The sequence below is a fragment of the Aquiflexum gelatinilyticum genome (assembly GCF_024813435.1).
GTDB lineage: Bacteria > Bacteroidota > Bacteroidia > Cytophagales > Cyclobacteriaceae > Cognataquiflexum > Cognataquiflexum gelatinilyticum.
The window spans coordinates 1-57,671 of record NZ_JANAEZ010000003.1 but is presented as its reverse complement, the minus strand read 5'-3'; the positions used below and the strand labels follow the sequence as shown (position 1 = coordinate 57,671).

30 protein-coding genes (1 of these 30 running past the window's edge) are annotated in these 57,671 nt (G+C 37.3%); 17 read left to right on the top strand and 13 right to left on the bottom strand.

The features are described 5' to 3' along the window. The 3 genes in view from NK987_RS08215 to NK987_RS08205 are tightly spaced (at most 38 nt apart) and all read left to right on the top strand, a layout consistent with a single transcriptional unit that may run on beyond the window. On the top strand, window positions 1–820 hold the 3' portion of the coding sequence (locus NK987_RS08215; protein WP_259263459.1) for a DUF5690 family protein. Its footprint begins 548 nt before the window's first position; 820 of the gene's 1,368 nt are visible here — the last part of the coding sequence; the start codon falls outside the window, past its left edge; its stop codon occupies window positions 818–820. Between the two features lie 3 nt (window positions 821–823). Further along, entirely contained in the window at window positions 824–1,948 is a 1,125-nt protein-coding gene (locus tag NK987_RS08210) for a TIGR03364 family FAD-dependent oxidoreductase (protein ID WP_259263458.1), read from the top strand. A gap of 38 nt (window positions 1,949–1,986) precedes the next feature. Beyond that, on the top strand, window positions 1,987–2,565 hold the full coding sequence (locus tag NK987_RS08205; protein ID WP_258422532.1) for a helix-turn-helix domain-containing protein: 579 nt from the start codon (window positions 1,987–1,989) through the stop codon (window positions 2,563–2,565). 10 nt (window positions 2,566–2,575) lie between these two features. On the opposite strand, the gene NK987_RS08200 is transcribed toward NK987_RS08205, so the two are convergent. The 9 genes from NK987_RS08200 to NK987_RS08160 all read right to left on the bottom strand — a co-directional run bounded on the left by NK987_RS08200 (window position 2,576) and on the right by NK987_RS08160 (window position 12,149). Continuing rightward, on the bottom strand, window positions 2,576–4,390 hold the full coding sequence (locus tag NK987_RS08200) for a metallophosphoesterase family protein (protein WP_259263457.1): 1,815 nt from the start codon (window positions 4,388–4,390) through the stop codon (window positions 2,576–2,578). Window positions 4,391–4,556: 166 nt separating this feature from the next. Beyond that, window positions 4,557–5,267, bottom strand: a complete 711-nt coding sequence (locus tag NK987_RS08195) for an SIMPL domain-containing protein (RefSeq protein WP_259263456.1) — start codon at window positions 5,265–5,267, stop codon at window positions 4,557–4,559. A gap of 126 nt (window positions 5,268–5,393) precedes the next feature. Further along, window positions 5,394–6,242, bottom strand: coding sequence for a prephenate dehydrogenase (locus NK987_RS08190; RefSeq protein ID WP_259263455.1), 849 nt, complete (start codon window positions 6,240–6,242; stop codon window positions 5,394–5,396). Window positions 6,243–6,270: 28 nt separating this feature from the next. Beyond that, window positions 6,271–7,416: a pyridoxal phosphate-dependent aminotransferase gene (locus NK987_RS08185; RefSeq protein ID WP_259263454.1), complete on the bottom strand. Its 1,146-nt coding sequence runs from the start codon at window positions 7,414–7,416 to the stop codon at window positions 6,271–6,273. Between the two features lies 1 nt (window position 7,417). After that, a complete protein-coding gene (locus NK987_RS08180) occupies window positions 7,418–8,233 on the bottom strand; it encodes a prephenate dehydratase (protein ID WP_259263453.1) in 816 nt (271 codons plus the stop codon). 3 nt (window positions 8,234–8,236) lie between these two features. Further along, window positions 8,237–8,605, bottom strand: a complete 369-nt coding sequence (locus NK987_RS08175; protein ID WP_258422526.1) for a DMT family protein — start codon at window positions 8,603–8,605, stop codon at window positions 8,237–8,239. Window positions 8,606–8,668: 63 nt separating this feature from the next. After that, window positions 8,669–9,895: a 3-phosphoshikimate 1-carboxyvinyltransferase gene (gene aroA / locus NK987_RS08170; protein WP_259263452.1), complete on the bottom strand. Its 1,227-nt coding sequence runs from the start codon at window positions 9,893–9,895 to the stop codon at window positions 8,669–8,671. After that, window positions 9,892–10,950 (bottom strand): 3-dehydroquinate synthase, encoded by a 1,059-nt coding sequence (gene aroB / locus NK987_RS08165; protein WP_259263451.1) that lies wholly within the window; start codon window positions 10,948–10,950, stop codon window positions 9,892–9,894. Before aroB ends, aroA begins: the two co-directional genes overlap by 4 nt. Window positions 10,951–11,051: 101 nt before the next feature. Then, entirely contained in the window at window positions 11,052–12,149 is a 1,098-nt protein-coding gene (locus tag NK987_RS08160; protein ID WP_259263450.1) for a bifunctional 3-deoxy-7-phosphoheptulonate synthase/chorismate mutase type II, read from the bottom strand. A 482-nt stretch (window positions 12,150–12,631) separates the two neighbouring features. Here NK987_RS08160 and NK987_RS08155 point away from each other — a divergent pair, with 482 nt between their 5' ends. The 3 genes from NK987_RS08155 to NK987_RS08145 all read left to right on the top strand — a co-directional run bounded on the left by NK987_RS08155 (window position 12,632) and on the right by NK987_RS08145 (window position 17,036). Then, entirely contained in the window at window positions 12,632–13,819 is a 1,188-nt protein-coding gene (locus NK987_RS08155) for a proline dehydrogenase family protein (RefSeq protein ID WP_259263449.1), read from the top strand. A gap of 84 nt (window positions 13,820–13,903) precedes the next feature. Then, window positions 13,904–15,622: a lysine--tRNA ligase gene (gene lysS, locus NK987_RS08150; protein ID WP_259263448.1), complete on the top strand. Its 1,719-nt coding sequence runs from the start codon at window positions 13,904–13,906 to the stop codon at window positions 15,620–15,622. 199 nt (window positions 15,623–15,821) lie between these two features. Further along, window positions 15,822–17,036 carry an arginine deiminase gene (locus NK987_RS08145; RefSeq protein ID WP_259263447.1) on the top strand — a complete coding sequence of 405 codons (1,215 nt, stop codon included), beginning with the start codon at window positions 15,822–15,824 and terminating at the stop codon, window positions 17,034–17,036. A 3-nt stretch (window positions 17,037–17,039) separates the two neighbouring features. On the opposite strand, the gene NK987_RS08140 is transcribed toward NK987_RS08145, so the two are convergent. After that, complete coding sequence (locus NK987_RS08140) at window positions 17,040–17,777, bottom strand: hypothetical protein (protein WP_259263446.1); 738 nt, start codon at window positions 17,775–17,777, stop codon at window positions 17,040–17,042. Between the two features lie 133 nt (window positions 17,778–17,910). Beyond that, complete coding sequence (locus NK987_RS08135) at window positions 17,911–19,260, bottom strand: Ig-like domain-containing protein (protein ID WP_259263445.1); 1,350 nt, start codon at window positions 19,258–19,260, stop codon at window positions 17,911–17,913. A gap of 771 nt (window positions 19,261–20,031) precedes the next feature. Between NK987_RS08135 and NK987_RS08130 the strand changes: the two genes are divergently transcribed. Continuing rightward, entirely contained in the window at window positions 20,032–20,409 is a 378-nt protein-coding gene (locus NK987_RS08130; RefSeq protein WP_259263444.1) for a LytR/AlgR family response regulator transcription factor, read from the top strand. A 165-nt stretch (window positions 20,410–20,574) separates the two neighbouring features. Here the strand turns inward: NK987_RS08130 and NK987_RS08125 are convergent, their stop codons facing one another. Continuing rightward, complete coding sequence (locus tag NK987_RS08125; RefSeq protein ID WP_259263443.1) at window positions 20,575–22,209, bottom strand: Ig-like domain-containing protein; 1,635 nt, start codon at window positions 22,207–22,209, stop codon at window positions 20,575–20,577. 401 nt (window positions 22,210–22,610) lie between these two features. After that, on the bottom strand, window positions 22,611–23,849 hold the full coding sequence (locus NK987_RS08120) for an MptA/MptB family glycosyltransferase (RefSeq protein ID WP_476727003.1): 1,239 nt from the start codon (window positions 23,847–23,849) through the stop codon (window positions 22,611–22,613). 1,049 nt (window positions 23,850–24,898) lie between these two features. Between NK987_RS08120 and NK987_RS08115 the strand changes: the two genes are divergently transcribed. From NK987_RS08115 to NK987_RS08070, 10 genes are all read left to right on the top strand, one after another. Next, a complete protein-coding gene (locus NK987_RS08115; protein ID WP_259263441.1) occupies window positions 24,899–26,293 on the top strand; it encodes an exopolysaccharide biosynthesis polyprenyl glycosylphosphotransferase in 1,395 nt (464 codons plus the stop codon). A 1,000-nt stretch (window positions 26,294–27,293) separates the two neighbouring features. Next, window positions 27,294–28,589 carry a polysaccharide lyase family 20 protein gene (locus tag NK987_RS08110; RefSeq protein ID WP_259263440.1) on the top strand — a complete coding sequence of 432 codons (1,296 nt, stop codon included), beginning with the start codon at window positions 27,294–27,296 and terminating at the stop codon, window positions 28,587–28,589. Window positions 28,590–29,272: 683 nt separating this feature from the next. Continuing rightward, window positions 29,273–34,153: a LamG-like jellyroll fold domain-containing protein gene (locus NK987_RS08105; protein ID WP_259263439.1), complete on the top strand. Its 4,881-nt coding sequence runs from the start codon at window positions 29,273–29,275 to the stop codon at window positions 34,151–34,153. A gap of 261 nt (window positions 34,154–34,414) precedes the next feature. Next, window positions 34,415–35,542, top strand: coding sequence for a polysaccharide pyruvyl transferase family protein (locus NK987_RS08100; RefSeq protein ID WP_259263438.1), 1,128 nt, complete (start codon window positions 34,415–34,417; stop codon window positions 35,540–35,542). Window positions 35,543–35,553: 11 nt separating this feature from the next. Continuing rightward, window positions 35,554–36,498: a glycosyltransferase family 2 protein gene (locus NK987_RS08095; protein ID WP_259263437.1), complete on the top strand. Its 945-nt coding sequence runs from the start codon at window positions 35,554–35,556 to the stop codon at window positions 36,496–36,498. Window positions 36,499–36,872: 374 nt separating this feature from the next. Next, the gene (locus tag NK987_RS08090) at window positions 36,873–38,285 is read left to right on the top strand and encodes a pectate lyase family protein (RefSeq protein ID WP_259263436.1); all 1,413 of its coding nucleotides are present in this window, start codon (window positions 36,873–36,875) and stop codon (window positions 38,283–38,285) included. A 640-nt stretch (window positions 38,286–38,925) separates the two neighbouring features. Continuing rightward, on the top strand, window positions 38,926–46,287 hold the full coding sequence (locus NK987_RS08085; RefSeq protein WP_259263435.1) for a fibronectin type III domain-containing protein: 7,362 nt from the start codon (window positions 38,926–38,928) through the stop codon (window positions 46,285–46,287). Between the two features lie 687 nt (window positions 46,288–46,974). After that, the gene (locus tag NK987_RS08080; protein ID WP_259263434.1) at window positions 46,975–47,796 is read left to right on the top strand and encodes a glycosyltransferase family 47 protein; all 822 of its coding nucleotides are present in this window, start codon (window positions 46,975–46,977) and stop codon (window positions 47,794–47,796) included. A 1,025-nt stretch (window positions 47,797–48,821) separates the two neighbouring features. After that, complete coding sequence (locus NK987_RS08075; protein WP_259263433.1) at window positions 48,822–51,098, top strand: Ig-like domain-containing protein; 2,277 nt, start codon at window positions 48,822–48,824, stop codon at window positions 51,096–51,098. Between the two features lie 591 nt (window positions 51,099–51,689). Further along, window positions 51,690–57,671 (top strand): Kelch repeat-containing protein (locus NK987_RS08070; protein WP_259263432.1); only part of this gene is annotated, 5,982 nt, incomplete at its 3' end.

Here is a 57,671-nt window from a genome sequence, read left to right as displayed (position 1 = left end):
CGAATGGCATATTTCCGAACTTTGGATGCCATTTTGGACAGGAGGAATTTTCATGCCTTTGCTTGTGATTTCGGTTATTTTGCTCAATCAGACTCCTCCACCCAATCATGAAGACGTGGCCTTGCGTTCTGTCCGGACTCCTATGTCCAAAAAAGAAAGAGTTGATTTCTTCAATGCTTTCAAGCCGGGAATCATCATTCTTGTGTTGGTCTATGTGGTGCTTACCGCGCTCCGTGACATCAGAGACAATTTTGCGGTGGAAATATGGGAGACAATGGGAATCAATGTCAATCCTGAGCTACTTACACAAACAGAAATCCCGATTACCCTAATTCTTTTGGTCATGATGGCCCTTTTGGTTTTGGTCAAAAACAACCAAAAAGCGCTGTTCCTGTATCATTGGATCATCATTGCAGGACTTGTCATGGCCGTCGGTGCTACCATTTTACTACAGGTTGGTATTATTCAACCCTTTCTTTGGGTTGTCTTGACCGGCACAGGGATTTATATGGGCTACATTCCATTCAACTGTCTGTTGTTTGACAGGTTGATCGCTTCTTTCAAGTCAGCAGGAAATGTGGGATTCCTGATGTACCTCGCAGACAGTTTCGGTTATTTAGGTTCGGTGGGGATCGTCACCATCAAACAGTTTGGTATTTTAAAGGATATGAGTTGGCACCTTTTCTACACCCAAGGCATCTTAGTAATGCTGAGTATCGGGACTGGAATGATGCTTTTTACATTATGGTATTTTAAAAGAAAAACAAAAACCTACGAGTCGGGAACCGTTGAAAACATTTCTTTGGCTTCAAAAATATAAATCATGCAACCATCAGCAATCGTCATTGGCTCAGGAATCGTCGGATTGGCCATCACCAGAGCACTTTCAAACAAAGGTTGGAAAGTCACCGTCATCGAAAGAAATCCCAAACCCGTTGGTGCATCCATCCGGAATTTTGGAATGGTATGGCCAGTCGGACAGGCACAAGGTCTAACCTTTGACAGGGCTATGCGATCAAGGTCAATTTGGCTGGAAATGAGCAAGAAGGCAAAATTTTGGGCAGAAGAAACCGGATCATTACACCTTGCCTATACCGAATTGGAAAATCAGGTTGTCGAAGAATATGTGGCTGCGATGCAGGGCATCAAATCTGCTTTTCATTTAAATCCCGCTCAGACTGCAGAGAAAAGTCAGGCTGCCATCGTAAATGGACTCAAAGGTGCACTTTGGACCGAAGAGGAAATGATCGTAGATCCCCGGGAGGCCATCTGGCAAACAGCTGCTTTCCTTGAATCTCTAGAAAATGTAACCTTCGAATGGAATAAGGCAGTCACTGAAATCAACGGAAACAAAGTCAGGTCAGGGACCAATACTTGGGAAGCCGATCAAATTTTTGTTTGCAGTGGAGCAGATTTTGAAACTCTATATCCCGAAATTTTTGATGCCACTCCCATCACCAAATGTAAACTTCAGATGATGCGCCTTGCCAAGCAACCGGAGAATTGGCGTATAGGACCACCTCTTTGTGCAGGCCTGAGCTTTATCCATTACAAAGGTTTTCATGTAGCTCCTTCTTTGGCCAAACTCAAGTCTGTATATGAGGAACAATTTCCTGATTTATTGGATCTCGGTATCCATGTGATGGTTTCCCAAAATGGAAATGGCCAATTGACGATTGGTGACAGCCACGAGTATGGCAGGCATTTGGATCCGTTTGACAGGGAGGATATCAACAAAAAAATCACTGATTTTTTGAAAACTTTTGCGGCTTTCAAAGATTGGACTTTGGAATCTTCCTGGCATGGGATTTATCCCAAAATGACCAATGGAGCAACTGAATTTATCCATCAATTCAATGCTCAAGTCTGGATAGTCAATGGAATGGGCGGAGCAGGAATGACGCTTTCATTTGGCCTTGGCGAAGAGGTGGTGGAGAAAATCAGTTAAGGACTAGGGTATATTTAGATATCCTGCTATTTTTCATCATGGAAAACGAAATCTTGGTTCAGATAAGCCAAAAGATCAAAAGCATCAGAAAAGATAAAAATCTTACTATACAAGAGATCGCTGAAAGGGCGGGCGTCACGAAGGGCCTGATCTCCCAGATTGAAAACTCGAGGACACTCCCATCGCTGCTCGTGCTGATGCAGATCATCAAAGCCCTGGAAGTGGATCTGAACTTCTTTTTCAATGACCTTAGCCTCGATGGCAGGGAAGCTCCAGTTTTGGTTCTCAGGAAAGAAGAATACAGCAAATTCGAAAAAGAACCTGCTTCAGGCTATCAGTACGAGCGCATCTTCACAAGAAAAATCAAATCAGGAGCAGTCGATTTTGTTTTGCTCGAAATCTTGCCCGGTTCAGTTAGAAATTTTGTAACCACCGATGCGTTTGAATTCAAATATATCCTTCAGGGTACAGTCAAATACATTTTCCGTGATCAGACCGTCGAACTTTTTGAAGGAGATTCCATGCTTTTTGACGGACGATTGGAGCACAATCCCGTCAATGAAGGAAAGGAAATAGTAAGGATGCTCGTTGTTTATTTCTTTGAAAATATGGAATAAGCTCTTGATTTTACTTTTTTATTTGGAAAGAATCAATCAAGCCACCCTCCAGATTGTAAGTTCTAAGTTCCAAAAAATCCCCAACGACTTGAACGGTACAATAATGATGTCCTCTGTAATTTTTTGCGGTAAACCAGGTTCTGGCAGGGGCATTGTCCTCCAAGTTGCCTCCAGATCCTCCTGCCTGCACATAGATTGTTCCTTTTTCAGAATCGACTTTGTCCCCTTTCAAAGGATGCGACCGCATATAAGTATGCAGATGTCCGAAGAAAACCATATCAACTTCATTGGCTTCAACCAGTGAAATCAAGTCTTTCAGTTGTGAATCACCCTGATTTCCGGGTTCCTTCCAGGTATTGCCATAATCATCCTCATCTGCAGAATAAGGTGCATGGTGAAGCACGACAAATTTCCATTTTGCTCCACTTTTGGCCCTTTCATTTTCTAGCCAAACATACTGTTCTCCTCCTTTCTGAAGGTCTTTTCGGGGATTGCTGTTGAGCATAAAAAAGGAAGCGTCTCCGTAATCGAAACGGTAAAAGCCCTTTTCACCTGATTGCGGATGGTATTGTTTGTACCAATGAAGGTCTCCGTCCCCATTTCCCGGAACAGTCGCAATGGGAATCCTTGAAGTTAAAACCCCCGTTCCCTGAAAATATTCCATTGTCCACTCAAACTTGGAATCTTTCCATCCACCATCCGTCAGATCCCCTAGATGAATCAAAAAATCAGGTCTTTCTTCCCAAAGTCGTTGGGCAACTTGGTTATTGACCTGCGGTCTGCTTTCTGTATCACTGATGATTCCAAAAAGAAAAGGATTGCCTCTTTGCTTTGCTGTTTGGAAAGAAAGAACCTGAGTAGATAATTTCTCTCCGCTTTCAGATTCCAAATCCAGCCTGTAAAAATAGGTTGTCCCGGGATTCAGATTTTCTAAAGTAATGGTTCTGATGAGATCGTTTCCTGAGTCAAAATTCTTAGACATTTCCAAGGGAAGTTTTTCTCCATAGGTCAAGATGGCTTTGGAGGCCCGATCTGTTTCCCAAACCAATTGGGCAGAATTCTCACCAATATCATTGAGATATGGACCTACCATCAAATGGAACTTGTCAGAATAGAGCTTTCCTGCACTGATTTGCTTTTCTACTTTCGAAAAAATATCGGCTATTTCCTGTTCTGTGAGGTCTTGGTTATATATCGCCGCTTTCTTAAGAATATCATGGGCTTCCATATAAGGCTCCTTATCCAAAAAGGATTTTAAGATCAACTGACTTCCTTCCAATGTTTTGTCCAATTCCTTTTGCCAAACCATTTCGCCTTGTTCAAAAAGTGTAACGTTTTTCCCATCAAAGTTTAGAAAGTAATGGTTCCAGTATTTTTTCCAAGATTTGGAATTGAATCCTGTTTCCTCCCAAATCCCTTTTTCCATCATGCCGGTAGTCACTTTTTTATCAAATACCGAAATAGCCAATTCCAAATCATCTTCTTTCCAAAATTCCCAAGAAATCCCAACCGGATTATTGACATGGGTGAGTAACAAAAACTCCAAAGTAAACGGTTTGGAAAAACCGACAGAAAAGTTTTCAAACAGCTGAAAAATAGAAGAAACCGGTTGATTCAGGCTGTTTGATGAGTCAGAAAAACCTGCACCAAATTTTTGAAAATCTTTCAAATAAACGGTTTCATCAAAGGGTTTTGTGGCTGCATTTCTTGGTAGGTCATATTGATTCCAAAACCAGAATTCTTTAGCGGGTTTTGGGATGGAATCAGAAGGTAGAACCGAAATATTTGGAAACAGGAAGGAAAAAAGGAATAGGAATGTCAGCATTGGAACTGGATTTTTGTTTACCAATACTAAACAGAAGAAAAATAAAAGAGATGAAGGGGCTGTTAAGAAACTGCTATAAAATCATCAACAGAAAAGCCACCGCCCAAAAGGATTGATACCTTTCAGCAGTGGCTTTCAATTTTGATATTCTTACTTTTTCTTATTTCTACTTTGAAAATGAAAAAGAAACCATCACCCTGTCATTGAGCTTTTGCTCCTCAAGACTGAAAGTCGGTTCTTGGTATGATTCACTCGTATCCATGGCCAACATGGCTTTGGCATTACGCATGACGGGCATGTAGTTGTTATTTCCTGAGGTATAGGTGACATTATGGACTTGGAGTTTAGACAACCCCAATGATTTTGCAATTACCTCTGTTTTTGATTTTGCATCAGAAATGGCGAGTTCGAGCAATTTAGAAGCAGATGATTTTCTCAAGGCATCCGAAACCTGAAACTGCACATTGTAAGTCATATCTGTCGTCTGATGCAATGCTTCAGTGATTTTTACCAAATTCTGTTCTGCAATTTTTACCCTGACTTTAATGGTTTGGGCAGCAACATAGCCACTGTCTTTGGAAGAGTTATTGGAATAAACCCTGTTGACATTGACAAAATAATTGTCAACCGTAAAAGTGTAACCGCTCACCTTGGTTTTTTTAAGGGCATCCTCTATTGATTTTGTCTTCTTGTTCAGCGCATTGGTGGCATCGGAAACTTTCAATGCTTTTTCTGAGAGGTTGATAAACATCAACGCTTCATCCGGCATAATGCTGAGTTCGCTTGTTCCTTCGACTTGAATGAGTGGAATGTTTTCCTGCGCAAAGGCAGGTCCAAACAGGAATAAAAACGGCAATGCAAATAGTAGCTTTTTCATAATATTGGTTTTTAAGTCTTGTACGGAGGGTTCAAAATTTCGGCCAATTTTTTTCAGTAATCAGTAATCAGAAAAAAACAGTTGGCAGTGGAAACTGCAAACTGAGACTGAATACTGCAAACTTAATTATTTTTCCAAATCCAGGATATCCTTGATTTTATTGGTTTTTTCCATTTCGTGGTACAATCCTTCGTAGTCATCTGCAATGATTTTATCTCGAAATTTGGAAAGGTTGGATATGTACAAGCTCATGGCCTCAAGGATATTTTTCTTGTTTTCCTGCATGATGGGTGCCCACATTCCCGGTGAACTTTTTGCTAACCTGACCGTCGAAGCAAATCCACTTCCTGCCATGTCAAAAATGTTTTTTTCATCTTCCATTTTATCCAGGACGGTCTTGCCCAACATAAACGAAGTGATGTGCGACAGGTGGGAAACGAAAGCGAGATGTTTGTCATGCTCTTCAGGATCCATGAAGCGCAGCTTCATATTGAGGGCTTCCAATACCTCATAGGCTTTGGCTTTCAAGTGGATGTCTGTCTTTTCCATTTCGCAAATGATAAAAACTTTTCTGTCCAACAGGTCTGCATTGGCTGCTTTAGGACCGGAATATTCTGTTCCTGCGATCGGGTGGCCGGCGAGGTAATGTTCTCTTTTGGGATGTTCTGATACCGCCTGACAAAGCAATTCTTTGGTTGATCCAAAATCCATCACCAAAGTTTCGGGAGAGATCTCATCAAGAGTTTTGACCAGCAATTCAGATAAAGTATTTGCAGGCGTTGCCAAAACGATGATATCTGTGTCGGCATCGGCCTTTTCTTTGGCTTCATCTATGATCCCCAAAGTCAGGGCATCCTGGAGGTTTTGCGAATTGGAATCAAATCCTGTAAAATGGATTTCCGGCTTTAACTGCTTCAAGGCTAGGGAAAATGACCCTCCCAAAAGACCCAAACCGATGATGTGAATTTTTTTCATTTGTTGATGATGTATGTGGGTGATGTGTTTATGATAATCGATTTATTGCTTCTTTGATGGATTCCTCTTCGACACAAAGTGAAAATCTTATGAAACCTTCCCCTTGTGTTCCGAAAATATGTCCGGGTGTCACAAAAATAGATTTGTCGTAAAGTAGGTTATCTACCAATTCATCAGATGTTTTTCCCTTAGGCAATTTAGCCCATACAAACATGCCTGCTGTGTCCTTTTCAAATTCCAAACCCAATTTTTCTGCCAATTCCCAAATCAGTTTTCTTCTTTTGGAATAAATTTCATTCAGTCCCCCATACCAATCCCTTCCCAATGACATGGCTGCAATGGCGCCTTGTTGGATTCCGAGAAACATTCCTGAATCCATATTGCTTTTTACTTTGGTAATGGCAGAGATCCATTCAGGCTTACCTGCGACAAAACCAACCCGCCAACCAGCCATATTGGAGGTCTTGCTGAGGGAATTGAGTTCCAAAGCTACTTCTTTGGCTCCTCCAATCTGGAAAATACTTTTTGGATTATCCTCCAAAACAAAGCTGTAGGGATTGTCATTGACGATGATGATGTGATTCTTTCTCCCAAACGCAATCAGCCTTTCAAAAACCTTCAAATCAGCCTTTGCTCCTGTGGGCATATGCGGATAATTGACCCACATCAGTTTGACTTTGCCTAGGTCCATTTTTTCGAGTTCATCAAAATCAGGATACCAACCATTTTCTGATTTTAAGTCATAATAAACCGCTTCCGCCAAAAGCAATTTGGTTACAGAAGTGTAAGTTGGGTAACCGGGATTTGGTACCAAAACCTGATCTCCCTCGTCCAAAAAAGTCATGGAAATGTGCATGATACCTTCCTTTGAACCCAATAGGGGCAATATTTCCGTATCGGCTGATAAGGAAACCCCATAATGTTTTTGGTGAAAATCAGCGTAGCCGTTTCTCAAAGCTGGAATTCCCTGATAGCCTTGGTAGCCGTGGCTCGTTGGCAACAAAGAAGACTGGTGCAAAGAATCTACGACAGAAGGATGAGGCGGAAGGTCCGGACTTCCAATTCCCATGTTGATGATTGGCTTTCCTTCTTCCCGCAGTTGGTTGACCTCTTTGAGTTTTTGAGAAAAATAATATTCCTGAATGCTATCTGTCCGTTTGGAAAATCCCTTCATCTTATTTCCTGCTTACATATTCACCAAAAATCTTCACTTCTCCCCCATTTTGATTGACTGCGTCGATGGCCTTCAGGTATTTGGCGTAATCGTCAAATTGCGCATCAATGAAAAACGCATAGTGCCAGGGATTTTCTATAACCGGAATGGATTGGATTTTACTCAAGTCAAGGTCATTGTCACTCAGCAAAGTCAGGAGCTTGGCAAGACTTCCCTTTTCATTTCTGATTGTGATTTTGAATGAGGCTTTATTGGGTTTTTCAGTTTGCTGCGGTTTGTCTTTTTGCAGGAGAATGAAACGTGTAAAATTGTTTTTGATCGTCTGAATGTCATCGGCCAGGATTTCCAAACCATAGATTTCTGCTGCTGTCGAGCTCGCAATTGCACCCAAGCCTTTGATTTTTTCATCCGAAATCCGCTTGGAAACAGTAGCCGTATCCACATCATCGATCAATTTGATGTCAGGATAATCCTCAAAAAAGCGCTTGCACTGAAGTAAAGCCATAGGATGGGATTTTACCTCCTTGATATCAGTAATTTTTTGCCCCGGCAAAACCATGAGGTTGTGGGAAATCGGTAGGTAGTATTCTTCAAAAATATGTAATTCGTGCCTGTCGATCAGGTCATAATTTGGGAGAATGGCGCCTGCAATGGAGTTCTCGATCGCCATGACACCGTAAGGAACCTCTCCTCTTTGCACCGCCTTGGCCACTTCCTCAAAAGTCCTAAAACCCTCGATTTCAGTATCCTCCCCAAAATAATTGAGCGCAACCTGATGGTGAAAAGAACCTGGAATACCTTGAATGGCGACTTTCATAAGCTATTTTTTGAAAATAAAATAAACCGCAAGCACCAAAAATCCAAATCCGATGATATGGTTTAGTTTGATGGTTTCATTCTTGAAAAATACCAAAGTGAAAATCATAAATACCACCAAAGTGATAACTTCCTGAAGCACTTTTAATTCTACCAAAGAAAAAGGCCCTCCGTTTTCTCTGAACCCTATCCTATTGGCAGGAACCTGAAAAATGTATTCAAAGAAAGCGATTCCCCAACTGATCAAAACGATCGAGATCAACCCAAGATTTTCAAACCATTTCAGGTCTTTGAACTTCAGGTGTCCATACCAAGCCATGGTCATAAAGGTATTGGAAAGGATCAAAAGAAGGATGGTATAGGTGCCTTTCATTTTTCAAAAGAGATATGAGACTGGAGATGTGAGATTTGAGACAATAGTATCGAAGTCTTTTGTCTATTGTCTATTGTCTATTAAGGAAACGTGCTTCCAAAAACTCGGATAGGATTTGTTGACAACGCTAGGGTCTTCGATGATCACCTTTGTTTTGGTCATCAGCGGCATAAATGCCATGGCCATCCTGTGGTCATCATAGGTGTGGATATGGACCTCATGAGGCATTGTCACGGAAGGAATCAAGGTAAACACTTCATTTTCTCCTTCTTTGAGTTGGGCATTGAACTTTCCTAATTCTTGCTGCAAAGCATAAATCCTATCAGTTTCCTTGATCCTCAAACTTTCCAATCCTGTAAATTTTGTCTTTTGACCAATGATCGCACAAGTCACAGCTACTGTCTGTGCAAGATCCGGGCAATGTGTAAAATCCCATGAATCAAGTCCTTTGACAGGTTGTTTGGTGAGTTTGACCCCACCATTTTGAAATTCACTTTTGACACCTAGCCTGTCCATGATGTCCACGATTTTGGAATCTCCTTGCAGGCTGTTTTCTTTCAGGCCTTCCAAAAACAATTCTCCTTCATCTGAACATGCCAGTAAACTGAACCAATAACTTGCTCCCGACCAATCACTTTCGACATTGAATTGGGTAGGTTGATAAGCTTGATGGGAAACTTTGATGAAATTTCCTTCCCAAGTATACTTTATGCCAAAAGCACCCATGAGTTCAAGGGTCATTTCTATATATGTCCTCGATCCGATTTTTCCTGTCAGTTCCAATTCGAGTCCCATAGGAAGTACCGGCGCAATCATCAACAGTGCTGAAATGTATTGGGAACTGACGTCTCCCCGGATAGTGATTTTATTAGTTTTTTGTTCTTTCAGGCCATGAATGGCCAAAGGTGGAAAACCTTCCTTATTCATGTAATGGATTTCCGCACCTATTTCTCTCAATGCATCCACCAAAATACCGATTGGCCTTTCACACATACGAGGCGTTCCGGTCATGACCTTATTCTGGTTGGTTGCAGCAGCTAAAGCAGTCAAAAACCGCATGGTCGTACCGGCATCCAAAACATCAAAGATTGCCGGATTTTCTCCAAGCAACCTGATCATGGTCTGTGTATCACGCGCTTCGGCAAGATTGCTCAGTTTGTTCTCACCTTCTGTAAGCGCATCGATGACCAAAGCCCTGTTGCTTTCACTTTTGGAAGATGGAAGCGGGATGACTGTAAGTTGAAAAGCACTAATCTGGCTTAGAAATAAAGTTTCCAAGGTTTGATTCATTGGTTTAATGGTACGTGGGAGGTTAATGAGTGGTAATATAAAATGGCTTCTTTGATTTCTTCGGCTGTTCCTTTGATGTTGTAATCACAATTGCCTATTCTTCTCAAAAGTGAAAAGTTTACCGTTGATCCTTCATTCTTTTTATCCTGACTGCACAATTTGATGATATCATCGATATCAACTTCGGAAAACTGAAAAACCCCGTAAATTTCAGTCAAGGCATCAGTGATGGTCTGAAGGTCTTCTTTTGGCAATCCTGATTTTTTGTGGGAAAGATAAGCTTCGCAAATCATTCCTACCGCGATGGCTTCACCATGCAGTAAATGTTTATCTGTATTGAGGTAAAATGACTCGAAAGCATGTCCGATGGTATGTCCAAAATTCAAAATTTTTCTCAATCCCGCTTCTTTGGGATCTTTTTCTACCACTTCCCTTTTGATCTGAACAGATTTTTCAATGATTTCTCGCCAATTTTGCTTTTCCCAATCACTGATTTTTAAACAAGAAAAGTAGTTGGCATTTTGGATCAAGCCGTGCTTCAAAACCTCAGCGTAACCCGACCGGAGTTCTTCATGAGGAAGGGTTTGGAGAAAAATTTCAGAAATCAAAACGAGTTCTGGTTGGGTAAATACGCCTATGTGGTTTTTGAAACCATTGAAATCAATCCCCAATTTTCCTCCGACACTTGCATCCACCTGAGAGAGCAAAGTTGTCGGAATATTGATAAATCGGATTCCTCTTTTGTAAGTTGCCGCACAAAAACCTCCCATGTCCCCGGTTACTCCTCCACCAAGATTGATGATCAAAGCTTTTCTGTCAAAGCCTTCATCAGTCATCCATTGCCAGATCTGTGTACAGGTATTTAGATTTTTGTTGGTTTCACCGGCTTCAAAAGAAAAATGTCTGTACCCATCCGGCAAGAGCTGCTCTATGATCGGAAAGCAGAATTTTGCGGTATTGGAGTCGGAGATCACTCCCAAATGAGAATACTCAACCTGGTCCAGAAACTTACTCAAATCAAGCGAGATGTTGTTGGAAAATATTACTGACTCCAAAATAGGTGAGATTAATTGTATAAATGGAACTGAAAATCAAAATATCAGGTGAGAAGTAAAAGGTAAGAAGTTCTTGAAACCTCTTACCTCTTATTGACTTCTTACTTTTTCACGGCATCAGCTTCTCTCAATTGCTTTTCTTGTCTTTTTACCGATTCTTCGTGAATACAGTAAAGCAATTCTTTCATGAATTTCTCTGAGAGGTTCTTCTGAACACCCTTCTGGGTACGAGATTCCATGACGAATTTCCACCTATCTGATTGGAATACAGTAAGGTGATGTTCTCTTTTATAGGCACCGATTTGATCGATCAAGGAAAATCTCTCCTGTAAAATATCCAACAATTGATCGTCCAAATGATCAACTGCAGATCTCAAATCATTCAATCTTTCTCCAGGGTTTTCACTTCCTAGGGTATCTTTGAAATCAATTAAAGAAAGGATTTCTTTCAATCTTTTTGGCGTAACCTGCTGCTTGGCATCAGACCAGGCGTTATCCGGATCATGGTGAGTCTCAATCATCAAACCATCAAGACCAAAATTGATTGCTCTTTGGGCTGTTTCCAAGATCCCTTCTCTGTTACCTACAATATGACTCGGGTCGTTGATCACTTCCATTCCTTTCCACTCTCTTTTAAGGTGGATAGGCATTGACCAATTAGGCTTGTTTCTGAATCTTTTGTCATAAGAATCAGAAAATCCTCTGTGGATTGCCGCCAATTTATTGATTCCGACTGCATGCATTCTTTCCAAAGCACCGATCCAAAGCTGCAAGTCTGGATTCATTGGGTTTTTGATCATCACAGGAATGTCCACTCCTTTGAGCGCATCGGCGATTTCCTGTACTGCAAATGGATTGACAGTAGTTCTGGCTCCTACCCAAAGTACATCGACTTTGTGTTTCAATGCCAATTCCACGTGAGCAGCATTACCAACCTCGGTTGTGATGGGGATATTGAGGTGATGCCTCACAATTTCCATCCATTTCAAACCTTCTTCACCTATTCCTTCAAAGCTTCCCGGTCTCGTTCTAGGTTTCCAGATTCCTGCGCGGAACATATCAGGAACCATGTTTTCTTTTTTCATGTCCAGGCAGACTTTTTCGATCTGCTCAGGAGTTTCAGCACTACAAGGTCCTGCGATGATGACATGGCCTTCTATTCCGAATCCCCAGTCTTTGATTTGTAAATGGTCTTTCATGATTTGATAGGTTTAATAAAAAAAGCCCGACTCTTTCGAACCGGGCTTTTTTTGCTTTATGATTTTTTAGATTTTTTCTAGACAATAAGCAACTCCGATTCGGCTTTGAAGACGAAAGTAAAAGTAATAAAAGCTAAAGAAGGCGAATGCTGCGATTAACATGTTTCAAAAGTAAGAGCCTCTTTTTTAAAAACAAATTAATTTATAAATAATTTCTTACTCTTTATTCAAAAATCAGACGAACCATTAAGAATTCAATAAGTACAATCAGAAAATAAGTATATTTCAAAATATAATTTTGCATTGGGGTTTGAAAAAGATGAAATCAAATTGGCTTTTTCGCTGATTATTGGATATTCATATATCCAAACATTCATAATCAGGTTTTTGTAATTTACTCCATTATATATGGCATCAAATAACAAAACATTCCCCTACCCCATGAGGTTTTTTTAATATATTTGCCCCGTAATTTGAGTTATATGCCTGTCAAACCCAATATTTCTTTTGAAAATCTTGAAGTTGCCTTTGCTTCAAAATCCAATGCTGAGCTAAAAAAAATGTACCTGATTTTCGCTACAGTCAACAACAATCTAGCTGTAAGTGTTGGAACCAAGCTTGCCAACTGGTCTTTTGCCCTTGGCCTCCCCATCAAGGGAATCATGAAAAAAACAATGTTTGGACATTTCTGCGGAGGAGAAGACATCAATGATTGTCAGCATGCATTAGAAGAATTGGCCAAATATCATATCCATACCATCCTCGACTATTCTGTAGAAGGAGAAGGCGATGAAGCGAGTTATGAAGTTACAAAAAATGAGATCCTAAGGACTATAGAAAGATCCGCCGGTGATGAAAATATTCCTTTTGCCGTATTTAAAGTCACAGGACTTGGTGATTTTGAGATCATGACCAAAATCCAAGATGGTAAAACTTTAAATGATAAGGAGAAGACTTCATTCGATAAACTCAAAATCAGGATTGATGAGCTTTGCAAAGCGGCCTATATTGCAAATACCAAAATATTGATAGATGCGGAGGAATCTTGGTTCCAGGATGTGATCGATGGAATGGCCTATGAAGCGATGGAAAAATACAACAAGCAATCCTGCATTGTATACAATACATACCAGATGTACCGGCATGATTCACTTGCAAAATTGAAAAAAGACCATAAGGTTGCCTTGGAAAAAGGATATTTGCTAGGCGCTAAATTAGTCAGGGGAGCATATATGGAGAAGGAAAGAGACCGTGCCGCAGAAAAGGGATATCCAAGCCCGATCCAACCAACCAAAGAATCTTCAGACAAGGATTATAATGCCGCCCTTGAATTTTGCATGGAAAACATCAAATCGATGGGCTTGGTATCCGGATCCCATAACGAAAAAAGCAACTATCTTTTGACGGAATTGATCTCTAAATATGGAATCAACCCTTCTGATGATAGTGTTTATTTTGCTCAGCTATATGGTATGAGTGACAACATTTCCTTTAACCTTGCAAAGGCAGGCTACAATGTAGTGAAATACGTCCCTTATGGACCGGTAGAAAAAGTAATGCCTTACCTATCCCGAAGGGCAGAAGAAAACACCTCGGTTGCCGGCCAAAGCAGCAGGGAATTTGATCTGGTCAAAAGGGAAATGGCAAGACGAAAAGCGGCTAAGAAATAGAGGTTATTGGTTATTGGTTATTGGTTATTGGTTATTGGTTATTGGTTATTGGTTAAAAATTATTTGAACTGAACAAATAGAGAAATGCAGGTATTAAGCGAACAGGAATTAGAAAGAAGAAAAGACCGGGAAGAATTGATGAAGTTGGGTATTAACCCCTACCCTGCTGAATCATTCCCTGTCAACGTGACAACAGAAGATATTCACAAAAACTACGAAAACAGAAAAACTGACTATAAAGACATTTCCATTGCAGGGAGATTGATGACCAAAAGAATCATGGGTTCCGCTTCCTTTGCTGAAATCCAAGATTCAACAGGAAGACTTCAAATTTATCTCAGAAGGGATGACTTGTGTCCCGGTGATGACAAGACTTTTTACAACACAGTATTCAAAAAACTTTTGGGAATTGGTGACTTTATTGGTCTGAAAGGCTATATTTTTACAACCCAAACGGGCGAGATTTCTCTCCACGTCACAGATTTGAAGATTCTTTCAAAGTCCATCAAACCCCTTCCTGTCGTCAAAAGAGATGAAGAAGGGAATATCTATGATGGCTTTACAGATCCTGAGATGAGATATAGACAGCGGTATGTGGACCTTACGGTCAATCCTGAAGTGAAAGAGGTTTTTGTAACAAGGTCAAAGGTCATTACCAATATGCGCCGTTACTTTGATGACCACGGATGGCTTGAAGTGGAAACTCCCATCTTGCAGCAGGTACATGGAGGGGCAGCAGCACGTCCGTTCAATACTTACCACAATACCCTGGATATGCCTCTTTACCTGAGGATTGCCAATGAATTGTACCTCAAAAGATTGATTGTCGGTGGTTTTGAAGGTGTTTATGAGTTTGGTAAAATGTTCCGAAACGAGGGAATGGACCGTACCCACAACCCCGAATTCACCAGCATGGAAATCTACGTAGCCTATAAAGACTACATCTGGATGATGGAAATGGTGGAGGATTTGATTGAAAAAATCACCCAATCGATCCATGGTACTACTGTCGTCAAAGTAGCTGACAAAGAGATTGATTTTGCCGGGCCATACAGAAGGCTGACTATGTTTGATTCCATTAAAGAATATGCAGGAATTGATGTGAGCGAAATGGATGAATCAGGTCTTAGGCAGGTCTGTCTAGATCTGGGCATTCAGGTGGACAACAGTATGGGTAAAGGCAAATTGATTGATGAAATATTTGGCGAAAAAGTGGAAGCCAATCTGATACAACCAACGTATATCACCGACTATCCTGTAGAAATGACACCCTTAGCCAAAAAACATAGATCCAAAGAAGGATTGGTGGAACGATTTGAGTTATTTGTCAATGGAAAAGAAATCGCCAATGCTTATTCGGAATTGAATGACCCGATCGTTCAGCGGGAAAGGTTTGAAGATCAATTAAAATTGGCGGCAAGAGGTGACGATGAAGCCATGGCCATGGATGAGGATTTTCTCCGTGCTTTGGAATACGGCATGCCTCCGACATCTGGTTTGGGAATCGGAATAGACAGACTCACGATGTTGCTGACAAACAAAACCACCATACAGGAAGTCCTATTTTTTCCGCAAATGAGGCCTGAAAAGAAATTGAAAATTGCTTCAGATGAGGATTTTATGGAATTGGGCATCCCAATCGGATTGCTGCCTGTAATCAGGGACATGAATATCCAAACCATCGAGCAGTTGAAGGAAATGGATCCAAACAAGCTCTTTAATGATGTTTGTGGAAGGAGAAAGAAACTGAAACTAGAAGTTTCTAACCCTACAAAAGAGGATGTAGAGAAGTGGCTTTCTTGATATTGGAAGAATTTAAATTAAAGACCGGAAACATGTTTTCGGTCTTTTTCTTTTTATAAAAAAACTAACCAACTCAATAAAAAATTTAATGCTCATTTTTTTATATTATTAAATTTTTACGCTATTTTTTGATTAATTTATAATGATTAAATATAATTGTTAATTATTTATCAAATAAACATACTATTCATTAAAGTAAATGAACCTACGCCTCAACTCAGAATTTGGAACCTTGAAAGCGGTTTTGATGCACCGTCCCGGAAAAGAAATTGACCGGCTTACCCCTTACAATAAGGAATTACTTCTATTTGAGGATGTTCCTTATCTTGAGGCGATGCAAAAGGAGCATGATTTTTTTACTGACCTGATCAAACAAACCACCGGAGCGCAGGTGTATAGGCTTCATGAATTGTTGATTCAGGTTCTCTCTAACAGGGAGATATTGGAAAAACTCATGCATGACGCTTTGACTAAATCCGGTCTGACCCATTTTAAGGAACATATTCTTGACCGATTGTCCACCGCTGAGTGCGCAACGGCATTGACTGCAGGAGTAAAAGTCCATGAACTCAAACGGAAAATCCCAAACCTGTCCTCAGGCGAGTTGTTGGATTATGCATTTGTCATTCCTCCAAGTCCCAACCTGTATTTTCAAAGAGATCCAATGGCCATCACGCCTGGAGGAATCATTTTCTCAAGTATGAAAAAAGAAGGGAGACAAAGGGAAGCCAATATTCTTAGGGCAATATTTGAAAACCATGTCGATTTCAAAGACCATGTAAACCGTCTCTATCCTATCAACGGTCATGATTCTCCGCCAAGTATTGAAGGAGGGGATGTAATTGTTTTATCCAAACATGCTGTGGCCATCGGAAATTCTGAAAGGACAGATGAAAAAGCTATTTACCATGTAGCCAAAGCCTTATTGGCTGAGGGAAGCGTCGAAAGAGTCTATGAAGTTCACTTACCTAAAAAAAGACAATATATGCATCTGGATACTGTTTTTACGATCTTGGATGAAAACCTTGTATTGACCTATCCGGATGCACTAAACTCTGTCCTTCAGACTTCACTTTACACTTTGAAAGATATACATGACGACAAAGTAAATATCAAAAGACAGGTTTTGAATGAATCCCTTTTAACAGTTTTGGAAAAAGAAATTCCTCATCTTGAGATCCTTTCCACAGCTGACGGAAAACCTGATTATTCTATGAGAGAGCAATGGTTTGACGGTGCCAATGTATTTGCAATAGGGCCAAGAAGGGTGATTTCCTACAACAGAAATATCCACACCAACCGTGCTTTGAGAAATATGGGGGTAGAAGTCCTTGAAATACCATCATCAGAACTCTCAAGAGGCCTTGGCGGGCCTAGGTGCATGACAATGCCGCTGAGCAGGGCAAAAATTTAGAAACTATTCTTTTGAATAGTTTCTAAATTCATATTTCGCCCTCAGGTATAAATGGTTTCCCAAGCTATCCACCCGATAGCTTTCTCTCTTTTTAGGAAAAAAGATCCCGGTAGAATTATCCCAATCCAAGTTATATACCATACTGAAATGATCACTGGTTTTGACTTTGTAGCCAATAATCTGATAAGATTCTTTATCAAAATAATACCACCAAATATCTACGGCACAATCATTTGGATCACCGTCAATCACTTGTACAGTTTCTACTTCCCTCCCATCTTCCAATAAATTAAGGCCTTGATATTCTAATTTTTTGGTTTGTTCAAATAGGTCAAAAGGTTTTGTCAATACATAATAGGCTGCATCAATATCTTTTTTTTTACTAGCCAAAAAGCCCTCATTTTGGATTTCATTTTCCCCCATCCAATACCCAGTCCTTACCCCGTCAAAAATCACTTTGTGGACAAGGCTGTCTTTTTTCCAAGTAATTTTAGCTTCAAAAAATGGCTGATGCCTAAATTCAAGATTTTGGATCGAATGTGTTTCAACCTCTCCATTTTCAAGAAATAGCCAAGATTCTTTTTCCAATGAAAAGGAATTTAAAGATTTCCAAGTTTCACCACCCCCATGAGCAATAATTGACTTTTCGATGATTGCTTTTGCTTTTTTTTCAGCAGATGGGGTGCAACAGGTAAACAAACCAATCAAAATGGCAATGATACAGACGGGTCGGAATTTCATAGACTCTTTTTGAATTTATATGGTTTCAAATGTAACAAGTCAATTACTCCATAAAAATCTTTTCCCCTAAAATAAAAAAACCTGAGGAAATTTGATTTCCCTCAGGTTGATTTGATTAAGCTTAAAGTTCTTTTTAGTACCCTGTAGATTTTTCAGAATCAAGTTCGGCATTTCTACGGGCATTAAGGAACCCAGGATCAAGCCTGCTGTTTTTTAATTCGGTTATTGGTGCAGTATCTATTTGTGCCACTCCTGCCAATACCTGGTTATTTGCCCTATTATAATAAAGTGCAAAATCATTTGGCCCAAGTTCTATCACCGAGGCACAGGCAATAGTCACATTCGTCATATCCCGTGTTATTGGATGTGGCCTTAATGAAGATTGGGGAAGCAAATTATTTCCACAATCAACCGCATTCCCCACATTCCTCATAAAGGCCCCCATATTGATAAGGAATTGATTTTCAACAGATAAACCGACATTAGTATAGAAACCATCCCATTCACCTATGAATATTATCCTTCCTCCCTCTTCAGCAAAAATTTTCATCTCATTAATTTCGGCGACAGTATAAGCGATCATCGGCAACCAAAGAAATAATACCTTCACATCCTTAGGTATAGATACTAGTGTCCCTGCAGTGGAAGAAATATCTTCAATTACAAAGCCTTCATTTTGAATTAAATTCCTCAGAGGATTAAATCTAAGTGAAGAACCACAGGCAGGAGGGGTGTCAATCACGGTAAACCTTGAATTTCTTCCACAATCAAACCAAATTTTATCACCCGAATTTCTTATTCCAATAGTTTCAAAATTAATTAAATTTTTAACCAACAGTTGATTGTTAGGATTTTGCATCCTAATTTCATCGAACACATTAAAATCATTGAATACCACTACATCTCTTCCGGGTCTTGGGCCAATTGCCTCCTGCACAAACAAATCAGCAGAGCCAGTCACATCAAATAATTTTGCACTAACTTTGGTCAAACCAAATTTCTTACCTTTTGCCAAACCGTTTTGGTCTACTGATGCAACTTCTTCTTCTGAAACAAACCACTCTACTTTCAAATTCTCCAATAATTCTCCATAAAAATTATACACTTTTGCTTCAAATTTTTGCTCGCCATCTACCAGTATTGTCGCTTCTTTTGGTGTAATTTCAATACGGGCAGGGCATGTTTTATCTTCAAGCCTATATACAACTCTTAGAGTTTGTTTTTCGACCAATGGTACGATATTGTTATCCAATTTTTTGGTTTCTTTGGATACTATAGCCACATCCACAAAACCCAGAACCTTTTCTCCTATTCGAACCCTAACCCGGTATATTTTCCCTTTTTCCGCCCTTGATTTTGAAGTATCCCATTGAGCTTCATAAAACTCTTCTACAGAATTTAAAATGATTTTATTTGAACCTGATCCTTCCCTTGAAAATGAATGAAGTACAGTCTTGAATTCGAAATCATCACTGATTTCCACTATTGGCGATAGATTTGGGTTAAACTTTCCATTGAATTTTGGCTCTTGGCCTATGGTAGGTGCCAAAAAATAAAATTCATCCACATTGCCACCATTTGCAGCATCGGATATACCCATTTTACCGAAAGTGGAGGATAATGATTGAGATAAAACTGCGATGTCGTTATTGATATCCTCATCGTCAAAAATGCTTTCTGAACATGACCATGCTACCAAAATAACTGATAAAAACAGCCAAAACTGAATTTTCCAAAGATTAGATTTTGGAATAGACTTTAAGTAATTAAAATAGGTTTTCATTTTTTTTAAAAATTAAACGTTAGAATTTGATATAGTTGTTGAATGAAGTAAAATCGTTTTTTAGCCTGATGGATATGATAAAATTAGAAATTCCAATCCATTAATGGTTAAAACAATCCTTATTGGGACAGGTCAATGTACAGTTGCCTTCATTTTTGGTACCATTACCTATTTTGAATGTGTAAAAAATCTTCAAAATATTCATTTTTAAATATTAAATATTTATTTAACCCTAAAAAAATGTTACACAAATAGTTTTTTCAGCATTTTAATTTCATATATTTATAATTAATCAAAGTGGGAATTACTTTTTTCCAAGATGATTGGTTAAATTAAATATGTCTGCTTGAGTATTACAAAGTACCTCTGTTTTGAATCTGTAATGTTTTGATTAAAAATTATTTGGTTTTTAATGGATTATTGCCCTCTAAATAATCCGCTTTTATATAATATCCATACCCTAATGAAACCATGGAAAGGATAAAAAATATGATGGTATCAAAAATTGCCATTCCCATTTTGAATGGTTTTGAAATCCTGAACATCTATGAAATTATAAGGTGTGAAGCAAATGGGAATTATTGTAAAATAATCTCACCCAATATTCATGATGCCAAACAAACTGAGGTTAGGTTAGTATCTAGAAATCTCAAGGAAATATGTGGTTATTTTTCACAAAAAGGTTTCATCAGGATACATCACTCCCATTTAATCAATCCTATATATATAAAAAAAATATTGAAATCTGAAGGAGGAACGATAGAAATGGTTGACGGAATAAAAATTAGGATTACCCAGAATAAAGAAACGGTCTTAAATGAAATTTTCGACAACGTACCGAAAATCTGAAAGCTCTAAAAGTAAAATTACCTTCCAAAACCCAAAAAATATTTATAAAAACTCAATTTAAAAGGCCTATTGGAAGCAAAAGGTGGCATTTTATCATTTTAAGAAAATCGACTAAAATAATCGCAGATTTTATCATGATTGGGTTATTTTTTTCAATTCCCGTTATCAATAGCCAGCAGTATTTTTGGAATTTGATTTGATTTTAAGATTCAACCCTTCAAAATTTCCCATAGAAACCAATTCAGAAATAGGCTGAGTCTCGATTTGGGCGACGCCTGCAAGTACAGAGCGGTTCGATTTGTCATAGAACAAAGCAAAATCGTTCGGTCCCAAATCAATTGCCGAAGCACAAGCGAAGGTTAGGTTTTCAATTCCCCTGGTTATTGGATGGGCTCTCAATGACGCGCTTGGGAGAGTGTTGTAACCACAGTCCACTGCCTTGCCTATGTTTCTCATAAAGGCTCCCATGTTAATCAAAAATTTATTTTCTACATCCAATCCCTGATTTCCATAGAATGCATCCCACTCCCCAATGAAAATGATCCTTCCTCCTTCTTCTGCAAATTTCTTTAGTGTGTTGATTTCTTCAAGGTGGAAATGAACAGTTGGAAGCCATAAAAAAATTACTTTTACATCAATCGGAATGTCAATCAATGTGCCAGCTGAAGAGGAAATATCTTCCAATACAAATCCTTCATTTCTAATTAAATTCCTTAAAGGATCATAACGTGTTGAGGAACCACAAGGAATGGGGTTTTCTTTCAGATGGGCAGAGGATCTGCCGCAATCAAACCAGATTTTGGTACCAAGATTCCTTATCCCAGGCGTAGAAAAATTGATAAGGTTCTTGACCATCAATTGATTATTGGGATTCTCTATTCCTTCGTCAAAAAAAGGATTGACATCATTGAATACAACGATATCCTTGCCAGGACGGGGGGATTCGTCATTTTCTTGAACAAAAATAAAAGCGGTTGCCGAAACATCATTTGCAGTAGCTTTAACAGCTGAAAATCCAAATTTCTTCCCAACCACAAGTCCATTTTGATCTGTTGAAGCAATTTCCTCATCCGAAACGGACCAGTTAATTTTTTGATTTTCCAGGACTTCTCCATAATAATTGTAGACTGTAGCCTCATATTGCTGCTTACCGGAGACCATTACAGTCGCTTCATTGGGTGACAATTCAATTTTTGCAGGACATATTTTTTGCTCAATCCTGAAGGCTACCTTCAAATTTTCATTTAGCCTCAGGGTTTGGATGTTACTGTTTGGTTCTCTGGCATTGTTTGATATGATCGCAAAATCTGCGAAACCGAGGATATTGTCATTTACCCTAACCCTGATTCTATAAATTTTTCCTTTTGTAGGTTTTGATTGAAGTGTGTTCCAATTCACAAAATAGAATTCCCCTTGCCTGTCAATCTTAACTTTACTTTCCCCATTTTCATTTAAAGTGAATCTTTGATGAATCACTTTGAAATCAAAATCATCACTTATTTCCACAATTGGGGATAAATCCGGATTGAATTTTCCATTAAATTTTGGTTGCTTTTCAACAGTTTGAGCAAGAAAGTAAAACTCCTCTATGCCATCATTGGCGGCATCAGAAATGCCGATTTTACCATATTTGGAAGAAAGGGACTGGTACTGTATGCTGATATCATCAATGAAATCCTCATCCTCAAAAAGATTGCCTGCACATGAACCCAACCCAATAAAAAAAACAAACAGTATGCATATCTTTGGTATATAGCCCAAATAGTTTGAAAACTCAATTTTAAAGGTCACTTTTCCCATGTGAATTAAATTTCTCAGATTTTCAATAATATCAGCCAGCATTCTATGAAAGAGAAAGTGGAGGAATTTACAATTGAAATGATTTTGATTAATTAATTACCGGGCTACAATCATTTACTACTGGAAATCAAAACACAAAATTTGGACTTCGCCTTTTGATCTGACTACTTAAAGTAAAGTACAATACCTACTGAACTTAAGCTCTTGTATTCAAACAAATAACAAAATAAAATCTTTTAAATACAATCGGATTTTTCAAAAACTAAATGGTAATGGAAAATTTTTAAGAGATAAGTAAAAACAGAATTTTTTCCTGTCGTCCTTCATAAAAATAAAGGTCTGATATGCAATTAATTATCAGGAGGAAACATCAAAAACGCTAAATCCCAGCAATTGAAATATTATTCAATCCCCGGTTTGTTTTTAGGCGATAGAGGTTTAAAATAAATTTCCTTGAATATAAAGACAAATAAAATCCCATATTCTACCAGCAGTAAAACACCACTTTCATCAAAATTCTCATTTGAATAAGTATAATAGGATAAAAAAACCAACCCTGTCCAAACCAAAAAAATCCTACTCGCTGTCAAAACACTGATGCCAAAAGCCGGAATGATATACCACGGATGGACAACATTTTGGAAAAGTAGATAAATAAGGTAGACATAAATGATCCCTAAACATAATTTTTCATTATCCCTTGCCTTGTATAGTAAACTAAAAAAAATGATGGAGACGAAAGCCACAAAACTTAGTATAGGTCCGACGTAGGCAATGGGGTTATAGTCAATGAAAAACCTTGAAATCCAAATTGTCAAATAGTACAAAGAGGCATTGAATTCAAATGTGCTTTGAAAAAGGCGAAAGCTTTGCCAAAATTTTTGAAATCCATTTGAGAAAATCAAAGGAAATAAAAAGGTTGAAATAAAAACTGAAGAAAATAGAAAAAAAGAAAATACTTTATTTCTTTTCAAACCAAGTAACAGTATTGGTCCAAGAATTAAGGGTGTTAATTTGATTCCTATGGCAAAGGACCAACCCAAGGCTGCAAACCCTTTTCTTTTTTTGATCCAAAAATAAACCAAGCCTAAAATACCCGTCAAAACCAAACCCTCGAAATGAAGATTCCCTGTGAGCTCGATGATCACAAGCGGGTTAAAAGCATATAACCAAATTCCTGAAATTGGTTTATTTAACAGGTTCAAGATTTTGTAAAGCAGGTAAATATTCAAAAAATCAAAAAGAATTATGAAAATTCTAAGGATTATAATGTTCTTCAACAAAGATTCACCTGCAAGAGATGCTAAGTAAAAAAATGCTTGGTGTAAAGGAGGATAAATCGAAAAGTAATTAGGAGAATTTAAGTTTTCAAATAGAAGATTTAAGTAGGAATCTGAAGTTTTTTCCAACATTGGCAGCATTTCAGATGGAGCCATCAAATATGGATTAAGGCCCATTTTCAGTAAGTGTCCGTCAAAAATATATCTGTAAAAATCATCTGAAAGTGTCGGAATTGCTAAAATTAATGTAATCCTTAATACCGATGCCCAAAGTATTCCAAATTTAATGGAAAACCCTTTTTCACTTATTACTGAATAAATTATGAAATAAGAAAAAAAGCAGGCGATATAAAAAAACAATGTCAGCCAAAATTCTTCTCTTGGAATCCAATAACCCAAAAAGAAAATGGAAATGAGGTATATAAAGAAGGAAATTGAAAATTTCAAATCCAAGTAGTTTAATTAATGCAAATTATCGTCTATGAAGTTGGCAGTTCCTATTTACAAATTTTCCTGTACCTAGATAATTGTCACTAAATATGGAAATAAAAATTTGCCTTACATCTCTTTTGAATTGGGTGTATGCAAATTAATTAAAAATGACTTTTAGGAATAATTATTTAATGTTAATTGCTGATCGATATCAAAAGTATACCCTTACTTACCTAATCAATAAAAAAGATCCATATCAAACCTTTCAAAGGTGACATGCCCTGAAAATTACTTTTTCCTGTTCAAGTTTTCCAAAGTTTAGAAGACAGTATTTGAGGAACACTTTTTATCAATTTTTCTGAAATCGTGTAAACTGAATTTAAGTTTAAAAACATTTATAGCAAACAACCTTCCACATCCCACATCAAATTTTTTGAAATCAGGAAAGTATGTAATTCTTGATTTGGCATACTCATTGTAACGCAATTTCCGAACAATAAAGTCTTTAGGGTTTTGTCGAACCATAAATTATCCGCAAAAAATAAAAAAAACACATTATTGGTATTTATTGCCTAAAGAACGTATCAAAAAAATGTAAATAATTGTTGAAAAATTAAATTTAAATAAATTTTGACCTCCAAAATTCGAAATTTTAAAAAGCATATGAATTTATTTTTCATTTTTTTAGAAAAATCATTTGGTCTTATTTTAGTTTTTAAATCCCTTTTTTTGCTTTTTAAATAATTTTTTATGCATTTTATTTTTATTTAATTTTTATGGTCCTATATTTGGTGCATCAAACAGAAAAAATTAACCTGGTGGACATGATTATTTAAAAGCTTATTAACGGAATTGAAATACAATTTTATGTATATTTGCAACCGTTCAAAAGCCTAAAATGACATTTCATCTTTCAGTTAATTATTTAAACGGTAAAACGCTCGATAATCTATCTTACAATTAAATTTTTAAAGGCTATGACAAATCATCAAAAATCAAACGTTCCGATTCTGGTTTTCTGGGACGTAATCAGCTTGACAATTGCATTCTTTATTTCACTGTATTTTTACAGAATCAATGACCTCAATTTCCAAAAAATGGAAATTGTGTTTTTGCTTGGATTGATCTCACTTTGGCTAATCATAGGTTATTCAAATAAATTATATGTTGAATGGACTGGCAGTTCATTTGTGAAATCAAGAATGAGTAAGTACTTCAAAACTTACTTTATTCTTGCAGGAATCATAGGGATACTTTATTTGGTATTTTCTTTCCCAAAAGATGTAAGGAATCTACTGATTGCAATTTTGGCAGGTATACCTTCTTTAGGAATCATCACAAATTCTTTAGTAATCAGATTAGCGGCACCAATCAAGGAAAGGCGAACCAAAATGAGTACAACTTTGATTGCGGGCTCTGGTCAATTGGCAAATAAAGTAGCAGGATTTTTAGAATCAAGTTCTTACGCGAGGTTTGCAGTTCAAGGTTTTATTGACTGCAACCCTGAGGTAAATGGAAAAAGCAAGCATGAAAGGACTGTCGCTACCCTTGATAGCTTAAAGGAATATTTAAAATTTAATTTTGCTGACGAGATCATCATTGCATTGCCTTACAATGAAATGGATAAAATTAAATCAATTGTGGAAATTGCTGACTATCATGGGACGAGAATTCGTTTTGTTCCCGATTATCAGGGAATATTTGGTGAGAATTTTAAAACTTACCAATTTGGAGATCTACAATTGGTCAATATAAGACAGTTGCCCTTGGATAATTGGTTTCCAAACCTTTTAAAGAATATTTTTGATATTGTTTTTGCATCCACAGTATTGCTTTTCCTTTCTCCAATATTTGTGGTTATCGGTATATTGATAAAAATGGATTCTCCGGGTCCGGTATTCTATACCCCTATTCGGATAGGAAAAGGTGGGAAACAGTTCAAGGTATTTAAATTCCGGTCGATGAAAACCAATGACAGTGTAGTTGGAGGGACTCAATCGACAGTTAAGGACGATCCAAGAATAACCAAAATCGGTAAATTTCTTAGAAAATACAGTTTGGATGAATTGCCTCAGTTTATCAATGTATTGACGGGTGAGATGAGTGTAGTAGGTCCCCGTCCACATAGGATATTCCTCAATCAAGTGATGCAGGAAACTGAAGATAAATACATGGTCAGGCATTATTACAAGCCGGGAATTACAGGCTGGGCACAAGTAAATGGATGGAGAGGTCCCATGGAGACAGAAGAACAAAAGAAACAAAGAACTTCCCATGATTTGGAATATTTGAAAAAATGGACTTTACTCTTCGATATCAAAATTATCTGGTTGACAGTTTTTGGTAAGAAGACGCATGAGGAAGCATTTTAATACATAATAAAGACGGTCACCTAGAAATGGGTAACCGTCTTTATTTTTTATAATTGAAATTTTCAAGTTTAATTTAAACTGAGAGAATTAAATCTTAAAATTTCAATTTCTATTTTTTTCAAATTGCTGTAACAACCAACAAAACCTAAAAACAACTTTTTTTCTAAAAATGCGCACGAGTCATATTATTTGATACAGAAGGAGTTTAATCTCTTTCTAAATATTCAATTTTCTAATCCAACTTCCCATCCCTGATAAAATGAAACCAATAAAGAGATTTGCTGGCTTCATTTTCAAGTACTCAGGAATCAATTTATAAAATCAATTACCCAAGAGAAACTTTTCCCTCATTTTTGAATACCGAAAGATTTATGACCAAGGACGAAAGTTAATTATTCGGTTGTAATTTGTTGAGAATTCTAAATATAAATCTTTATTTTTTTCAGTTGGAATCGTTGGTTATGATGATATTAATAATAAATCATTTTTAGAAAAAGGAAGACTGATTAATGAATAACTTTTAGATATCCACAGATTTTTTGAAAAATAATTGCCGAGAGTAGAGTCCAAAACATTATAAAGAAAAAGAAACTTTCAATTAAACTGCCTTTAAATAGTTTTTAAAAAAATTATATACCTTTACTAAGCAGGAGTGTATTTGTTACCTAAAAAAATGTACAAGCTCCCAAGTTTGGTCCAAAATTCACCAATAGAAATCATGCTTTTTCATAAAAAGGGTAAATTTAAAATTACACATTAGTTACCTGATTTTATGTATATAACTTTTTTTTATCAGTTTTTATAAAGTTAAGCTCAAATCCATTAATCTTCAGTAAATCTGTTTTTGGCAGCTTATTTGCTAAGTGGTTTGAAAATTAAAATTCTACTTAAACGTATTAATTAATGTGAAGGTTGCAATTGAATCAGCTATTTGATTTTGCGGTTTTTCTATTAATCTAATTCTTTGAGAAAAATTATTTCAAACCACAATAAAAAAAAAATGAAAAGCCCTAGTTTAAGAATTAACTTATTATTCCTTTTTTATTTTCTGATTACCTTTATTACTTCTTGTGATTTGCAATCATTGGAAGATGTTTCAGTTCAAAAAGATGAATTTTTAGAAGAGACCAGTCCGGGTTCTGAGACCTTTGGTGACGAATTTGATACCCTAGAAAATTCAGGTTGGGAAAGTGGAGAGAATATGGCCATTTCTTCAAACATCTTACATTATCTCTCATTTGATGAATCCAACCCTTTTTCTTTAGTCTATCCACAATTCTGCTGTAGTTACTCAGGTCAAGTAACCACAAACCCTTTGGATTCGAGGGATAAAGTAGGAAGATTTGAATTAAGAAACAATGACAAAGTTAGCACTTCAACCACAACCTCAGCAAGAGCTGAAATATTATTCCCAAAACAGAGAAATAAAGAAAGGTGGTATGCTATTTCCATTTTTTTTCCTTTGAATGGATACGCAAAGGATAGAGTAAATGAGATTATTATGCAATGGCATCAAGGAAGTAACAGTCCACCCAACGCAATCGAGGTTGCCGACGATAAAATTTATTTGAGATCTATCAAACAAAACATCAGTTCAAATTCAAATAGTAATTATATAAATTATCCAATTGCAAATGTTGAACGCGGCAAATGGAATGAATTTATTTTTCATTATATCCACTCTCCTTATTCTGATGGTTTAATTGAAATTTGGTATAACGGTAAAAAGCTTCACACCATAAAAGGCACCAACATGAGAAGCGGGAGCAGTTTACCAAGATTTAAAGCAGGCATTTATAAGTGGAAATGGAATAACGGTGGAACTTCGGATACGTCCCAAAGAATTTTATACTTTAATAATCTAATTATTTCAGATGAAAACTCTACACTTGACGATATGAATGTTTCAGATGCATCTATTTCAATTCAACCACCCTCCGCGGATACCGGGACCATCCCAACTGTAAATAGTTTTTATTTGGTAGATGCTAGTAGAGATGCTGTTTTGGGTACAATAAAAGATGGTACCACAATGACTACATCTACACAAAAACTAAATATTACTGCTAATTTATCGTCGAGTTTCAAAGGGAAAGTGTTGTTGGAACTCACTGGACCTGTAAAAAGGACCCAAACCGAAGGCGTTGCTCCTTATAGTTTATTTGGCGATGACGGGAATGGAAATTATTATTTCGGTACCGGCTTAATTTCAGGTTATTATACCCTTAAAGCAACTCCTATCCTTGGGGATGTAAAAGGGACTTCGAAAACTATCAAATTTCAAATAAATAATTAATGTAAAATCGAAATCCCTATGTTAAAATATTTAAGTGAATAAAGGAATAGGATAAATTTCATTTGAAAATATTAGCATGTTACATTAATTCAATCTTTAGACATAATAATAGATTAAAGATGGGAGGCTTTTGAAGCTGTCCCATCTTTTTGTTTGATTAAAGAAATAAAAGCTTTAAAAAGGGGATTTTATAGAATAAAAAAATCATTATATCATTTTTTTTTAAAACCGGTAGATGATTACGAATTTCTAAACTTTCCCCCAAAAAAACCTAAAGTAATAATGAAAAAGGGAATGCGATTATTTGTATAATGATCCATTTCTTTCTATTTATTTTAGATATACCTTGTTCCAGATGGTTTGAAAATCGCCTATGGGAAAGCTACAATACACAATTCAAATGTTTAAATTTAAACTTTTTAGGAAGCTTGATGTAATTTCTTAGTGGTAGTTCCTTTTGACAAATTATTGACAATTCTACCTATCCAAAAGAAACTTTCATTGACTCCAAAAAATTAGCCACAGTCTAAAATTTGGTGTGAGCAAATTTTTATACCGAATTTTTGTTTTTTTTCGAAAGGATTAATTTTCTTGGCAAAATTTTTGTACAAAGAATTTACTAATAAAATTTCCCTCTAGATTTATTTCTAGAAGCTATTTCAAACTCTTTATAAGCCCTACTTATGTTTGCCAATTTCAAGGATTCCTCCTGTAAAAACCTCATTTTACTTTTTTTTGTTTGTTCCATAGCATTTTTAATCAATTTACCCTCTCCTGTTCTTGCCCAATCCATATTTGAGACAGTTTCAGATTATGATCCCAATAAAGCCAGTGTTTTGGCATTTCCGGGTGCCGAAGGCTTCGGTCGATATACCACAGGAGGAAGAGGTGGTCAGGTCATCAAAGTGACCAACTTAAATGATTCAGGTCCAGGGAGTTTAAGGGAAGCCTTGGAACAAAAGGGTCCTAGAATAGTAGTTTTTGATGTTTCAGGAACAATTGATTTAAAGAGCAATTTAACCATAAACGATTCAAACTTAACAATTGCAGGTCAGACTTCTCCTGGTGATGGGATAACCTTAAAAAATTACCGCATAACAATTCTAAATAAAGAAAATGTTATAATTAGATTTTTAAGATTTAGGTTAGGGGATTTAACTGGCAGAGAAGAAAACGCCTTATTTATAAGAGATTGCAACAATATTATTATTGACCATTGTACCTTGTCTTGGGGAACTGATGAAACAGCCTCGAACTTTAAAAATAAAAACCTAACAATACAGTGGTGTATAATTTCAGAAGGACTCAACAACAGTGTTCATTCAAAAGGAGAACATGGTTATGGTGCAATTTGGGGTGGTATAAATGTTTCATACCACCATAACTTAATGGCCCACTTTACACAAAGAAGTCCTGCATTTGATAATCTGAGTTTATATGCTTCTGAAACTGAAGCAAACCAATATAGAGGGGTGGTGGATTTCAGAAACAATGTAATTTATAATTGGGATTTCAGAGCCTTGGAAGGTGGTGAAAAGGGCACTTTTAATGTGATAAACAATTATTTTAAACCCGGTCCCGCAACAGGAAACACAAATTACTTTCTTTACCCAATTAGCTCTTTAGCTAAATACGGGAAATATTTTGTGTCAGGAAATATTCTTGAAAACAATGCAACTGTCAATTCTGACAATTGGAAAGGAGTTCGCCTTGAAAACGACCAGTTGACTGAACAATACCTTCAGGGCACAAAATTATTTTCTGCCTTACCAAGTGACGTTTATGAATATGGCCACACTGCCCAATCAGCCTATCAAAAAACCTTGGATTTTGCAGGTGCAAGTCTGGTGAGAGATGCTGTGGATGTTAGGATCGTGAATGAGACCAGAAATAAGACTTTTACTTTTAATGGGTCAAATGGTAGTAAATCCGGTATTATTGACAGCCAAAAAGACGTTGGGGGATGGCCTACGCTAAAAAGTAATCCTGCCCCAATCGACACGGACAAAGATGGTATTCCAGATTCTTGGGAAACAGCCAACAACTTGAATCCATTGATTACCAACGACAGAGAATACAATCTAAGCCCATATTATACTGACATAGAAATGTATATCAACAGTTTGGTTCAAAACATTGTCGACCAAACCAATCCAGGAGTTCCTGCATCAGTAGAACCTCTCCTTCCTGCAAATAACGCAACAGTCTCACCTGTTAACATCAGTTTTGCTTGGAACCCAAACAGCACTGCTTCATCTTTTCGAATTCAAATTTCAAAAGTATCAAATTTCAGTTCCAATGTCATTACTGTTGATAATATTAAAAGCCTTAGCCATGTGTATACCAAATTAGACGAAAACAGTACTTACTATTGGAGGGTTAGGGCTTCGAATGCTTCAGGAAATGGACCATATTCTTCAGTAAGCACATTCAAAACAGGAAGTTTAAATGAAGTTCCTGAAAAACCGATTTTACTTCTTCCAAAGAATGAGGCATTAGGCGTGGGTATTTCACCGGAAGTCACTTGGTCAAAGGTCCCCAATGCCAAATCATACAGATTGCAGGTTTCTACGGCCTCCTCTTTCTCTTCTTTTGTAGTTGACCAAAACAATTTGTCGGAAACAAAACATAAACTTTCTAATTTGAAAGAAAATACCACCTATTTTTGGAGGGTCAGGGCAAGTAATGATTCCGGGAATGGTTCCTTTTCCCAAATAGGATCTTTTACTACCGTAAGTTTTGATGTATTACCTGAGGTTACCATTTTGAAAAGACCGGGTCACAATTCAACAGTTAATCCTCTAGGAATTAACCTAGAATGGGAACCTAACCCAACAGCAGAATTTTACCGGTTACAGGTATCCACCACTAGTGACTTTTCCATTACTTCAAGTTATATTATAAATGAAGAAGGTTTAACAAATTCATCATATTTCATTGAAAATCTGAATTCCAACAAAACCTACTATTGGCGAGTAAGGGCATATAATCGAAAATCCACAGATTATTATTCCAGCACATTTACCCTAAATACTTCATCTTTTACCGTTACACCCACAAATATCAAGCTTTTAAGCCCTGTAGATGACGCAAACATATTTTCAACAAGCATAAAATTCACTTGGGAAGAACCAATTGCAAAATCCTATCGACTTCAAGTATCAACTTCTGAAAGTTTCAACACATTAATAAGTAATATTTCAGGAATTACAACCACATCATACACAGTTTCGAATTTAACTAGAAATACCCAATATTATTGGAGAGTAATTCCCAGCAATGAAGCAGGAATAGGTGAACCTTCGGAGGTCCGAAAAGTACGGTCAGCATCAAGTTCATCAACCATAGCGCCTCCAAAACTTTCTAGTCCAATTGACAAGAGTATAATCCCATCAAATAACATCATTTTTAAATGGGAAAACCAACCTAATTCTGCATTTTATAGAATTCAAATCTCAACCAACGCGAGCTTTAGTAGTTTTGTGGTCAACCAAACAAATATTCAAGGAACCAGTTTACTGGTTTCAAAATTAAACAACAATACTACTTATTATTGGAGGGTGAGAGGTTGGAATGGAGCCATTTTTAGCAATTATTCTCAAGTGTTTAGTTTTAAAACCGGTATTGAATCTAACACTGAAAATAAATTAATATTAGTCAGCCCTTCAAATAACATTACCGACCAATCATTGTCAATAATGCTTTCTTGGCAAGCCTATTTCACTGCTGGATCCTATATAGTACAGGTTTCTGAATCAAATACATTTTCTACTTATGTTGTAAATCAATCGGGGATTTCAGGGACTAATTTTTCGGTGCAAAATTTAAAATCTGGAACCAAATATTTCTGGAGAGTAATTCCTGTAGCAAATGGAACAAATGCAAATTCATCAGAAACTTGGTCCTTTACTACTGAAACTATTCCTATTTCATCACCAATCAATGGAAATCTTGTGGGCCATTGGAAGCTTGATGAAGGGTTGGGAAATACCTTTATTGACCATTCAGGGAAGGGAAACAATGCTTCTATACCTACTCCTTCAGGAATATCTTGGACTTCTGGAAAGGTAGGACAAGCTGCGCTCTTTAATTCAACAACCGGTGCATTTGGTGTTGTTGCACACAATCCATCAATCGACCTCACAGAAGAACTTACAATTTCTGCATGGATAAGGCCTAATGCGATAGAGAACAAAGGTATTTTGACAAAACTTAGTGGTGACGGATATGAATTCCGAATTTTCTCTGATGGAAAACTAGAATTTAGAATCAACAGGTCCTCCGAAGGAACAACCTATAAAATTATGTCAAATCAGAAATATGTAGCTGATGGAAAAACTTGGACACATGTTGCAGTAACATTCAATGGAACAAATTCTACATTATTTATAAATGGTGAGGAAGACAATTTTGCAAATTTCAATTTGGTAAGGATTAAATCAAATACATCCGACCTTAGGATCGGAGCGGTTGGAAATGGAAACAGATGGAATGGAGGTCTTGACGACATACGTCTTTATAACAAAGCCCTAACAAAAAATGAAATTTCCTCTTTATATGAAAATTCAGATTTTTCAATTACACAGACAAATCTAGAACCCGTGGGACATTGGAAAATGGATGAGGGGAATGGAAGTGCATTCGTGGATAATTCTGGAAAGGGTAACAATGCAGTAATTTTTAATCCTTCTGAAATAAATTGGACAGCAGGAAAAATAGGACAATCCGCGGTTTTTAGTAGCAATCTGGGAGCCTATGGTTCTGTATCTCATAATTCTTCAATCGACATTACTGATCAGATCACAATAACTGCATGGATAAGACCTAATGCAATAGAAAATAAAGGTATTTTGACCAAACTCAACGGTGATGGATACGAATTCAGAATTTTCTCCGATGGAAAATTGGAATTCAGAATCAACAGAGCCTCAGCAGGAACAACTTATAAGCTCACATCGAAAGGGAATTATGTTGCTGATGGGAAAACCTGGACACACGTAGCTGTAACATTTAACGGAACAAATTCCACCATCTATATCAATGGATCTCAAGACAATTCACAAACCTATCAAAACACAAAAATAATTTCTACCGATGGCAATTTAACCATTGGATCCGTTGGTGCGGGAAATAGGTGGAATGGTCTTTTGGACGAAATTAGATTATATGACCGGGCCTTGACTCCTAGTGAAATTTTGAACATTTATACCGGAAATAATATTGTTGCAAGGACTTCAGAAATCTTAGAGGAAAATAAAACCAATGAATTAAATACTGAATTGGGTAATGAAAACATTGATTTATCGCGCACTAATGACGTCAAAATTTTCCCTAATCCTGTAATAGATAAATTAAATATCCAATGGAATAGCGACGGATCAACTTCAATAAACATGAGCATTTATGATTTGATGGGGCGACAATATTTTGAAAACACCTCAATGACAGAAAATGGACAAATTATGATTGACTTGGAAGGAATAGTTATGTCGCCAGGTGTATATATCTTAATATTGGATAACGGTCTTATCGGTATGAAAAAAATAAAATTCATCAAAAAATAATCAAGCTAAAAAAATGGGCGACCAATATAGTCGTCCATTTTTTTCATTGAACAAAACAAAAATTCGAAATAACAAAAGTCCCAAAGTAAAAATTCAAATTAATAATTCAATTTAAAATTTTTAACTTTCAATCGAATTGATAATTTTGTCCATCATTTAATTTTTGTTGAAAAAATAAATTAGACTTGTTTTTTAAACTCACATAAAAATTCATTTTTGAAAATAAATCCCAATGCTCAGAGCTAATACAATTAAAAAATAATGAAAATAGGAATACTGACTCTGCCCCTACACACCAATTATGGGGGAATTCTTCAAGCTTATGCTTTAAAATCACGTCTTGAAAATATGGGACACGAAGTATGGCTTATAGACACAAATTTCAATAAAAAATCGACTTGGAAGAGTCTGAAGGAAAAAGCAAAAAATTTAATTAAACCAAACCCAAAATCGATTGAGATAGAAAAAATTAATAAAATTAAGAACCAATCCTACTTAACTTTTACTAGACCTTTTATTGACCAAAATTTTAAATATATTACCCAAACTTTTTCCAACCCAAAAACAATAACCAAAAAAATCAAAAGCTATAATTTTGAGGCTTATATAGTTGGAAGTGATCAAATATGGAATCCGAAGTATTTCAAACATATTGAAATTGCTTTTTTTTCTTTCGTCGAAACAACCCATCCTTTGAGAATATCATATGCCCCTTCATTTGGGGGGGATATTTGGAAATTTAGTACTGAAAAAGAAAAAATTTGTACCAACCTAATCAAAAAATTTAATGCAATTTCAGTAAGAGAGGAATCGGCAATACAATTATGTGAAAAACATCTTGGCGTAACACCAAAATGGGTTTTAGATCCAACAATGCTATTGGATATAGAAGATTATAAATTTTTTTTAAAAAAAGATTCAAATGAATTTAAAGGTGGTCTTTTCAATTATATATTGGATAAAACAGATGAAAAATCAAAGATTGTTGATATTGTAGCAGCCGCTTTCAATATTAAACCATATGAACTTGAAACAATAGATAAAAATAAACAAATTCCATTAGAATGGGGAACAAAAGCAACAGTAGAAAAATGGATTGAGAATTTCTACATATCGGAGCACATAGTAACTGATTCGTTTCATGGAACTGTGTTTTCAATCCTTTTTAACAAACCCTTTTTTGCCATAATAAATAAAAATAGAGGGGCTGCAAGGTTTGAATCATTGCTAAATGCCTTCAATTTAAATGATAGATTACTCGGTTCTTTAGAAGACTTAACAGAATCTAAATTGAAGAAAAAAATAGATTGGCCTTCAGTCAATCAAATTCTTGATCAAAAAAGGAAAGAATCTTATTCCTTTTTGAATGATAGTTTATTGAAAAAGTAATTTCAACAAATATGTTTTCTGTCATTATTCCTCTTTTCAACAAATCAAATTATATATTAAGGACTATTGAATCTGTTCAAAAACAGTCATTTCAAGATTGGGAAATAATTGTAATTGATGATGGCTCAACTGATGATGGATATGAAAAAATATTAAGCCTAAATTCCAAAAGAATTACGCTTTTAAAAAAAGAAAACACTGGAGTATCTGCTAGTAGAAACTTAGGGATTTCTAAAGCACAATTTCCTTATATAGCATTTCTTGATGCAGATGATTACTGGCATGAAGACTACCTAAAATTAATGAAAAAAGGAATTGAATTAATCCCAAATACACTAATATGGGCATCTTCATTTACAAAGGAATTAACCGGTGTAAATGTCTCTACCAAAGACTTTGAAAAAATCGATAATTATTTTCAAAAAGATTTTAGAAATACTTTATTTTTTACTTCTTCAGTGATAATGAAAAAAAAATTTTTTGAAAATCATCCGGGATTTAAATCCCACTTGAAGCGAGGAGAAGACTTAGATGTATGGTTCAGAGCTATTTGTTTAGGAGGAAACTTGGCATATTGTAAATCCTCTCCTGTCTATTATGAAAGAGGCGACAGTACCGGAGCAACAAAAACGAGTTTCCCACTTAAGGCTAGCCTTTTATCTCATATCCTAAGGGACGATTACCTCCTTTCACATGAAATCGAACCTTCTCAATATGAGAAATTTGAGAACTTTAAAAATAAATTTGTTTATCTAAATCTTATTAAATACGCTTCAAACCCTGAAAACAATAAAGAAATTACAAATATTTTAAACCAAATAACTAAGAAAAATTATTGGGTCGACTTAGTTTACAAATTACCTTATAAATTTTTAATCTTAATTTTGAATAATAAAAGAGGTAGCAGACTTCTAAATAGATATATTTCATATAATTTAAAAATTTCTATTTTTTAATTAAAAGTATGGGAATTTATTTTTATCAAAAATGTTCACCTATTTTAGAAGGTTTCATTATGAAACTATATTTAATTTACTTACCTTGATTTGGATTAAATGAATTTATTAATAGATCATTTGAATGAGCCAAGAGTTAACATGAGTTTAATTGTTTCACAATCTTGAACACCTTCTAATTCTAATTAATTGGTATAAACTCAATCATTGTTGAAAATCATCTAGGATTAAATAAAATAGTTGATTAAGAAATATGGAGAATAAAAGAAGTCATTTCAGATTCCCATATATAGGTAAATCTCACTATATTAAATTTTCGTTTTAAAAATTATAGCTTAATAATAACTTTTCAAATCAATCATATATTTTCATTTATGGATTTAAAAATTTTTATTTTACCATTTCTATTAATTTTAATTTTTACAGTTACAATTGAACAATCTACAGGGCAAAATCAAACCCTCGCGTTTCCTGGAGCAGATGGTTTCGCAAAATATACTACAGGAGGAAGAGGTGGCCAAATCAGGAAAGTGACCAATTTAAATGATAGCGGACCAGGAAGTTTCCGAGAGGCAGCTTCATTTAAAGAACCTACTACAATTATTTTTGAAGTATCAGGAACCATTGAACTAAAAAGCAATGTAACACTTCAAAATAACACCACAGTTGCAGGACAATCGGCGCCTGGCGATGGGATCACTTTTAAAAATTACCGGTTGACACTGATCAATAAAACAAATATTATTGTAAGATACATTCGATTTAGACTTGGGGACCTAACCGGACGCGAAGACAATCCGATTTTTGTTAGAGATTGTACTGATATAATTTTCGACCATTGCAGCATGTCTTGGGGTACGGATGAAACTGCCACCAACTTTAGAAATAGAAATGTAACATTTCAATGGTGTTTGTTTTCAGAAGGATTACACAATAGTGTCCATTCTAAGGGGCCTCACGGTTACGGAGCAGTATTTGGTGGGAAAAATATTTCTTATCACCATAATCTTTTTGCCCATTTTAGTCAAAGAACACCCATGTTCGACCACCCTGACCTCTACAAAACCCAAGATCATTTAGATAATTTTAGAGGTATCATTGATTTTAGAAATAACGTGGTTTATAATTGGATGGATCGTGCAGCAAATGGAGGAGTGGAAGGCACCATAAATTTTATAAATAACTATTATAAACCTGGTCCTGCTACCAATAATTACCACAGAAATTTCTTTCTTAACCCTACAAAAATGGGAAATTATAACTATGGGAGGTTTTATGTTTACGGAAATTTCCTAGAAGGGAATCCTAAAGTGAATCAAGACAATTGGTATGGAGTACGCCTTGAAAATCCGGAATTAACAATTAAATACATGGAATCAATCAAAACTCAAATCCCCTTTTCTGCGGATGTTTATGAAAAAACAGACACAGCTTTAGAAGCCTATGAAAAAGTTTTGCACCAGGTAGGTGCAAGTTTATCAAGAGATGCAGTTGATTCAAGAATTATTGACGAAACAAAAAAAGGGGTTTTTACCCATTTGGGATCTAAAGGTACTAAAAATGGGATCATTGATAGTCAATCTGATGTAGGCGGTTGGCCAAATTTAAATACTTTTTCTCCTCCTAAAGATTCAGATAATGATGGAATGCCGGATTCTTGGGAAATTGAAAATGGACTCAACCCTAATCGACGTGATGATAGATGGTATCACCTCCAGACAAATTACACCAATATTGAAATGTATTTAAATGGCCTTGTTATAAACCATAATAAAGCCCAAGAATAGTATAAATTACTTTTTTCTAGACTTTGAAAATAACTAAGAGAAATTTATTTTTAATTCCTAGAATAGTTCTTCGTGATTTAAATCCCGAACAAGGTAAATTTTAGAATACTCCACTAAACTTTTTGATTTGTTAAATTAGTTTTATTTTTTTCTTCCTTTTTACCCCTACATAATAATAAAATAGGAAATCCTATTAGGATTCGGCTCTAAGCATTTGCTGAATTGTCATCGAAAATAAGCAATGAAAAATATTTGCAATAAACTAAAAAGCTGCAAGCAAAAATTACCACTCAATTATCCAAAAAGTCACCTCTGCTAAAATCAATTTCTCTACAACAAAATCTAATCCTGTTTGATTAGGTGATGAAAAAAACACTATAAAAAGTGTTTTTAAATCAGAAAAACGTAACGTAAATCAAAGATTTCAAATTATTCTATATTTTTTGGATTTTTGATTCTCTTATTTGAGTAAAAAAATTATCCTTTCTGATTGCTTAGTCACCCAAAAGCAAAGCCTTCAGAAAACCCATATGAAAAGGTTCCAAGTGGAACCATTGGCGTCTATTGCCATAATCCAGGGTGTTCCAATCGGAATTTCCTCATGAATGTTTATTGGTTTTCACCTAAAATTACGGGTACCATGAGATTACGAAAATACCAAATGTCCATAAAGCTATATTACTTTTTTTGGAGTATTTTGTTATCATCATTTCTATTATCTTCAGCACTATTGGCCCAAAATATATTAGCATTTCCCGGTGCAGATGGATTTGCAAAATACATATCAGGAGGAAGAGGTGGTCAGATCAGAAAAGTCACCAATCTAAATGACAGTGGTCCGGGGAGCTTTAGGGAGGCAGCCTCCTTCAAAGGACCAAGCATTATAGTTTTTGAGGTTTCAGGAACAATCGACTTAAAAAGCAACGTGACTGTGCCTGATAACACCACCATTGCAGGTCAAACAGCTCCTGGAGAAGGAATCACTTTTAAAAACTATAGATTAACCCTAATCGAAAAAAATAATATAATTATTCGTTTTATAAGGTTCAGGCTAGGCGATATTACTGGAAGACAGGATAATGCCATTTTTATCAGAGATTGCACGGATATTATTTTAGACCATTGCTCTTTTTCTTGGGGGACTGATGAAACTGCAACCAACTTCAGAAATAGAAACCTTACGATGCAGTGGTGTCTAATTTCAGAAGGCCTAAACAAAAGTGTACATTCAGAAGGTGAACATGGGTACGGAGCTGTTTGGGGTGGAAAAAACATCTCTTATCACCACAACCTGATCGCACATTTCACTCAAAGAAGTCCATTTTTTGACCATCCAGGTCTATATTCCACTCAAGAACAACTTGACAACTTTAGAGGGATAGTTGATTTCAGAAACAATGTTGCTTATAATTGGCGAGACAAGGCTGCAAGTGGGGGGGCAGAAGGAAAAGTAAATTTTATAAACAATTATTATAAATCAGGACCCGGCAGTAATTCTGATGACTATATTCTTCAAGGTTTGAAAACTGGAAATAATCTGACATTCGATTATGGAAAATTTTATATATCAGGAAATATTTTGGTTGGAAAACCAAATGTTATTGCTGACAATTGGGTTGGCGTAAGGTTGGAAAACCCTGAATTAACAAATCAATTCTTAAATAACCTTAAAGCATCCACCCCCTTTTCTGCTGACGTATACTTAAATACAGATTCAGCTGAGGAAGCTTACATAAAGGTTTTGGACAAAGCAGGCGCAAGCTACTTTAGAGACCCTGTAGATCAAAGAATAATTAATGAAACCAGAACCGGAACTTTTACATACAAAGGATCCAATGGAAGCACAGGCGGCATCATCGACTCCCAAAAAGACGTGGGTGGATGGCCTGTTTTAAAATCATTACCGGCTCCAAAGGATACTGACCGGGATGGGATGCCGGATGTTTGGGAAGCTGAAAATGGATTGAATCCGAATTTGGCTGATCACAATGGTTATAAGCTAAGCAGCAGCTATACCAATATAGAAGTATATATCAATGGTCTTGTCAAGCATATTTCTGAACCAGACGCTGTGGTTGCCCCTTCTACGCCTCAATTGGAAAGTCCCTTGAATAATGCCGTTGGGATTGCTAAAACAACACCCCTGAAATGGAAAAGTGCCGCTAATGCACAAAGCTACCAATTACAAGTCTCCAAAACACAAGATTTTGGCACCTTGGTTACCAATATAGAAAATTTGACTTCCCTTCAGTATTCAGTACCAAATCTGGAGGATAACACCCTATATTTTTGGAGGGTCAGGGCAAAAAACAATTCAGGAACAAGTTCATGGTCCTCCATATGGAATTTTAAAACATCACAGCCCTTATCAATACCGGAAATCCCAAAACCTATTAACCCTAGCAACGGAAGTAAAGACCTTCCGAATACCCTGCTATTGGAATGGAGCAAAGTGACAGGCGCGCAAACTTATCGTGTACAAGTTGCCAAAGACGCCACATTTTCCTCGATGGTTTATGATATTTACAATTTGACTGGACAAAACATTGAGGTTAAAAACCTTGAGCCAGGTTCCTCCTTTGCTTGGAGGGTCAGGGCAACAAATGAGGCCGGAAGTAGCAACTTTTCAGAGGCATGGACTTTTTCGACTCAAGTAAATACTACAACCGAAGTGATTTCTGTAACAGGTGTTACCCTTAATCCTACAAAAGCAAGTATAGAAATTTCTAAATCATTACAAATCAACGCCACAGTTTTACCTTCCAATGCAAGCAATAAAACTGTTTCGTGGATTTCTTCTAACCCAAGCATTGCAAGTGTAAGCCCTTCAGGGTTGGTAACAGGAATAAAAAGCGGAACAGCCTTGATTACTGCCTCATCGCAGGACGGGAATTTTACCGCCACTTCCGAAATCACTGTGGCTACCAATGTGCCAATGGGTATTTCCGGATTTACCTTGGTAAATGCCGATTCCGATTCTGATATCGGGAGTATATCCGACAGAAATCATCTGGATATCAATGAAATTGAGGGATTGAACCTGAATATCCGGGTAAACACCAATCCAGGATTAGTGGGTAGCGTTGCTTTGAGTTTAACAGGTCCTGTCAATGCAAACATTACAGAGAATGTTGCTCCATATGCATTGTTCGGTGACAACCGGGGGAATTATAATGGAAAATTATTGCAGGCGGGTGAATATACTTTGGAAGCTGTACCTTACTCAGAACCCAATTTGAGCGGAACTAAGGGGAATCCAATGACGGTCAAATTTACCATCGGAGAAAAAATTTCCGCACCGGCAAGTCCTAAACTTTCAAGTCCACTTGACAATAGTACGGGGTTGTCCACTACCTTGAAACTTGCTTGGAACACTGTTACCAATGCAGATTCTTATGGTATTGAGGTTTCTAAAAATCCGGATTTCAGTTCATTGGTGATCAACAACAACAGCCTGAAAACAAACGAATTTACTGTTTCTGGACTGCAGGAAGATACCACCTATTTTTGGAGGGTAAGGGCAACAAATTCCTCAGGAAGCAGCCCCTACTCTACTGTTTGGACTTTCAGGACAGTCAAACCGATTATGGTGCCCGCTGTCCCTACACTCCTCAGTCCTTCCAATGGGGCAAAAGACCTAAGCCTTTCCCCAAGTTTGCAGTGGAATGCCGTTACAGGTGCCAAGACTTACCGCGTTCAGGTTTCAAAGGAAAGCAACTTTGCTACTCTTTTTCTCGACAATACTTCGGTAACTACAAATTCTCTCCAGGTCAATAACCTTGAGGAAGGCTTGACTTACTATTGGAGAGTCAGTTCGACCAATGAAGCCGGCAATAGCAGCTTTTCTTCAGGATGGAATTTCACAACGAAGCCACCTACAAACGAAGTAATTCCTATATCCGGAATTTCTATCAATCCGACAAAAGCCGACTTGGAAGTTTCCAAAACTTTGCAATTGACAGCTGCAATTTTGCCTTCTAATGCAGACAATAAAACTGTTTCATTTACATCTTCCAATCCAGGCATTGCAAGTGTAAGCCCTTCTGGCTTGGTAACTGGAATAAAAAGCGGTGCTGCCCTGATTACCGCCACATCGGAGGATGGAAATTTTACAGCTATTTCTGAAATCACCGTCTCATCCCCTGAGGCATTGGGTATTGCCCAATTTACATTGGTCAATGCGGACTCGGATACCGATATCCTCGAACTTACAAACGGCAGTATTTTGGATATCAATCAGGTTTTGGGATTGAATTTAAATATCCGTGTCAACACCAACCCAGAAACTGTAGGAAGTGTAGCCATCAGCATTTCAGGTCCTGTCAGCGCCACTATCACAGAAAATGTGGCTCCATATGCCTTGTTTGGAGACAGCAATGGCAATTATAATGGAAGAATTTTACCAGAAGGATCATATTCGTTGGAGGCTGTACCCTATTCAGAACCTAATTTTGGAGGAATCAAAGGCGCTCCCCTTTCAATCCAATTCTCGATTGCTGAAAAGATTTTGGCACCTGCCATCCCTACACTCAGCAGTCCGGCTGACAACACTACCGGCTTGGAAACTAGCATAAACCTGACTTGGAACCCTGTGGCCAATGCAGAAACTTATGCCATTGAACTTTCTAAAAACCCGGATTTCAGTTCATTGGAAGTCAACAACAACAGTCTGAAAGCAAACGAGTTCACTGTTTCAGGACTTCAGGAAGACACCTCCTATTATTGGCGGGTAAAAGCGACAAATTCCGCAGGAAGCAGCCCCTACTCGAGCGTTTGGACTTTCAGGACTGTCAAACCGATTGTGGTGCCTGCGGTCCCTACACTCCTCAGTCCTTCCAATGGAGCAAAAGACCTAAGCCTTTCACCAAGTTTACAGTGGAATGCCGTGACCGGTGCAAAGACTTACCGCATCCAAATTTCCAAAGAAAGCAGTTTTGGTACCATCCTGATCGACAATTCAACTTTAACAGGAAATACTTATCAAGCCAATAATCTCGAGGAGGGAGTTACCTATTATTGGAGGGTCAATGCAGCAAATGAAGCAGGAAACAGCATTTTCTCATCAGCATGGAGTTTCCAGACAAAAATTTCTTTAAAAGCTCCGGTAGCACCGACTTTGATCAATCCTTCCGATAAGAGCACTGGCTTGGCCACAACCTTGAAATTATCTTGGTCGGCTGTTACAGGTGCGGAAAACTATACCTTAGAACTTTCCAAAAATGCAGACTTCAGTTCATTGGTTATCAACAACAACAGCCTGAAAACAAATGAGTTCACTGTTTCTGGACTGCAGGAAGATACCCAATATTATTGGAGGGTAAGGGCAACAAATTCCGCAGGAAGCAGTCCTTACTCGACTGTTTGGACTTTCAGGACAGTCAAACCGATTGTGGCGCCTGCGGTCCCTACACTCCTTAGTCCTTCCAATGGAGCAAAAGATGTTTCTACTACCACAAGCTTGCAATGGAATGCAGTAACCGGCGCAAAGACTTATCGCATCCAAATTTCGAAAGAAAGCAGTTTTGGTACCATACTAATCGACAATGCAACTTTGACAGGAAATACTTTTCAAGCCAATAACCTAGAGGAGGGAGTTACCTACTATTGGAGGGTCAATGCAGCAAATGAAGCAGGAATCAGCATTTTCTCATCAGCATGGAGTTTCCAGACAAAAATTTCATTAAAAGCTCCGCTAGCACCGACTTTGATCAATCCTTCTGATAAAAGCACCGATTTGGCAACCACCTTGAAATTATCTTGGTCTGCTGTCGCAAATGCAGAAACCTACACGATAGAGCTTTCTAAAAACCCAGATTTCAGTTCATTGGTAGCCAACAACAACAGTCTGAAAACAAACGAGTTTACTGTTTCAGGACTTCAGGAAGATACCTCCTATTATTGGAGGGTAAGGGCAACAAATTCCGCAGGAAGCAGCCCCTACTCGACCGTTTGGACTTTCAAGACCATCAAGCCTCTTTTGACTCCGGAGGTACCAACTCTATTGAGCCCTCTTGATGGAGCAAAAGATGTTTCTACTAACACAAGCTTGCAATGGAATGCAGTAACCGATGCAAAGACTTATCGCATCCAAATTTCGAAAGAAAGCAGTTTTGGTACCATACTAATCGACAATGCAACTTTGACAGGAAATACTTTTCAAGTCAATAGCCTCGAGGAGGGGGTTACCTACTATTGGAGGGTCAATGCAGCAAATGAAGCAGGAATCAGCAACTTCTCTTCAGCATGGAGTTTCCAGACAAAAATTTCAATAATAGCTCCGGTAGCACCGACTTTGATCAATCCTTCTGATAAGAGTACAGGCTTGGCCACTACCTTGAAATTATCTTGGTCTACTGTCACAGGTGCAGAAGGCTACACCTTAGAACTTTCCAAAAATGCAGACTTCAGTTCATTGATCAATTCTAACAGCGGTCTTACCGCCAATGAGTTTGTCCTATCAGGATTAGAAGAAGGCAGTCAATATTATTGGAGAGTCAAGGCTTCCAATTCAGCAGGAAGCAGTCCATACTCTCAGGTTTGGTCTTTTACCACTAAAGAAAAAATCAATCCTCCCGCTTCCCCTACATTACTTGGACCAAACCATGAATCTGTAAGTTTGACCGGAAAGATTACATTCACCTGGACCAAATCTGAAGGCTCAATGTCCTATGGCATTCAAATTTCAAAAAGTCAGGATTTTACAGTGAAGCAGGTAGACATAACAGGAATCCAAACTGAATCAATTGATATCAGCGACTTGGAGAATGGAGTCACCTATTATTGGAGGGTTTACGCTTCCAATGAAGGAGGAAACAGCGGATTTTCAGAGATATGGAAATTTGAAACCCTTGCCCTTCCTGATGTCCCTGTACTGTTAAGCCCATCAAATGGGAAGAAGGATCTGGCTTTAAATTCTACTTTGCATTGGGAAAGTACTTTGGATGCAGGTACCTATAGGTTACAAGTTTCCAAAACAAAGGATTTTTCCCAAAATTTGATTGATCAAAGCAATATTTCTGAAACCTCATTTATTCTAGAGAATCTTGAGGAAGGCATGATTTATTATTGGAGGGTCAGGGCGAGCAACGCCGCAGGCAACAGTGCCTTTTCCTCCACATGGGAGTTTACCACTGAAAAGCCACTGAAAGCGCCAACTGCACCTATTTTACTAAGCCCAAGTTCAGGCACACTTATGAACTTCGAGGAAGTTGTCCTTGGATGGAAAACAGTCATTGATGCTGAAAGGTATCAGGTACAAGTTTCAAAATATTCCAATTTCAGTCAGTCAATTGTTTTTGATAAAAATACCGTCATTACTGACCAAGTCACGGTCGATGGTCTTGAACCCAATGAGGTTTATTTCTGGAGGGTTAGGGCAATCAATATTGTAGGTACAAGTCCATATTCTTCAGTTTGGAACTTCATTACCTTGCCCCTTCCTGATTTGGACTCACCTCTCCTGGTAAGTCCGACAAAGGGCGCGGAGGTTGATACGGCCTCTGTTGAGTTTGAATGGGAAACCGTGACGGATGCTGAATTCTATGAGTTGCAGTTAGCTTTAGACAGCACTTTTACCAACCAAGTAATGCGCTTCTCACAAATTGTAGAAACAAAGTTCAGGGTAGACAGCCTTGAAATAGGCAAATCTTATTATTGGAAAGTAATTGCAAATGGTAAACGACCTTCAAGTGAATCGGAAATATGGAAATTTACAATTAAAGAAGATGGGGATTTAATCAAAGCGAATATTTCCCCTGTTACCATAAAAACTTATCCGAATCCATTCAAAGATAAAATTACACTTGAATTTTCAAGGCTTATTGAGGGAGAGGTAACCATTAGTATTTTTGACAACAAAGGAATTTCTGTATTTGAAAACAAGGTTAGCGACCTAATGGAGAGCATCACCCTAGAAGTTCCTCTTGGACTCCCTAAAGGCATCTACTTAATTAGAATTCAAGGATTTGGAATATTTGAAGGAAAGAGGGTGGTAAAGAATTGAGTGGTACCTGATTACATTTGAATTTTCAAGTTAATATTTTAAAAAATCTGTAAATGGAATAACTTGATTTTAAATTTTGTAAGGTAAGGTCTTCCAATAATCCAAAAAGGAGAAAGGGTACCTACTCTTTCTCCTTTTTTGGATTTCATATTTTTGAAAATTGACCAAATGTTTAAAAATGCCCAAGTATGTTATTTTATATTGGTTCAAGAAATATCTCAAATACCATTAGCTTTAGATTTCCATATAAAAAAATTGATCTTTAAAATCCTGTTTTGAATTCCTTGAAAATAAGTAGGCTATTTTGCAAATGAATTGCTAATTGGAAGCAAAAATAAATGTATTAAACGCACTTATTAGTTCAATTACTTTAAATCCCTAAATTAGATTTCAAACAATGGGATTTAAGATTTTATTAAGAAAATCACAGATTAATTTTACAATTTTTTATCATTTAGAATTTCAATTTTTCTTTTTTTGAAAAAAAAGAAAAAGGGACCATTTTCGAAGAATTCTTTTTCCAAGACATTGGGATAAACCAATTAAAATAAAAAATTAAGCTTTATTTAAAAAGTGCTACTTTTCACCTAATTTTCGAATCTATTTTAATCAAATCTTTTAAAGAAATACCAACTTAAAATTTTATTGACCATTTTTAAAGAAGGTCAAAATAATCATTCTCAAATTATGGAAAACATCAAATTAAACCTCACTTACGAATACCTTCAAGAAATTAGGTTGGCCCATGCCGTAATGGAAACCGAATTTAATTTATGTGTTGAACCTGAATTAAATATTAGGCTAGAAAGATTAAAAGAACAGTTCGGGGTTAACTATAGCCTTACCAACGAGGTTAATAACATTCATGAAATCAAGGATATTCTAATAGCCCACAGAACTGTTGTCCCCGAAACTAAAATCGGGAACATTTCCAGACCTTTGATTTGGCCTCATGCCATGTTTGATTATTGCAAAAGTCTATGGCCGGAAAAAAGGAAAATTGAATACGCATTTATTGGGAAACTAACAAATCAAAGACAGGTTTGGATGCAATCCTTTCTTTCAAAAAAGATAAAGGGTTATTTCAATATCACAGGAAAAATAAAGTACGATTATAAGATTTTTACATTTTTAAATAACATTTTCGGGTTTTCTAAACCGGTATTGATGACTGCTTCTTTAAGGGGTCGCCGATTTCCCGGCAAGTCTTGGGATGATGAGTATTTCCAGTTACAAGCTCAATCTAAGTTTATTATTTGTCCTTCGGGTGATGTCGGCTGTCCGTGGACATATAGGTTCTTTGAAACCATGATATGTGGTGCTATTCCTATTGTAGAAACGGCATCACCTTGTTATGCCCCATTTAAATTCTACATGGCAGATGAGGATCCAAAAAACTTCATTTACGATCCCGAAATAGTAAAATTCAATTTTGAACAATGCATCAAACACCTTACTGTGCCAAAAGAGGAATTGGCTCTTGAAATTGCTAGGCTGATTGGGAAATAACTTATTGGAAAATCTATTTGTCCCCCAAAAAAAAGTCAAACCTGAGTTCTTATTCAGTAACCTAGCTCAAACAGCTAATGATAACATACGCATCTTGGCAGAAGTCGGATAAAAGAGTTGAATACTAAATATCTTAGGAAATAGCAAAGGAGTAGATATTTTTTTTGATATCCACTCCATTGCTACAGAGCAATTAAACCTAGGGATTAAGTCAGATTGAAACCACTTAGGGCTCTAGTCCAAAGATTTGGAATAGATTTAAAATGAACAGATTATCCAAACATTTATTCCGAAGGTCATTTTTAAATTATGGGTTCAGAATCAATTCGTTTGGAATTTAGACAGGAATCTCAGGTCTTATTCATAGGCCTGTTTTCTTAATACCTTTTATTTCAATGCAAATTTTTTTAAATGATATAAAGAAAAACATGTTTCATCTCTTACTCATCGTTTTTACGTAGATTCATTTTATAGCATAAAGCCAAACAAAAGAGCGTTGGATGATCGATTAAAGACCAAGTGGAAAGCGGCCTGTTGTCCGTGGAGGAGTATACCCTTTATATTCAGCCACCTACTTTGCAGCGTGCAGCATTGCGGATATTCATATTTTTTTAAACCTACCCTGCATAGGTTTCACAGGCCATCGACTCTTAAGCAAAAGACACCCTGACTGCCAATATGCACTTAAATCTTATTTTAGCGCAGGGAAAATCATTTTTAAATTTTTATTTATCTGTGCTAAATTGCATAAAGGTTAATTTATTATACATTTTTTTGTATTTTATTTAAATTATCTTAACTTATACTAAATAAATTTTTATTATTTTTGGCAGAATACACGCAATTTCTGCTAATGAAAAAGATTGTACACCCTTATGTAAATTCCATCAATCAACCTTATCTTTTATTTTATGAAAAATTTACCTCCTTTCAATGTTAAGCCCTTTATTATTTTACTAATTTTTTTATCAAATTCGATACCTACTTTCGCCGCAAAGGATTTTTCTAATAGACCAGATCATGACATGGACCCATCCTCAAATGTCAAAAACGATCTGAACAACGAATTATTCTTTGCCTGCACTCAGCCCTATCAAGATATCAATGGTATGGTGGTAATGGAAGCGGAAAATCTGACAAAACCATCAGGTTGGGAAACCCAATCCTCCTCCACTTTTTCTGGATACACCGGTTCAGGCTACATCAGTTGGACGGGGGCACAATATTTTTCAACTCCCGGTAATGGTTTGATTTCAACAAAAATTTTCATCAACAGCCCCGGTGTCTACAAATTTCAATTCAGAAGCAGGGTTGGATTTGGTACCAGCGGCTCCGACCACAATGATACATGGGTCAGATTCCCAGATGCAGCTGATTTTTTTGCCATGATAGGTTCCTCAGTCAAATACCCAAAAGGAAGTGGAAAAACGCCTACAGTAAACGGTGCCGGGTCCGGTGGCTGGTTTAAAGTTTTTATGAATTCAAGAAATTGGACTTGGAGCACATTAACAAGCGACAATGATGGCCACGAAATATTTGTGCAATTCAATACCTCCGGAGTATACACCATGGAAATCTCCGCAAGATCTTCTTTTCATTTGATTGACAGAATTGTTTTACATAAAGGTGCGTCAAATCCTCTTAGCCTAAGCAATCCTGAGACTACATGTACAGATACCCCCCCCCCGACAATCAATGTAACAGGTTTGACAGTTTCTCCTGAAAACGCTACAATTCAGGTAGGAAATACCCAACAAATTTCTGCTACCGTTTTACCTTCTAATGCATCCAATAAGATTGTTACCTGGTCAAGTTCCAATAACAATGTTGCTACTGTAAATTCAAACGGATTGGTAACCGCTTTGAATGTTGGAACGACAATAATTACCGGAAGAACACAAGATGGAAATTTTACAGATACCAGTGCAATCACGGTGACCTCAAATGGGACACAAATTAGCATTGCTGGTTTTTCTTTGGTCAATGCAGGAAACAATACCGACCTGTTGACTTTAACTGATGGTTCTTTAATTTCCTTAAGTCAAATAGAAAACTTAGGCTTAAATATCCGTGTAAATACGAGCCCATCTACAATTGGAAGTGTTTTCATCTCTCTTTCAGGACCTGTCAATGCATCAAGAACGGAAAACGGAGCTCCCTATGCTTTATTTGGTGATAGCAATGGCAACTACAACGGAAGATCATTGGCATTGGGAAATTACACATTATCAGCAACGCCATATTCAGGCCCGAACAGAACAGGAACTATTGGCACAACAATATCCATCCAGTTTTCCGTTGTTTCAGTGATTAATGTTCCGGTTTCAGGAATTTCAACATCTCCAAGCTCATCTTCCTTATTCATAGGAGAAACGCAACAAATCTCAGCAACTATTTCCCCTTTAAATGCGACAAATAAGATTGTTTCTTGGTCAAGTTCGAATCCCAATGTTGCAGATGTAAATGCAACCGGCTTGGTTACAGCTTTGAATGTGGGTACGGCTTTGATAACAGGAAGAACGCAAGATGGGAATTTCGAGGATGTCACTTCCATTACCGTTTCACAAAATATACCTAATCTTGGAATTTCAAGTTTTACTCTTGTAAATGCGGGAAATAATGCTGATATCATTAAATTAATAAATGGCACCCAACTAACCACAAACCAAGTACAAAATCTAACCCTAAACATCAGAGTAGAAACCAATCCGCTTACAGTTGGAAGTGTATTTATTTCAATTTCGGGTCCTGTTAATGCCACAAGGACCGAAGGTGTTGCACCTTATGCCTTATTTGGCGATCAAAACGGAAATTATATTGGGAGATCTTTGCCTCCGGGGGCTTATACTTTATCCGCGACGGCTTATTCAGGGGCCAATAGAAGTGGAACAGCGGGTCCTACAAGCACAGTTAACTTTCAAATTTCGAATTCTGACAGTAGAATTCTCAACAATGATCCGAATACTTTGGACAAGTCAACAATTGGTATGGAGAGTTTAATTTTCAACAATAAAGGTTTTGAAGAGAATGAATTAGGAAGCAAATCAATAAAAGTCTATCCAAATCCTATTGTCGATTCAAAATTTTATGTTTCAGATTCAAACTTCGAAACCGGTAAAATCAATTTTACACTCTATAGTAATAATGGGGCCAAGGTTATTTTTGGAGAGTTAGAAATCGATGCTACCAAAACCATAGAAATAAATTTCGGAGGAAAAACCCTTTCTCCCGGAGTATATAATTTGATTCTTGAAGGAAATAGTTACATCTCACCCAAAATAGTAAGACTCATAGTCAAATAAATTTCTCATTTCCAAAAAAAGGGTGTGGTATAAAACCACCCCTTTTTTTTTCACAAATAAGAACCTAATAAATGGTTCAAAAGCAGATCAATACCTTTATTCAAAATTAGGATGTCTACGATTTCCATTTTCCAATCAAATAATTCCCTGTTTAAAGTTCCATCTTATTGGAATAGCCCCTGCTCAATAGGCAGTATTTGAATCCGGAAATCATTATCAACTCATTTTTTAATAATCTTTCTTTTGATGTGAAAGCTATTGGCCTATTTTTACAATTTGCACCTACTTTAGGTGAATAAAACCAACAATGAAACTATTTGACTGTAAGGAATATTCATTTTTGATGTATTTTGTAATTCATTTTAATTTATTTGTATATCATTTTTTTGTGTTTGTAATTATTTTTGGTATTTTTGGTACAATTATCTATCAATAAGGCAAATCTGGTTTTAATCAAAACAACGTACATTGATAAAACAGATTTTTTTGACACTCAATTTTATTATTTGAATAATTATGTACAGGTCATTCTCACATTTTAAAAAAACAATTGGAGTACTTACATTTTTAAGTATTTTCATCTCAATTCAAATGCTAAGGGCACAAAGCGTTGAGTTTAACCTTTCGACCCTTAACTTCAACTCTTTTACCCAGCCTGAAAAAGGGACATCTTTAAAATTTGGCCCTGATGGAAAACTTTATCTATCCGAATTAAATGGACTGATTAGAATTTATACCATTATAAATTCGGGGGCAAATTCTTATACAGTTACCAATTCCCAAACACTTTTTGATGTCCAATCAATTCCCAATCATGATGATACAGGGACATTGGCCTGGGATAACAGAAATACAAGGCAAATAACAGGCATTACAGTAGCTGGCTCCGCAGAAAACCCGATCATTTATGTGGGTAGCAGTGATCCAAAATGGGGTGGACCTTCGGGAGACAAGGCTTTGGATACAAATTCAGGGATCCTTACACGCCTCACCTGGACAGGATCAGAATGGGATGTGGTTGACTTGGTCCGTGGCTTACCTAGGTCTGAAGAAAACCATTCCACCAATGGATTAGAGTTTACCATGATCAACGGAAAACCGTTTTTATTGGTCACAAGTGGTGGACTGACCAATGCAGGGGCCCCAAGTAACAATTTTGCATTCATCACCGAATACGCATTGTCTGCAGCAGTTTTGAGCGTGGATTTGGAGGCCATTGATGCTTTACCTAACCAGATAGACGCTCAATCCGGAAGAAAATTCAAATACGATATCCCAACATTGGACGACCCTTCTAGGGCAAACCTAAATGGGATTTATAACCCGAATGATCCCGGATACAACGGGATAGACGTGGGAGACCCATTCGGAGGAAATGATGGGTTAAACATGGGAATGGTAATTGAAAATGGACCAGTCCAGATTTTTTCAGCTGGGTATAGAAATACATATGACCTTGTGGTGACCCATGATGGAAAAGTGTTCCTTTCAGACAATGGCGCAAATGCCAATTGGGGGGGATTACCCGAAAATGAGGGAAACGCCCAATTGGTAACAAACAATTACCTTCCCAATGAGCCGGGGAATAATTCCACCAACCCTGCCCCAAGCGGAGAATATGTAAGCAATGAAGATCATTTGTTAATGATTACTCCAGACATCAACAATTACCAACCAGGCAACTTTTATGGAGGGCATCCAGCACCCGTAAGGGCAAATCCAGGTGAACCTTATATACCAGGAGCTCCATTTCCATACAACCCGGGCGGAGCAGGCCTATACACCAATACCATTGCAGACAATGCTTCAAGTACAGGAACTCCCTGGCGTAATATTCCTCCCCTCTATACCCCAAGTGCATTTTTCAGGACTGAAATAAAAGAACCAATCGCACCTGGTCAACCAGGATTTGATGACTATGCCCGCACCTCACTTCCTGCCAATTGGCCTCCGGTGCCATTGAGCTTGGCAAATCCAAATGAGGCGGATTACCGGGATCCGAATTTGGTAAACCCAAATGGTCCACAGCCTCAAATCGTGACTATTTGGCAAAAAAACACCAATGCTTTGGATGAATACAACGCTTCAAATTTTGATGGAGCGTTAAAAGGCGCCTTGATTGCAGGAAGGAATTCAGGCCGTCTTCACTTAGTATTGCTAAATCCTGATGGCACCTTAAAATCACTTCAAAGCAATAAATGGAATTTAAATGGGGGAAACGCTTTGGGAATAACGTGCAATGATGACAGTGATATTTTTCCAGGTACCATTTGGGTAGCCACTTTGGATAATCGGATTAGTATCCTGACCCCATCAAACAATGAATTTTGTCCGGCACCTGGAGATATTTTCTTTGACCCAAATGCAGATTATGACAATGATGGCTTCACCAATCAGGATGAAATAGACAATGGTACAGAATATTGTTCCGGAGCCTCACGTCCTACCGATTTTGACGGTGATTTTATTTCTGACCTCAACGATTTGGATGATGACAATGATGGGATTTTGGATGAATCCGATCCATTCCAATTGGGAATCCCTTTTGATCTGCCTGTAAATAATGAACTATTCTCAGATAAAGTCGATCCATTAGGTAGGCCTTTGGGGTATTTGGGATTGGGCTTGACGGGATTGATCAATAACGGTGAATCAAACCCGAATTGGTTAAATTGGTTGGATGTTTTGGACAGCGGTCCATTATCAAACGATATTTATGGAGGGGCTGCAGGGGCAATACAACTCGCCATTACTGGGGGTACTGCCAATGGCATATCCAACGACCAAGACAAAGGATTTCAATTCGGAGTCAATGTTGGAAATGAAACAGGAGAATTCATTATTTCCTCCAAATTATTGGGGATGTCAGGCCCACAGATGTTTTATGACATCGACCATGACGGGGAGATCGGAATTCAAATGGGAGATGGGACCCAATCCAACTTCCTAAAATTAGTAATCACCAAAACAAGTCTTGTTGCTTCTTTGGAACTAGATGATATCCCTGATTCCAATCCTTTAACCATCCCATTACCCATTAATGAGAGAGCTTCAAGTTCTGAAGCGGTTGAATTTATTTTAAAAGTCAATCCACTTGTTGGTACCGTTGAGCCACAGATTAAAATTGGACAAAGAGAATCCATTAACCTTGGCACAATTCAGCTTTCAGGAGTATTGTTAGATGCTGTTCAAGACTTAAGTAAACCCTTGGCAATTGGATTCATCGGTACTTCAGCGGATATAACGAAAGAATTTTTGGCCACTTTTGATAACTTTATTGTGAGTGGTGAACAACCCTATATTACAAACCAGATTCCAGAAATTACAAGACAGGTTTCCTCCCCGGACCGGGTGATTGACCTTGCAAATTTCTTTGGCGATAACTTTGGAATTGAAAACCTAAGTTTTTCTCTTAATTCGAATATCCTTTCTTCAGTCGAAGCGGAAATTGTAGGAAGTACCCTTACCTTATCATTTTCTGACAGCCCTTATTCAGGATTGATTACTGTTAGAGCAACCGATTCTTTTGGATACTTCGTTGAACAGACTTTCAACATCAATGTGGTTAGGGCCAATTCAATAGTTTACAGGGTAAATGCAGGAGGGGAAGGAATTCCAGGTGAAAATAATGGAACAAATTGGAATGCCAACAATCAAAATGGTACAGTACAGGGTGAAGGCTATTCAGTCAATAATGGAACGAGTACTCTCACCACTTTTAGTTTTGAAAGCAGACATCCTTCTGTTCCAAATTACATCTCTGAACCAACTTTTAATGTTGTTTTCTCCACCCAGCGAGAAAATATCAACCAGGGCAATATGAGATTTGATATTCCACTACCTGACGGGGTTTATATCATCAACCTTTATTTGGGAGAGAATGGAAATGGGAATATTGGTGTCAATCAAAGAAAATTTGACATCAGGTTGGAGGGTCAAACCAAAATAGCAAATTTGGATTTGGTAGGTAAATATGGATTGGGAGTTGCTGCGGTAGAACAGTTCGAAGTTCACCTTACTGACGGAGCATTGACAATTGATTTTATCAGAAGAATTGGTAATCCTGTAATCAATGGCATAGAAATAATTGGTACCACCTTAGCTGATCCGATAACCATTACCAATGCCATTCCAGACCAGGAAAGCAGGGTTAATGAAGAATTGGATGGTAATTTGTTGTTTACTGCCACAGGTGGTGTAGGAACACTGATTTACAGCGCCACCAATCTTCCTCCCGGAATAGACATTGAACCAGTCAATGGAAGATTATATGGCACAGTTGACCCAAGCGCATTGGCAAATCCTTCATACAACGTGACCCTTTTGGTCAGTGATTCAAATAGCCCTATTCCTAATACGGAATTTTCAAATTTCACTTGGACAATCCTTCCAAATGATGTTTGGACCCCAGCCAATGAGAACCAAAACTACACCGCTAGACATGAAAATTCATTTGTACAGGCAGGTGAAAGTTTCTACATGATGGGCGGCCGGGAAAATGCCAAGACCATAGATGTCTACAACTATAAGGAAGACAGCTGGAGGGCATTATCCAATGTAGCACCAAAAGATTTCAACCATTTTCAAGCTGTTGAATATAAAGGATTAATTTGGGTGATCGGTGCTTTTGAAACGAACAGCTACCCTAATGAAACTCCTGCATCCCATATCTGGATTTTTGACCCTGTCAAAGAACAATATATGCAAGGCCCAGAAATTCCGATAGAAAGGAGAAGGGGTTCTGCTGGACTGGTGCTACACAATGACAAATTCTATATCATTGGAGGAAATAAGTTAGGGCACAATGGGCAGTACGTAGCCTATTTTGACCAATTCGATCCTGCCACTGGTGCTTGGACCGTACTTCAGGATGCCCCAAGGCCAAGGGATCATTTCAGCGCAGCCATGATTGGAAATAAAATTTATGTGGCTTCCGGCAGGTTATCAATGCGGGTCAACAATGTATTTACATTTGGGCCTGTCATTCCAGAGGTTGATGTCTTTGATTTTGAAACCAATTCATGGAGTACCTTGCCTAGTACTTCAAATATCCCAACGCCAAGGGCTGCTGCTGTGGTAGTCAACCTTGGAGATAAATTATTGGTAGCAGGGGGCGAAGTTCCCAATGATCCTGACGGTACTGTGAGAAGTCAAGCACTTTCCATAACGGAAATTCTTGATCCTGTCAATCAGACTTGGACTCCAGGAGATAATCTGAATTTTAGAAGACATGGAACCCAAGGTATTGTTTCCGGAAATGGGGTATGGGTAGCCGGCGGTTCACCAAACAGAGGTGGTGGCAACCAAAGGAACATGGAATATTATGGAGAAAATAACCCTACTGGATCTCCGATAATAGAAAGTGCCTTGACAGGTCCTTCTAACATTGAATTGGACAATGATAAAAAATCTCAGGTCACATTACAGGTTTCAAATGGAAATCAGGGAGTTTTTGTAAAAGGAATTTCTTTAAGTGGCCCGGATGCCAATGATTTCACGATTATTACTGGAAATTTATCCAATTCCATTCTTTCAGCCAATTCATCCCATGTCATTGAACTTCAATATTCAGGATTAAAAGCCTATCCAGAAATGACTTTAGCAGTTGAATATGGAACAAACTCTACTTTAGAAATTGATGCCATAGGAAACAATTTTAAGGTTCAGGGTTTCATGTTAACTAATCCTGATAATACTCTTGAATATGGAACAATTGAGAATGGTTCACAATTTAATTTGAGTGAAATTGGAAATCTGAATCTCAATATTAAGGCAAATACCAATTCCGGATTAATTGGAAGCGTGTTCATTTCTTTATCGGGACCTGTGAGTTTATCAAGGTTCGATGATGATATGCCTTTTACCCTGATGATGGATGAGGGATTAGTATTACCGGTAGGGAATTATAATTTAACAGCTACTCCTTATACAGGCAGTGGCGGGGAAGGTGTTCCAGGTACTCCTTTAACAATTCAATTTGCCGTAGTCAATGATGTCATTTCCAACTTCATTGTAACAGGGATATCGGTAAGCCCTACAACAGCTTCCATACTGGTCGGAAACACACAGCAGCTAACTGCCACCATCTTACCTAGCAATGCCACCAACAAATCAGTGATTTGGACTTCTTCTGATCCCCTTGTAGCCACTGTCAATTCTAACGGATTGGTTTCGGGTGTAGCAGTGGGAACGGCTACCATAACCGTATTGTCGGTAGACGGCAACTTCACATCAGAATCATTGATTACTGTGACAGGAAACAACTCCAATTTAGGTTTAGTCGGCCATTGGAAAATGGATGAAGGTAGTGGATCCGTATTCATTGACCATTCAGGAAATGGAAACAATGCAACCATTCCTACATCCTTAGGGGTTGTATGGACCTCCGGAGTTGTTGGTCAGGCCGCAAGGTTCAATTCTGCATCAGGTGCTTACGGTTCCGTATCACACAATCCTTCCATTGACATTACCCAAACAATCACAATTGCCGCTTGGATCAGGCCAAATGCCGTCGAAAACAAAGGTATCCTCTCCAAATTGAGCGGTAACGGTTTTGAATTCAGGATTTTCTCC

Excerpts from the sequence above, each read along its gene's own strand:
- NK987_RS08210 (WP_259263458.1), top strand. The coding sequence starts at position 824 with ATGCAACCATCAGCAATCGTCATTGGCTCAGGAATCGTCGGATTGGCC.
- NK987_RS08205 (WP_258422532.1), top strand. The coding sequence starts at position 1,987 with ATGGAAAACGAAATCTTGGTTCAGATAAGCCAAAAGATCAAAAGCATC.
- NK987_RS08200 (WP_259263457.1), bottom strand. The coding sequence starts at position 4,390 with ATGCTGACATTCCTATTCCTTTTTTCCTTCCTGTTTCCAAATATTTCG.
- NK987_RS08195 (WP_259263456.1), bottom strand. The coding sequence starts at position 5,267 with ATGAAAAAGCTACTATTTGCATTGCCGTTTTTATTCCTGTTTGGACCT.
- NK987_RS08190 (WP_259263455.1), bottom strand. The coding sequence starts at position 6,242 with ATGAAAAAAATTCACATCATCGGTTTGGGTCTTTTGGGAGGGTCATTT.
- NK987_RS08185 (WP_259263454.1), bottom strand. The coding sequence starts at position 7,416 with ATGAAGGGATTTTCCAAACGGACAGATAGCATTCAGGAATATTATTTT.
- NK987_RS08180 (WP_259263453.1), bottom strand. The coding sequence starts at position 8,233 with ATGAAAGTCGCCATTCAAGGTATTCCAGGTTCTTTTCACCATCAGGTT.
- NK987_RS08175 (WP_258422526.1), bottom strand. The coding sequence starts at position 8,605 with ATGAAAGGCACCTATACCATCCTTCTTTTGATCCTTTCCAATACCTTT.
- aroA (WP_259263452.1), bottom strand. The coding sequence starts at position 9,895 with ATGAATCAAACCTTGGAAACTTTATTTCTAAGCCAGATTAGTGCTTTT.
- NK987_RS08160 (WP_259263450.1), bottom strand. The coding sequence starts at position 12,149 with ATGAAAGACCATTTACAAATCAAAGACTGGGGATTCGGAATAGAAGGC.
- NK987_RS08155 (WP_259263449.1), top strand. The coding sequence starts at position 12,632 with ATGCCTGTCAAACCCAATATTTCTTTTGAAAATCTTGAAGTTGCCTTT.
- lysS (WP_259263448.1), top strand. The coding sequence starts at position 13,904 with ATGCAGGTATTAAGCGAACAGGAATTAGAAAGAAGAAAAGACCGGGAA.
- NK987_RS08145 (WP_259263447.1), top strand. The coding sequence starts at position 15,822 with ATGAACCTACGCCTCAACTCAGAATTTGGAACCTTGAAAGCGGTTTTG.
- NK987_RS08140 (WP_259263446.1), bottom strand. The coding sequence starts at position 17,777 with ATGAAATTCCGACCCGTCTGTATCATTGCCATTTTGATTGGTTTGTTT.
- NK987_RS08130 (WP_259263444.1), top strand. The coding sequence starts at position 20,032 with ATGGAAAGGATAAAAAATATGATGGTATCAAAAATTGCCATTCCCATT.
- NK987_RS08125 (WP_259263443.1), bottom strand. The coding sequence starts at position 22,209 with ATGGGAAAAGTGACCTTTAAAATTGAGTTTTCAAACTATTTGGGCTAT.
- NK987_RS08115 (WP_259263441.1), top strand. The coding sequence starts at position 24,899 with ATGACAAATCATCAAAAATCAAACGTTCCGATTCTGGTTTTCTGGGAC.
- NK987_RS08110 (WP_259263440.1), top strand. The coding sequence starts at position 27,294 with ATGAAAAGCCCTAGTTTAAGAATTAACTTATTATTCCTTTTTTATTTT.
- NK987_RS08105 (WP_259263439.1), top strand. The coding sequence starts at position 29,273 with ATGTTTGCCAATTTCAAGGATTCCTCCTGTAAAAACCTCATTTTACTT.
- NK987_RS08100 (WP_259263438.1), top strand. The coding sequence starts at position 34,415 with ATGAAAATAGGAATACTGACTCTGCCCCTACACACCAATTATGGGGGA.
- NK987_RS08095 (WP_259263437.1), top strand. The coding sequence starts at position 35,554 with ATGTTTTCTGTCATTATTCCTCTTTTCAACAAATCAAATTATATATTA.
- NK987_RS08090 (WP_259263436.1), top strand. The coding sequence starts at position 36,873 with ATGGATTTAAAAATTTTTATTTTACCATTTCTATTAATTTTAATTTTT.
- NK987_RS08085 (WP_259263435.1), top strand. The coding sequence starts at position 38,926 with ATGAGATTACGAAAATACCAAATGTCCATAAAGCTATATTACTTTTTT.
- NK987_RS08080 (WP_259263434.1), top strand. The coding sequence starts at position 46,975 with ATGGAAAACATCAAATTAAACCTCACTTACGAATACCTTCAAGAAATT.
- NK987_RS08075 (WP_259263433.1), top strand. The coding sequence starts at position 48,822 with ATGGACCCATCCTCAAATGTCAAAAACGATCTGAACAACGAATTATTC.